This window comes from Pseudomonas sp. EA_65y_Pfl1_P113 (assembly GCF_963970525.1).
GTDB classification, from domain to species: Bacteria; Pseudomonadota; Gammaproteobacteria; order Pseudomonadales; family Pseudomonadaceae; genus Aquipseudomonas; species Aquipseudomonas tritici.
The window spans coordinates 57672-115342 of sequence record NZ_CAXAQM010000013.1 but is presented as its reverse complement, the minus strand read 5'-3'; the positions used below and the strand labels follow the sequence as shown (position 1 = coordinate 115342).

The 57671-nt window shown below is 60.9% G+C and carries 51 protein-coding genes, 1 tRNA gene and 1 pseudogene (2 of these 53 cut by a window edge); 31 read left to right on the top strand and 22 right to left on the bottom strand.

Annotated features, from left to right (window positions below; genetic code table 11):
• The 3 genes from rpoD to AACY52_RS14470 all read left to right on the top strand — a co-directional run.
• Positions 1-260: the final stretch of an RNA polymerase sigma factor RpoD gene (gene rpoD / locus AACY52_RS14480; protein ID WP_339415409.1), read on the top strand. Its footprint begins 1591 nt before the window's first position; the window shows 260 of its 1851 coding nt (coding positions 1592-1851); its start codon lies off the left edge, out of view; its stop codon occupies positions 258-260.
• A gap of 121 nt (positions 261-381) precedes the next feature.
• Entirely contained in the window at positions 382-4125 is a 3744-nt protein-coding gene (locus tag AACY52_RS14475; RefSeq protein ID WP_339494968.1) for an EAL domain-containing protein, read from the top strand.
• A gap of 15 nt (positions 4126-4140) precedes the next feature.
• A tRNA-Ile gene (locus tag AACY52_RS14470) sits at positions 4141-4217 on the top strand.
• Positions 4218-4381: 164 nt separating this feature from the next.
• On the opposite strand, the pseudogene AACY52_RS14465 reads toward AACY52_RS14470, so the two are convergent.
• Positions 4382-4537: pseudogene (locus AACY52_RS14465) on the bottom strand (tyrosine-type recombinase/integrase); the annotation flags it as partial.
• A gap of 172 nt (positions 4538-4709) precedes the next feature.
• On the opposite strand from AACY52_RS14465, the gene AACY52_RS14460 reads away from it, so the two are divergent.
• The 11 genes from AACY52_RS14460 (at position 4710) to pqqE (ending at position 15053) form a co-directional block, all read left to right on the top strand.
• Positions 4710-5210 carry a hypothetical protein gene (locus AACY52_RS14460; protein ID WP_339415392.1) on the top strand — a complete coding sequence of 167 codons (501 nt, stop codon included), beginning with the start codon at positions 4710-4712 and terminating at the stop codon, positions 5208-5210.
• A gap of 10 nt (positions 5211-5220) precedes the next feature.
• Positions 5221-5463, top strand: a complete 243-nt coding sequence (locus AACY52_RS14455; RefSeq protein WP_054594326.1) for a hypothetical protein — start codon at positions 5221-5223, stop codon at positions 5461-5463.
• Between the two features lie 710 nt (positions 5464-6173).
• Positions 6174-6620: an Lrp/AsnC family transcriptional regulator gene (locus AACY52_RS14450; RefSeq protein ID WP_010206997.1), complete on the top strand. Its 447-nt coding sequence runs from the start codon at positions 6174-6176 to the stop codon at positions 6618-6620.
• Positions 6621-6786: 166 nt separating this feature from the next.
• Entirely contained in the window at positions 6787-8469 is a 1683-nt protein-coding gene (locus tag AACY52_RS14445) for an NAD(P)/FAD-dependent oxidoreductase (protein WP_339427693.1), read from the top strand.
• Between the two features lie 10 nt (positions 8470-8479).
• A complete protein-coding gene (locus AACY52_RS14440; RefSeq protein ID WP_339415391.1) occupies positions 8480-9274 on the top strand; it encodes a carbon-nitrogen hydrolase family protein in 795 nt (264 codons plus the stop codon).
• A gap of 59 nt (positions 9275-9333) precedes the next feature.
• Positions 9334-11682: a pyrroloquinoline quinone biosynthesis protein PqqF gene (gene pqqF / locus AACY52_RS14435; RefSeq protein ID WP_339415390.1), complete on the top strand. Its 2349-nt coding sequence runs from the start codon at positions 9334-9336 to the stop codon at positions 11680-11682.
• Between the two features lie 159 nt (positions 11683-11841).
• A complete protein-coding gene (gene pqqA, locus AACY52_RS14430; RefSeq protein WP_003194766.1) occupies positions 11842-11916 on the top strand; it encodes a pyrroloquinoline quinone precursor peptide PqqA in 75 nt (24 codons plus the stop codon).
• 66 nt (positions 11917-11982) lie between these two features.
• Positions 11983-12894, top strand: a complete 912-nt coding sequence (pqqB, locus tag AACY52_RS14425) for a pyrroloquinoline quinone biosynthesis protein PqqB (protein WP_339415389.1) — start codon at positions 11983-11985, stop codon at positions 12892-12894.
• An 11-nt stretch (positions 12895-12905) separates the two neighbouring features.
• The gene (gene pqqC / locus AACY52_RS14420; RefSeq protein ID WP_339415388.1) at positions 12906-13658 is read left to right on the top strand and encodes a pyrroloquinoline-quinone synthase PqqC; all 753 of its coding nucleotides are present in this window, start codon (positions 12906-12908) and stop codon (positions 13656-13658) included.
• Complete coding sequence (gene pqqD / locus AACY52_RS14415; RefSeq protein WP_339415387.1) at positions 13655-13930, top strand: pyrroloquinoline quinone biosynthesis peptide chaperone PqqD; 276 nt, start codon at positions 13655-13657, stop codon at positions 13928-13930. The genes pqqC and pqqD overlap by 4 nt, the downstream gene beginning before the upstream one ends.
• Positions 13923-15053, top strand: coding sequence for a pyrroloquinoline quinone biosynthesis protein PqqE (gene pqqE / locus AACY52_RS14410; RefSeq protein WP_015886197.1), 1131 nt, complete (start codon positions 13923-13925; stop codon positions 15051-15053). Before pqqD ends, pqqE begins: the two co-directional genes overlap by 8 nt.
• A 5-nt stretch (positions 15054-15058) precedes the next feature.
• Here the strand turns inward: pqqE and AACY52_RS14405 are convergent, their stop codons facing one another.
• Entirely contained in the window at positions 15059-15217 is a 159-nt protein-coding gene (locus tag AACY52_RS14405; protein WP_339415386.1) for a YqaE/Pmp3 family membrane protein, read from the bottom strand.
• A 172-nt stretch (positions 15218-15389) separates the two neighbouring features.
• A complete protein-coding gene (locus tag AACY52_RS14400) occupies positions 15390-16652 on the bottom strand; it encodes an aminotransferase class III-fold pyridoxal phosphate-dependent enzyme (RefSeq protein ID WP_339415385.1) in 1263 nt (420 codons plus the stop codon).
• Between the two features lie 209 nt (positions 16653-16861).
• Between AACY52_RS14400 and AACY52_RS14395 the strand changes: the two genes are divergently transcribed.
• A complete protein-coding gene (locus tag AACY52_RS14395; RefSeq protein WP_339427682.1) occupies positions 16862-17761 on the top strand; it encodes a LysR family transcriptional regulator in 900 nt (299 codons plus the stop codon).
• A 226-nt stretch (positions 17762-17987) separates the two neighbouring features.
• Here AACY52_RS14395 and AACY52_RS14390 read toward each other — a convergent pair whose 3' ends face one another.
• The 10 genes from AACY52_RS14390 to bioB all read right to left on the bottom strand — a co-directional run bounded on the left by AACY52_RS14390 (position 17988) and on the right by bioB (position 30282).
• A complete protein-coding gene (locus tag AACY52_RS14390; RefSeq protein WP_339455933.1) occupies positions 17988-19766 on the bottom strand; it encodes an acyl-CoA dehydrogenase C-terminal domain-containing protein in 1779 nt (592 codons plus the stop codon).
• Between the two features lie 121 nt (positions 19767-19887).
• A complete protein-coding gene (locus AACY52_RS14385; protein WP_339415383.1) occupies positions 19888-21657 on the bottom strand; it encodes an acyl-CoA dehydrogenase C-terminal domain-containing protein in 1770 nt (589 codons plus the stop codon).
• A gap of 90 nt (positions 21658-21747) precedes the next feature.
• Positions 21748-23034 (bottom strand): GGDEF domain-containing protein, encoded by a 1287-nt coding sequence (locus AACY52_RS14380; RefSeq protein WP_339415382.1) that lies wholly within the window; start codon positions 23032-23034, stop codon positions 21748-21750.
• Between the two features lie 207 nt (positions 23035-23241).
• Positions 23242-25047, bottom strand: coding sequence for a phenylacyl-CoA dehydrogenase (locus tag AACY52_RS14375; RefSeq protein WP_339415381.1), 1806 nt, complete (start codon positions 25045-25047; stop codon positions 23242-23244).
• A gap of 335 nt (positions 25048-25382) precedes the next feature.
• Positions 25383-25664 carry a pyrroloquinoline quinone biosynthesis protein PqqE gene (locus AACY52_RS14370; RefSeq protein ID WP_339415380.1) on the bottom strand — a complete coding sequence of 94 codons (282 nt, stop codon included), beginning with the start codon at positions 25662-25664 and terminating at the stop codon, positions 25383-25385.
• A gap of 106 nt (positions 25665-25770) precedes the next feature.
• Complete coding sequence (gene bioD / locus AACY52_RS14365) at positions 25771-26451, bottom strand: dethiobiotin synthase (protein WP_339415379.1); 681 nt, start codon at positions 26449-26451, stop codon at positions 25771-25773.
• Positions 26448-27260, bottom strand: coding sequence for a malonyl-ACP O-methyltransferase BioC (gene bioC, locus AACY52_RS14360; protein ID WP_339436917.1), 813 nt, complete (start codon positions 27258-27260; stop codon positions 26448-26450). Before bioC ends, bioD begins: the two co-directional genes overlap by 4 nt.
• Positions 27253-27984 (bottom strand): alpha/beta fold hydrolase, encoded by a 732-nt coding sequence (locus tag AACY52_RS14355; RefSeq protein WP_339560567.1) that lies wholly within the window; start codon positions 27982-27984, stop codon positions 27253-27255. Before AACY52_RS14355 ends, bioC begins: the two co-directional genes overlap by 8 nt.
• The gene (gene bioF, locus AACY52_RS14350; protein ID WP_339415376.1) at positions 27977-29158 is read right to left on the bottom strand and encodes an 8-amino-7-oxononanoate synthase; all 1182 of its coding nucleotides are present in this window, start codon (positions 29156-29158) and stop codon (positions 27977-27979) included. Before bioF ends, AACY52_RS14355 begins: the two co-directional genes overlap by 8 nt.
• Before the next feature lie 68 nt (positions 29159-29226).
• Positions 29227-30282 carry a biotin synthase BioB gene (gene bioB, locus AACY52_RS14345; protein WP_339415375.1) on the bottom strand — a complete coding sequence of 352 codons (1056 nt, stop codon included), beginning with the start codon at positions 30280-30282 and terminating at the stop codon, positions 29227-29229.
• 92 nt (positions 30283-30374) lie between these two features.
• On the opposite strand from bioB, the gene AACY52_RS14340 reads away from it, so the two are divergent.
• From AACY52_RS14340 to rarD, 5 genes are all read left to right on the top strand, one after another.
• Complete coding sequence (locus AACY52_RS14340; protein ID WP_339496739.1) at positions 30375-31112, top strand: ComF family protein; 738 nt, start codon at positions 30375-30377, stop codon at positions 31110-31112.
• Positions 31113-31170: 58 nt separating this feature from the next.
• On the top strand, positions 31171-31935 hold the full coding sequence (locus tag AACY52_RS14335) for a TOBE domain-containing protein (RefSeq protein ID WP_339415373.1): 765 nt from the start codon (positions 31171-31173) through the stop codon (positions 31933-31935).
• A 79-nt stretch (positions 31936-32014) separates the two neighbouring features.
• Positions 32015-33913, top strand: a complete 1899-nt coding sequence (locus tag AACY52_RS14330) for a PhoX family phosphatase (RefSeq protein WP_065880143.1) — start codon at positions 32015-32017, stop codon at positions 33911-33913.
• Between the two features lie 153 nt (positions 33914-34066).
• Entirely contained in the window at positions 34067-35041 is a 975-nt protein-coding gene (locus AACY52_RS14325) for a serine/threonine protein kinase (protein ID WP_106575556.1), read from the top strand.
• A gap of 170 nt (positions 35042-35211) precedes the next feature.
• Entirely contained in the window at positions 35212-36096 is an 885-nt protein-coding gene (rarD, locus tag AACY52_RS14320) for an EamA family transporter RarD (RefSeq protein WP_339415371.1), read from the top strand.
• Between the two features lie 223 nt (positions 36097-36319).
• Here rarD and AACY52_RS14315 read toward each other — a convergent pair whose 3' ends face one another.
• Positions 36320-36832, bottom strand: coding sequence for an ACT domain-containing protein (locus tag AACY52_RS14315; RefSeq protein ID WP_339415370.1), 513 nt, complete (start codon positions 36830-36832; stop codon positions 36320-36322).
• 267 nt (positions 36833-37099) lie between these two features.
• Here AACY52_RS14315 and AACY52_RS14310 point away from each other — a divergent pair, with 267 nt between their 5' ends.
• Positions 37100-39277 carry a malate synthase G gene (locus AACY52_RS14310; protein ID WP_339560566.1) on the top strand — a complete coding sequence of 726 codons (2178 nt, stop codon included), beginning with the start codon at positions 37100-37102 and terminating at the stop codon, positions 39275-39277.
• Between the two features lie 171 nt (positions 39278-39448).
• On the opposite strand, the gene AACY52_RS14305 is transcribed toward AACY52_RS14310, so the two are convergent.
• The gene (locus AACY52_RS14305) at positions 39449-39895 is read right to left on the bottom strand and encodes a response regulator (protein ID WP_339494637.1); all 447 of its coding nucleotides are present in this window, start codon (positions 39893-39895) and stop codon (positions 39449-39451) included.
• 245 nt (positions 39896-40140) lie between these two features.
• Between AACY52_RS14305 and AACY52_RS14300 the strand changes: the two genes are divergently transcribed.
• From AACY52_RS14300 to AACY52_RS14265, 8 genes are all read left to right on the top strand, one after another.
• Positions 40141-42063 (top strand): putative nucleotidyltransferase substrate binding domain-containing protein, encoded by a 1923-nt coding sequence (locus tag AACY52_RS14300; protein WP_339436922.1) that lies wholly within the window; start codon positions 40141-40143, stop codon positions 42061-42063.
• Positions 42060-42767 (top strand): 3'-5' exonuclease, encoded by a 708-nt coding sequence (locus AACY52_RS14295; protein WP_339436923.1) that lies wholly within the window; start codon positions 42060-42062, stop codon positions 42765-42767. Before AACY52_RS14300 ends, AACY52_RS14295 begins: the two co-directional genes overlap by 4 nt.
• Positions 42768-42867: 100 nt before the next feature.
• Positions 42868-43386 (top strand): RNA polymerase sigma factor, encoded by a 519-nt coding sequence (locus AACY52_RS14290; protein WP_065871830.1) that lies wholly within the window; start codon positions 42868-42870, stop codon positions 43384-43386.
• Positions 43383-44345, top strand: coding sequence for a FecR family protein (locus AACY52_RS14285; protein WP_339560565.1), 963 nt, complete (start codon positions 43383-43385; stop codon positions 44343-44345). Before AACY52_RS14290 ends, AACY52_RS14285 begins: the two co-directional genes overlap by 4 nt.
• A 197-nt stretch (positions 44346-44542) precedes the next feature.
• On the top strand, positions 44543-46975 hold the full coding sequence (locus tag AACY52_RS14280; protein ID WP_339427675.1) for a TonB-dependent siderophore receptor: 2433 nt from the start codon (positions 44543-44545) through the stop codon (positions 46973-46975).
• Between the two features lie 62 nt (positions 46976-47037).
• The gene (locus tag AACY52_RS14275; protein WP_339415364.1) at positions 47038-48141 is read left to right on the top strand and encodes a PepSY-associated TM helix domain-containing protein; all 1104 of its coding nucleotides are present in this window, start codon (positions 47038-47040) and stop codon (positions 48139-48141) included.
• Entirely contained in the window at positions 48138-48320 is a 183-nt protein-coding gene (locus AACY52_RS14270; protein ID WP_339415363.1) for a hypothetical protein, read from the top strand. Before AACY52_RS14275 ends, AACY52_RS14270 begins: the two co-directional genes overlap by 4 nt.
• Before the next feature lie 61 nt (positions 48321-48381).
• Positions 48382-49011, top strand: a complete 630-nt coding sequence (locus AACY52_RS14265; RefSeq protein WP_339436928.1) for a glutathione S-transferase — start codon at positions 48382-48384, stop codon at positions 49009-49011.
• Positions 49012-49251: 240 nt separating this feature from the next.
• Here AACY52_RS14265 and creD read toward each other — a convergent pair whose 3' ends face one another.
• The 4 genes from creD to AACY52_RS14245 are packed head-to-tail and all read right to left on the bottom strand — an operon-like array spanning position 49252 to position 53294.
• Complete coding sequence (gene creD, locus AACY52_RS14260) at positions 49252-50625, bottom strand: cell envelope integrity protein CreD (RefSeq protein ID WP_339415361.1); 1374 nt, start codon at positions 50623-50625, stop codon at positions 49252-49254.
• A gap of 51 nt (positions 50626-50676) precedes the next feature.
• Positions 50677-52116, bottom strand: a complete 1440-nt coding sequence (gene creC / locus AACY52_RS14255) for a two-component system sensor histidine kinase CreC (protein ID WP_339415360.1) — start codon at positions 52114-52116, stop codon at positions 50677-50679.
• Complete coding sequence (gene creB, locus AACY52_RS14250) at positions 52116-52784, bottom strand: two-component system response regulator CreB (RefSeq protein WP_339415359.1); 669 nt, start codon at positions 52782-52784, stop codon at positions 52116-52118. The genes creC and creB overlap by 1 nt, the downstream gene beginning before the upstream one ends.
• A 9-nt stretch (positions 52785-52793) precedes the next feature.
• Positions 52794-53294 (bottom strand): ATP-dependent zinc protease, encoded by a 501-nt coding sequence (locus tag AACY52_RS14245; protein ID WP_339415358.1) that lies wholly within the window; start codon positions 53292-53294, stop codon positions 52794-52796.
• 173 nt (positions 53295-53467) lie between these two features.
• Here AACY52_RS14245 and AACY52_RS14240 point away from each other — a divergent pair, with 173 nt between their 5' ends.
• Entirely contained in the window at positions 53468-54355 is an 888-nt protein-coding gene (locus AACY52_RS14240; RefSeq protein WP_339560564.1) for an acyltransferase, read from the top strand.
• Here AACY52_RS14240 and AACY52_RS14235 read toward each other — a convergent pair.
• Positions 54352-54924 carry a DUF2780 domain-containing protein gene (locus AACY52_RS14235; RefSeq protein ID WP_339415356.1) on the bottom strand — a complete coding sequence of 191 codons (573 nt, stop codon included), beginning with the start codon at positions 54922-54924 and terminating at the stop codon, positions 54352-54354. The two genes, AACY52_RS14240 and AACY52_RS14235, sit on opposite strands and share 4 nt — an antisense overlap.
• Before the next feature lie 137 nt (positions 54925-55061).
• Between AACY52_RS14235 and AACY52_RS14230 the strand changes: the two genes are divergently transcribed.
• Positions 55062-55520: an anti-sigma factor domain-containing protein gene (locus AACY52_RS14230; protein WP_339415355.1), complete on the top strand. Its 459-nt coding sequence runs from the start codon at positions 55062-55064 to the stop codon at positions 55518-55520.
• 126 nt (positions 55521-55646) lie between these two features.
• On the opposite strand, the gene fdhA is transcribed toward AACY52_RS14230, so the two are convergent.
• Together fdhA and purU are read right to left on the bottom strand one after the other, a co-directional pair.
• Positions 55647-56846, bottom strand: a complete 1200-nt coding sequence (gene fdhA, locus AACY52_RS14225) for a formaldehyde dehydrogenase, glutathione-independent (RefSeq protein WP_339415354.1) — start codon at positions 56844-56846, stop codon at positions 55647-55649.
• A 134-nt stretch (positions 56847-56980) separates the two neighbouring features.
• On the bottom strand, positions 56981-57671 hold the 3' portion of the coding sequence (gene purU / locus AACY52_RS14220) for a formyltetrahydrofolate deformylase (protein ID WP_339415353.1). The gene runs 167 nt beyond the window's last position; 691 of the gene's 858 nt are visible here — the last part of the coding sequence; its start codon lies beyond the right edge, outside the window — the gene reads right to left on this strand; it ends in the stop codon at positions 56981-56983.

Genomic DNA, 57671 nt, shown 5'->3' with positions numbered 1-57671 from the left:
TGCAGTCGCCAATCGATGTCGCCACCGTTGAGAGCCTTAAGGAAGCGACTCGCGACGTACTCTCCGGCCTCACTGCTCGTGAAGCCAAGGTACTGCGCATGCGTTTCGGCATCGACATGAATACCGACCACACCCTTGAGGAAGTCGGTAAGCAGTTTGACGTGACCCGTGAACGGATCCGTCAGATCGAAGCCAAGGCGCTGCGCAAGTTGCGCCACCCGACGCGAAGCGAGCATCTGCGCTCCTTCCTCGACGAGTGATACCAAAACCCCCGGCCCAGGCCGGGGGTTTTGTTTTGTATCGATAAAACCGTCCGTAATCCCCCTCCCCCGTAATGCCCGTCTACACTCGAAACATTCCCCGTGCCATAACGAGACCGTTATGCCCAGACTGCAGGCTGTGTTTTTACTGTGGCTGCTGACCTGGACCGCGACGGCTGGCGCGTTGAGTCTTAGCGATGATGAGCGCGGCTGGCTGGCGGACCATCAGGAGTTGCGCCTGGGAGTGGACGCGTCATGGCCACCCTTTGAATACCATGACGAAGATGGCCGCTACCAAGGCCTGGCGGCGGATTACGTGCGCCTGATCCAGGATCGCCTCGGCGTGCGGGTCAAGTTGATCGAGCCGGCGAACTGGAGCGCCTTGCTGGAGCAGGCCCGGAACAACCAAGTCGACCTGCTGCCTGGCATCATGTCCACGCCGGAACGCCAGCGCTACATGGCATTTACCCGCCCGTACCTTGATTTCCCCATCGTCATCCTGGCCCACGAAGGCGGCGCGAAACCACGCACCCTTAAGGACCTCTACGGATTGAAGATTGCCGTGGTGGAAAACTATGCGCCCCATGAGTTGCTCCGCACCCACCATCCCGACCTCAACCTGGCGACCATGCCGAATGTCAGCTCGACCCTGCAAGCCTTAGCCACCGATGAGGTGGATGCGGTGGTCGGCGACCTGGCCTCAAGTGTCTGGAGCCTGCGCCAACTCAAGCTCGACGGTTTGTACGTCAGCGGTGAAACGCCCTACCGTTACCAACTGGCGATGGGCGTACCGCGCGACAACAAAGTACTGGTGGGCATCCTCGATAAGGTACTGGCCGACCTCAGCCCGGACGAAACCGATGCGATCCAACAACATTGGGTCGGTAGCTTTACCGACCACCGCACCTTCTGGAGGGATCTGCTGACTTACGGCCTGCCTGCGGTACTGTTGCTGAGCACCGTGCTGGCCGTGATGATTCGAATCAATCGTCGGCTCAGTTCGGAAATTTCCCGACGCGTCGCCCTCGAACAGAAACTGCGCAGCAGCGAATATCACTATCGCGGCTTGGTGGAAAGCCTGTCCGCCATCGCCTGGGAAGCCAGTATCACCGACTTCACCTACAGCTATGTTTCGCCCCACGCTGAGGAATTACTGGGTTATCCGCGCGCCCACTGGCTGATCCCGGGGTTCTGGCGCAACATCATTCACCCTGCCGACCTGATCCGCACCGAAGCCTACTGCTACCAGGAAACCCGCGCCAATCGCGACCACAGCGTCGACTACCGGGTGATCACCGCAGATGGGCGCTGCTTGTGGGTGCGCGACATCGTCAGCCTGATCGAGCACGGCCATGAGCCCGTACTGCGCGGCTTGATGATCGATATCAGCGAGGCCAAGCGCACTGAAGAAGCCTTGCAACTGTCCGAGCAAAAATTTGCCTCGGTGTTCCAGCAATGCCCAGACATGCTAGTGATCGCACGGCTGTCTGATGGCTGCTTGCTGGAGGTGAACAAGGCGTTCGAAGACCAGATTGGCCTGACGGCGGAACAGGTCGTCGGCAAAACCGCCACCGAACTGAATATCTGGGGCATCCAGGGTGTCGGCCCCGACCTGCTGCAACGGGTGCAGACCACCAGCATCCGCAACCTCGAAATGCCCTTTCTGCGCAGCAATGGCCAAGCCTTCATCGGGCTGATTTCCGCCGAGCCGTTCCAATTGGACACCACCGAGGCCATCGTGGTGGCGGTGCGAGACATCACTCAACTCAAGGAAACCCAGCAACAACTGCAAACCTCCGAAGAGAAATTCGCCAAGGCCTTCCACGCCTCCCCCGACGGCTTGCTGCTGAGCCGACAGCGTGATGGACTGTTGATTGAAGTGAACGATGGTTTCAGTCGAATCACGGGTTTCACCAGCGCAACATCCCTCGACCAATCAACCCTGGACCTGGGCATCTGGGTCGACCTCAACGAACGCAAACACATGCTGGAACTGATGCAGCGCGATGGCTTTGTGCGTGATTTCATCTGCCATATTCGTCGCAACGATGGGCAGATTCGCCTGTGCGAGTTGTCCAGCCGCCCACTGCCTATCGGCGACGAAGACTGCATGCTGACCATTGCGCGGGACATCACCGAACGCCAACTGATGCAGGAAAAACTGCAACAGGCCGCCACGGTGTTCGAAAGCACGGCCGAAGGCGTCTTGATCACTGATATCCGGCAGAACATCAGCGCCGTCAACCGCGCCTTCACCGAGATAACCGGCTACAGCGAGGCCGAAGCCCTCGGCCATACGCCGCGCTTGCTTGCCTCCGGCCTGCATGACAGCGCCTTCTACGCGGCGATGTGGCACCAACTGACAGCTCAAGGGCATTGGCAGGGCGAGATCTCCAACCGACGCAAGAACGGCGAGCTGTACCCCAGCTGGCTGACGATCAGCGCCGTGCGTAATCGCGATCAGTTGATCACGCACTTCGTCGCGGTGTTTGCCGACATCTCCAGCCTCAAGCTGGCCCAGGCCCGTCTCGATTACCAGGCGCATCACGATCCATTGACCGGCCTGCCCAACCGCACTTTGTTCGAAAACCGATTGCTGGCCGCCCTCAATGGGCATCAAGAAACCGGCAAACAGGGCGCCGTACTGTTTCTCGATCTGGACCGCTTCAAACACATCAACGACAGCCTCGGCCACCCTATCGGCGACTTGCTGCTCAAAGACGTCGCGGCGCGCCTCAAGGAACAACTGCGCGACATCGACACCGTTGCTCGCCTGGGCGGCGACGAGTTCATCATCCTGCTCCCCGGCCTGCAGCACCCCAGCGATGCCCAATACCTGGCCAATAAACTGCTGGCCTGCTTCACCCCACCCTTCCAGGCAGGTGAACACGAGTTCTTCATCAGCGCCAGCATCGGCACCAGCCTATACCCGCAGGACGGTACCGACGTCGCGACGCTGGTCAAAAATGCCGACGCTGCGATGTACCGCTCCAAGGCCAAGGGACGTAACCGGGTCGAAAGCTATACCCGCGACCTTACTGCGCAGGCCAACGAACGCGTGGCACTCGAACATGAACTGCGCCGCGCCATCGAGCGCGATGAACTGACCCTGTACTACCAGCCAAAACTGAGCCTGAATACTCAAGCACTGATCGGCGCCGAAGCGCTGATCCGCTGGCGCCATCCCACCTTTGGCGACGTGCCGCCCGAACACTTCATTGCCCTCGCCGAAGAGAACGGCATGATCCTGCAGATCGGTGACTGGGTGCTGGAACAGGCCTGCCGACAAATGCATGCCTGGCAAGGCACTTTCGACGCATTTGGCCCGCTGTCGGTCAACCTGGCCGGCGCCCAACTGCGTCACCAAGGCTTGCTCGCTCGCATCGAACAGCTATTGCACGACTACCGGCTCGACCCAGGCTGCCTGCAACTGGAGATCACCGAGAACTTCATCATGAGCCAGGCCGAAGAAGCGCTGGAGGTACTGCACCAGCTCAAAGACCTGGGCGTACAACTGGCCATCGATGATTTTGGCACCGGCTATTCATCCCTCAGCTACCTCAAACGCCTGCCGCTGGATTTCCTCAAGATCGATCAATCCTTCGTCCGCGGCCTGCCCGACGACCCCCACGACGCAGCGATCGTGCGCGCCATTATCGCCCTGGGCCACAGCATGCAATTCACTATCATCGCCGAAGGCGTGGAGAACCCCGCACAGCAAGCCTTCCTGGCTGCCGAAGGCTGCGAACAGATGCAAGGCTACATCGTCAGCCTGCCGCTACCGCCCGAGGTTTTTGCCGCGACCTTTCTTCGTATGAGCATTAAGGATTTTTCGGATAGCACAGCGGGGAAACCATCGCTATAATCCGCGACCTACTGAGGGCCTATAGCTCAGTTGGTTAGAGCAGGGGACTCATAATCCCTTGGTCGTAGGTTCGAGTCCTACTGGGCCCACCACTTTGAAAGCCACGCACCGCGTGGCTTTCGTCGCTTCTAGGGCTTGGAAAACTCAAGCCGAAACAGTGCAAAAAAGTGGTTCCACCCAAGATTTGTCCAATCTCATTTTTCGACGGCTGAATTCTCGGCCACTTTTTCATCATGATCCTTCTCGAAAATGCCCGCTAAGGGTTTAACGAAACGACCTCTGCCATGTGTCCAGGGCTGAAGTGCGCGTACTGTTGAGTCATGGCCAAGGTCGAATGCCCAAGCACACGCTGCAGCGTCAGGATGTCGCCACCATTCATCATGTAGTGACTGGCGAAAGTATGGCGTAACACACCTAACGTCTCCAAAACCGACGCGCTCGATGTGTTATTAACGGGGAGTTGGCTTGCTGGCGATGAGGCCCGTGCAGACGTCAAATTCCCCGGGGCCTTACATCAAAGACCATTTGCATCTTAGTCACCGCGTGTAGAAAATCATCGTCTTTTTGCACGAATGGATACGCGCATGAAGTTTGAGAAGACCACGCAGTACAGGTCCGCGGAAGGGATCGTCTTCAATCTGTCTCAAATCACCCTCATGGAAAGCGACCGAGGTCGCCTGCGCGAGTTGCACTTTGGCGAAGCGAAACGCGCCCATTACCAAGTTAACGGCATGGTCGTCGATATGTACGACCGAATGCAGGCTCGAAACCTGCCATGCCTGCTGAAAGTCTGCATTTCCAATCCCCTCACCCGGCAGCAGGCCGATGCTATCAGCACTATGCGGGGCAACGTCGCCAAGGGAATTGCTGCGGCCTCAGGTGGCGTTGCCGGCAAGGTAGGTGCGTTGGGCGGGCCGCTCATTGGCTGGGCTTCAGGTGCAGTGGTGACGACAGGTGTCAACTGGTACCTCAAAGGGGCCCTGCCGAACCTGCATGCAGGTGACGTGCTGGTCAGCATCGAGGGAGAGGTCCATGGCGGGATTGGCCCACAGCGCTCTGTCGTGACGCTGGTCATCAAGGTCTGAGGAAGTGCACATGCCCTACATCATGCAAACTGTCGTCCTTCTGGTGCTGGGCGCGATCCTCGTTCAGTTTCTGAAACCATACCCGCTGCGCAAGTGGCTGGGTTTGGCCCTACTGGCAACGGGCTTGGTCAGCATCTTCAAGGTTGGTGAGCAGCAGGTGCTGGGCTTTGACCTGGAGCTGCTAGCACTGCTGGCCGTGCCGCTGGGCGTGGTGCTATTCCTGACGCGGCGGCGGTTCACGGAGGGGGACTGAAGCCCCGGCACGATTTCTCGGTGCCGTCTCTGACCCAAATCAGATGGGATAACAGTCGATCAACAGCGCGTTGATCGATGATCTTAGCGTTGGACCTTGCCGGCGGATTGGGGGTTACTTTGAACATACTGGTAACGCCTAACGTAGGTTAGATGCCGCCAAAATCACTGCTAAATGATGAATGGCGGCTGTAACGCAGGCCAGGCGCAGTCGTAAATGTGTAATACCACATTGACCAGCCTCGCGAACTCAGCGGGCGCGTCCTAATTCTGATCCTAGACAGCACGGATATAGCGCACATGAAAGGTCACCGCAATCGCCAACCTTTAAAGTCAGACTATAGGCATGCCCCAGGCCAAGCCGCGTTTTGCTTCTCGATCTGTGAATGGAACGTGGTTTGGAGCTGCGAGGCGAATTGCGAAACTCAAAGGCCGTAAAAACCGTACAACCACGCGACAGCACTCAGCTTGAGCCACTCACTCTGAATTACGCTCAACACCAAGTAATACGGGGCATCCAGCCATGCCAACCTACGTTCACCTAAGAACGCTTTCTCTAGGCATACCAGTTCGCCCAGCAACTCATAATGTCTTGGTCGTAGGTTCGAGTCCTACTGGGCCCACCAAACTTAAAAGCCGCGCAATGCGCGGCTTTTGTGTGTCTGGAAGCCTGTAATATGCTCCCCATCGCCGCCCATACCGGAGCACCCCTTGCCTGCCCTAGATGAAATCGACCGCCAACTAATAGCCGCCCTGCAAATCAACGCCCGCGAAAGCGTGGCCATGCTTGCCCGGCAGTTGGGCATCGCGCGCACCACGGTGACCTCACGCCTGGCGCGCCTGGAGAAAACCCAGGTGATCACCGGTTATGGTGTGCGTCTCGGCCAGCGGGTGGTGGACGGTGGTTTGCAGGCGTATGTGGGCATCACCGTGCAGGCACGCTCGGGTAAAGAAGTGTTGCGCAGACTGAGTGCCATGGCGCAGGTGCAACAGTTGTGCGCGGTCAGTGGAGAGTTCGATTACGTGGCCTGGCTGCGCACTGACTCGCCGGAGCAGTTGGACCAATTACTCGACCAAATAGGCAGTGTGGACGGCGTGGAGAAAACCACGACCTCAATCATCTTGAGTAACAAATTGGATCGCGGGCAGCCAATTTGACCACCAACTTCGTCATTACGACTAAAAACAGTCCAATCCGACGACACTTTGCGTCTTATTAACGAACGCTACGCTCCCTAAACTGGCTGCCATCTTTTCCTATACTCAGCGGGTCACGTCCGCCCAGTCGCCAGTAAGGTCAACCATGAGCATTCCGTCCAGCACCATCAGCAAGACCAATCGCCACCCTGCAGACGGTAAAAAACCCATCACCATCTTTGGCCCGGATTTTCCGTTTGCCTTTGATGATTGGATCGAGCACCCGGCCGGCCTGGGCAGCATTCCCGTCGCCAACCATGGCGCCGAAGTGGCGATCGTCGGTGCAGGGATCGCGGGCCTGGTTGCCGCCTACGAGCTGATGAAACTGGGTCTCAAGCCGGTGGTGTATGAAGCTTCGAAAATGGGCGGCCGCCTGCGCTCCCAAGCCTTCGAAGGCGCCGAAGGCATCATCGCCGAGCTGGGTGGCATGCGCTTCCCGGTGTCGTCCACCGCGTTCTACCACTACGTGGACAAACTCGGCCTGGAAACCAAACCCTTCCCCAACCCGCTGACGCCAGCCTCCGGCAGCACGGTGATTGACCTGGAAGGCCAGACTCACTACGCACAAAAACTGTCCGATCTTCCTGCGCTGTTTCAAGAAGTCGCCGACGCCTGGGCCGACGCCTTGGAAGCCGGCTCGCAGTTCGGCGATATCCAGCAAGCCATCCGCGACCGTGACGTGCCACGCCTCAAAGAGCTGTGGAATAAGCTGGTGCCACTGTGGGACGACCGCACCTTCTACGACTTCGTTGCCACGTCGAAGGCTTTCGCCAAGTTGTCGTTTCACCATCGCGAAGTATTCGGCCAGGTCGGTTTCGGCACTGGCGGCTGGGATTCGGACTTCCCCAACTCGATGTTGGAAATCTTCCGCGTGGTGATGACCAACTGCGACGATCACCAACACTTGGTCGTCGGCGGCGTGGCCCAGGTGCCGATGGGCATTTGGCGCCATGTGCCGGAGCGTTGCGCCCACTGGCCGGCCGGCACTAGCCTCAGTTCGTTGCACCGTGGTGCGCCGCGGGCCGGGGTGAAACGCATCGCCCATGCCGCCGACGGCCGCTTTGCCGTCACCGACAACTACGGCGACACCCGCGAATACGCCGCCGTGCTGACCACCTGCCAAAGCTGGCTGCTGACCACCCAGATCGAATGCGACGAAACCCTGTTCTCGCAAAAGATGTGGATGGCCCTGGACCGCACCCGCTACATGCAGTCATCAAAAACGTTCGTGATGGTTGACCGCCCGTTCTGGAAAGACAAAGACCCGGAAACCGGCCGCGACCTGATGAGCATGACCCTCACGGATCGCCTGACCCGTGGCACTTATCTGTTCGACAATGGTGACGATAAGCCGGGGGTGATTTGCCTGTCTTACTCGTGGATGAGCGATGCACTGAAGATGCTGCCGCAGCCCATCGATAAACGCGTGAAACTGGCCCTCGACGCGCTGAACAAGATCTACCCGAAAGTCGACATCAAGGCGCGCATCATCGGCGACCCGATCACGGTGTCCTGGGAAGCCGACCCGCATTTCCTCGGCGCCTTCAAAGGTGCATTGCCCGGCCACTATCGCTATAACCAGCGTATGTATGCGCACTTCATGCAGAAGGACATGCCCGCCGAGCAACGTGGGATTTTTATCGCAGGTGACGACGTTTCCTGGACCCCGGCCTGGGTCGAAGGCGCAGTGCAAACCTCATTGAACGCGGTATGGGGCATCATGACCCACTTCGGCGGCAGTACTCATCCGGAGAACCCAGGGCCGGGTGATGTGTTCGACGAAATCGGGCCGATCGCCCTGGCCGAATAAGGAGCTGAGCATGCGTGTTGCCCTTTACCAATGCCCACCACTGCCGCTGGACGTGGCCGGCAACCTCAAGCGCCTGCACCAACTGGCCCATGAAGCGTGCGGCGCCGATGTGCTGGTGCTGCCGGAGATGTTTCTCAGCGGCTACAACATCGGCGCTGAAGCGGTTGGCGCGTTAGCTGAAGCGCAAGACGGGCCATCCGCACAGGCGATTGCCGAACTGGCCAAAGGCGCCGGGCTGGCCATTCTGTACGGTTACCCGGAACGTGCCGAGGACGGCCAGCTCTACAACGCCGTGCAGTTGATCGACGCCCACGGCCAGCGCCTGTGCAACTACCGCAAGACGCATCTGTTTGGCGATCTGGACCACTCGATGTTCAGTGCCGGTGACGACGATTTCCCGCTGGTGGAACTCAATGGTTGGAAGCTTGGCTTCCTGATCTGCTACGACCTGGAGTTCCCGGAAAACACCCGGCGCCTGGCCCTTGCCGGTGCCGACTTGATCCTGGTGCCCACCGCCAATATGGTGCCGTTCGACTTTGTGGCCGATGTCACCGTGCGGGCGCGGGCCTTCGAGAACCAATGCTATGTGGCCTACGCCAATTACTGCGGGCACGAAGGCGAGATCCTGTACTGCGGGCAAAGTAGCATCGCTGCACCGAACGGCGAGCGTATAGCCCAGGCTGGCCTGGATGAAGCCTTGATTGTCGGTACGCTGGAGCGCCAATCGATCATCAATGCGCGCGCCGCCAATCACTATCTGCATGACCGCCGCCCCGAGTTGTACGGCGCGCTGTACAAGCCCTGACCCGACGGGTTGGGTAGCGGTTTGTTAATATAGCCACTTCCTATGTTTCGGAAGTGCCCATGCCTGCGCCGGCCCACCCTCATCACCTTCACCTGACCCTGGCCAATGGCTTGCGGGTTTCCTTGCATCATGCCCCGCGTTTGAAGCGTTGCGCTGCCGTTTTGCGGGTGTCGGCCGGCAGCCATGACGTGCCATTGGCCTGGCCGGGGTTGGCTCACTTTCTGGAACATTTGTTGTTTCTCGGCACCGAGCGTTTTCCCACCACAGAGGGGTTGATGGCCTACGTGCAGCGTCATGGGGGCCAAGTCAATGCGCGCACCCGTGAGCGCACCACGGCGTTCTTCTTTGAGCTGCCGGCGTCAACGTTTACGAGTGGCCTGGAGCGCTTGGCCGACATGCTGTCCCATCCACGCCTGGCGCTGGAGGATCAGCTACGCGAGCGCGAGGTGTTGCACGCAGAGTTTGTCGCCTGGTCCCAGGATGTCGGGGCGCAGCAACAAGTCGCGTTGCTGCAAGGCCTGGCCGCAGACCATCCGCTGCGGGGTTTTCATGCGGGCAACCGCGACAGCTTGCCGGTGGAGCGTGAGGCATTTCAGCAGGCATTGCGGGAGTTCCACGCGCATTTCTATCAGAGCGGGCAGATGACGCTGAGCCTGGCCGGCCCACTGTCGCTGGATGAACTGCAAAGCCTGGCACAGCAGTTCAGTGAGCAACTGACCTCAGGACCTCTACGCCCACAATCTGCGCCACCGGCTTTGATGAAGGGTGAAGCGCGGAGCTATCAGCACATCGCCAATGACCACCTGCACCACGTCATCACTTGTGACGCGCCGCGTGAAGCACTGGATTTTCTCTGTGCCTGGCTGAATGCCTCGGCACCCGGCGGCTTGCTGGCTGAACTGAAAGCGCGGCAACTGGCCAGTGCACTGCAGGCGTCGGTGCTTTATCACTTCGCCGGGCAAGCTGTGTTGGATATCGACGTCACGCTCAGCGCCCAAGATAAGTCGGCTACGCAGATAGAGGCGTTGCTGCACGATTGGCTGAGCTTTTTCGCACAGCGGGATTGGACTTCACTACGGGAAGAGTTCGCGCTGTTGGCCGTTCGTCAACGACAGGTCCAAGGCGCGCTGGCCTTGGCCAGACACGATAGCCAGGCGCTTTCGGAACAGGATGTCGTCGCCCTCAAAGCCATGCTTGGTTCGCTGCGGCTGCCACCCTCCGCGCACACTTGGCAACTGCCGCCGAACAACCCGTTCCTACGACCATCAGTCAAGGAAGAACGCGCCGGCCTGATTCGCGGCCAGACCAGCGCACACCGGGGGTTGCGCACCTTCGCCCAGGATCGCTCCCGCGGACGTCGGGAGGTGTCGGCATTGAACTTCAGCCAGGCGCTGGCGGATGACAGTGGTGAAGGTGCACTGTATTTGCAATGGCAGTCGGCCCCCACCGGCCTGGAGAGCGCATTGCAGGCGTTGCGTGAAAATGCGCGTCAGGCGGGTGTCGAATTGTCGTTCGAAAGCCTGGGCAATGACGCGCTGGTAAAAATGATAGGGCTGCTGGAACCCATACCCTCCGTGCTGGACGTTTTGGCGCAGAGTCTGATTCAACCGCAAGAGGCGCAACCTGCCTCACCGCCGATGATCGCCATTCGGGAGTTGCTCAAGGCCCTGCCCGCTTGCTGCACCGTTATCACGCCTCGTTCTGAATCGTGGGCCACCGCACGTTGGCAAGGCCTGGGACTGGGTTTTCCTGCCGCGTATGAGGCCGCTGTCAAAGCAGCAGCCGCCCGACTGCCCGGGCAACCCGCAAACATAAATCACAGGGTGCCATCCCTCAGCGGCCAACGTATCTGGCATGAAGTGAAAACCGACTCCAACGACGCCGCCCTGCTGCTTTTTTGCCCAACACCCGGTCAATCCCTGGCGGACGAGGCCGCGTGGCGACTGCTCGGCCATCTGCTCCAAGGGCCGTTCTACCAAAAGCTACGAGTAGAACTGCAAATCGGCTACGCCGTGTTCAGCGCCATCCGACAGATAAACGGCCAGACCGGCCTGCTATTCGGCGTACAGTCCCCCAGCGTTTCCCTGGAAGGCATCGCCGAGCACCTGCAAACCTTCCTGGCGCAACTGCCAGCACTGATCAATGGCTGCGACGACCTCGGCAACCTGGATCTGGCGCAACAATTTTCAGCGCAGGCACTGCCCAATGCTCAAGCTGCCGACCTGCTCTGGCACGCCCATCTGGCTGGCCATCCGTCGGGTTATCTGGAACAACTGCAATCCCGGATCCAAGCCTGTAGCCTCGAAGCGTTGCAACTGGCCGCCCAGCAATTGAACGACGCCACAGGCGGCTGGCGCTGCGTCGCCAACGGCGCGCGCATTTCGGCTACCTGGCAAGCGGCAGACTGATCATTGCCGCCCTTGCAATAGGCTTTTTCCACCAAGACAGCGCTAACTTCAAAATAATTGCGTAACATTCCCACGCATACCTGTGAACATCTCCGACTGGAGGTGGACTATATGTATTACTTGGTAGTGAACGTCCCATCCCTTCGTAGGAGTAAGAACATGACTTGGTCCAAACCTGCTTACACTGATCTGCGCATCGGTTTCGAAGTCACCATGTACTTCGCCAGCCGTTAATCCGCTGGGTAATACAACGCCTCGGTTCGCCCGGGGCGTTTTTGTTTTGAGCTTGATGGAGCGACCATGTTTGTCCAGATTTTAGGTTCCGCCGCCGGCGGTGGTTTCCCGCAGTGGAACTGCAACTGCGTGAACTGCGCTGGTTTGCGCGATGGCAGCCTGCGGGCGCAAGCGCGTACCCAGTCATCCATCGCGATCTCCGACGATGGTGTGAACTGGGTGCTGTGCAATGCCTCGCCGGATATCCGCGCGCAACTCCAGGGTTTTGCGCCGATGCAACCGGGCCGCGCCCTGCGTGACACCGGCATCAGCGCGATCATCCTGATGGACAGCCAGATCGACCACACCACCGGCCTGTTGAGCCTGCGCGAGGGTTGCCCGCACCAGGTGTGGTGCACCGACATGGTCCATGAAGACCTGAGCACCGGCTTCCCGCTGTTCGCCATGCTGACCCACTGGAACGGCGGCCTGGCCTGGAACCGCATCGACCTGGACGCCAGCTTCAGCATCCCGGCCTGCCCCAACCTGCGTTTCACCCCTCTGCCACTGCGCAGCGCCGCACCGCCTTATTCGCCACACCGTTTCGACCCGCACCCCGGTGACAATATCGGCCTGATCGTCGAAGACCTGCGCACCGGCGGCAAGCTGTTCTACGCCCCGGGCCTGGGCAAGGTCGACGCGCCGTTGCTGGAGATCATGGCCGGCAGCGACTGCCTGCTGGTGGACGGCACGATGTGGGATGACGATGAAATGCAGCGCCGTGGCGTCGGCACCCGCACCGGCCGCGAGATGGGCCACCTGGCACAGAACGGCCCCGGTGGCATGCTCGAGGTGCTGGAGCAATTGCCCGAGCAGCGCAAGGTGCTTATCCATATCAACAACACCAACCCGATCCTTGATGAAGACTCCCCCGAGCGAGCGGAATTGGTGCGGCGCAATGTCGAAGTGGCTTACGACGGCATGAGCATTGAATTGTAGGAGCAGACAATATGACTGACGCACCGCTAACGCCCGCCGAATTTGAAGCAGCCCTGCGCGCCAAGGGCGCCTTCTACCATATCCATCACCCGTATCACGTGGCGATGTACGAAGGCCGTGCCACCCGTGAACAAATCCAGGGCTGGGTCGCCAACCGTTTCTACTATCAGGTGAACATCCCGCTGAAGGACGCTGCGATCCTGGCCAACTGCCCGGACCGTGAAATACGTCGCGAGTGGATCCAGCGCCTGCTCGACCACGATGGCGCCCCCGGTGAAGACGGCGGCATCGAAGCCTGGCTGCGTCTGGGCCAGGCGGTCGGCCTCGACCCGGACCAACTGCGCTCCCAGGAACTGGTGTTGCCCGGCGTGCGTTTTGCGGTGGATGCCTACGTCAACTTTGCCCGCCGCGCCAGTTGGCAGGAAGCCGCCAGCAGCTCGTTGACCGAGCTGTTCGCGCCGCAGATCCACCAGTCGCGCCTCGACAGCTGGCCGCAGCATTACCCGTGGATCGACCCGGCGGGTTATGAGTATTTCCGCACCCGCCTGGGCCAGGCCCGGCGCGATGTGGAGCACGGGTTGGCGATCACCCTGCAGCACTACACCACCCGTGACGGCCAAGAGCGCATGCTGGAAATTCTCCAGTTCAAACTGGACATCCTGTGGAGCATGCTGGATGCCATGAGCATGGCCTATGAACTCAAACGCCCGCCGTATCACAGCGTGACCGAGCAGCGGGTGTGGCATAAAGGGATCACCCTATGAGCGTTGATCGCAGCAAAAAACCCACCTGGCGCCAGGGCTATCGTTACCAGTACGAGCCTGCGCAAAAAGGCCATGTGCTGCTGTATCCCGAGGGCATGATCAAGCTCAACGACAGCGCCGCACTGATTGGTGGTTTGATCGACGGCGAGCGCGACGTGGCCGCGATCATCGCCGAGCTGGATAAACAATTCCCCGGCGTACCCGAGCTCGGCGAAGACATTGAGCAATTCATGGAGGTCGCCCGTGCTGAGCACTGGATCACCCTTGCCTGAAAAGCCAGCCATCGGCCTGCCGCTTTGGCTGCTGGCCGAGCTGACTTACCGCTGCCCGTTGCAGTGCCCGTATTGCTCCAACCCGCTGGATTTTGCCGAACAGGGCAAGGAGCTGAGTACTGAGCAGTGGATCAAGGTGTTTCGTGAAGCTCGCGAGATGGGCGCCGCGCAATTGGGGTTTTCCGGCGGTGAGCCGCTGGTGCGCCAGGACCTCGCCGAGCTGATCGCCGAGGCGCGCAAGTTGGGTTTCTATACCAACCTGATCACTTCCGGCATCGGCTTGACCGAGCAGAAAATCAGCGATTTCAAGAAGGCTGGCCTGGACCATATCCAGATCAGTTTCCAGGCCAGCGACGAACAGGTGAACAACCTGCTGGCCGGCTCGAAAAAAGCTTTCGCGCAAAAACTGGAAATGGCCCGTGCGGTGAAAGCCCACGGCTACCCGATGGTGCTGAACTTCGTCACCCATCGGCACAACATCGACAAGATCGACCGCATCATTGAGCTGTGCATTGCGTTGGAAGCGGACTTTGTCGAACTCGCCACCTGCCAGTTCTACGGCTGGGCGCAGCTCAATCGTGTGGGGTTGCTGCCGACCCGGGAACAACTGGTACGCGCCGAACGCATCACCAACGAATACCGCGCCAAACTGGAAGCCGAAGGCCACCCGTGCAAGCTGATTTTCGTCACCCCGGACTACTACGAAGAGCGCCCCAAAGCCTGCATGAACGGCTGGGGCAGTATCTTTCTTACCGTGACACCAGACGGCACCGCCCTGCCCTGCCACGGCGCCCGACAGATGCCCGTGCAGTTTCCCAATGTGCGCGACCACAGCATGCAGCACATCTGGTACGACTCGTTCGGCTTCAACCGCTTTCGCGGCTACGACTGGATGCCCGAGCCGTGCCGTTCCTGCGATGAGAAAGAGAAAGACTTCGGCGGCTGCCGTTGCCAGGCCTTCATGCTCACGGGGGATGCGAGCAATGCCGACCCGGTGTGCAGCAAGTCCGAGCAGCACGGCATCATCCTGCAGGCGCGGGAAGAAGCCGAACACGCCACCCAGACCATCGAGCAACTGGCCTTTCGCAATGAGCGCAACTCACGGCTCATCGCAAAAGGCTGACGGCCTCAGCGCTTGGCGATGATGTACACCGCGTGAATAACGCCTGGGAAGTAACCGCACAGGGTCAGCAAGATGTTCAGCCAGAACGCGCCGCCGAGGCCCACTTGCAGGAACACACCCAGTGGCGGCAGCAGAATGGCGATGATGATTCGAATGAAATCCATAGGGTCAGCTCCAGAAAATCGGCTCGTGCGAGCCGTGTAGCTAATCGACCTTGGGCGTTCGTGAGGGTTCAGTGGGATCTGGCGTTGGGCCATCCAGACAAAAAAACGCCCCCAGCCAAAAGAATCAGGCCGGAGGCGTCGCGTAGACCGCGAGACGGTTCAGGAATAGGGGTTAAACGGCGATGCCCTTGCGGCATTGCAACTGCTCGGTACGCACCCGGGAAAAGGCACGGGCCAGGCGCAGGAGCATTTCGTCGATGTTACTTTTGCTCACCGTCAGGGCCGGGGTGAAACGCAGGCAGTTGGGTTGTGGGGCGTTGAGGATCAGGCCTTCATGCAAGGCCGCTTTTACCACCGCATCCGCAGAATCATCCGACAGCGTCAGGCCCCACATCAGGCCGTGGCCGCGCAGTTGGCCATGGTCGTAGCGATAGGCTAGGCGTGTCAGGCCTTCGCCGAGGTAAAAGCCGGACTCACGCACCTGCTCCAGAAAGCCGTGGTCCAGTAACGTATCGAGTACCGCCAGCCCGGCCGATGCCATCAACGCATTGCCATGATGGGTGCCTTCCAGTTCGCCCACCTCAAAACAGCAGGCTTTACCGCGTGCCAGCAGCGCGGCGAGAGGCACGCCGCCGCCCAGGCCTTTGCCGAGAGTGATGATGTCCGCACGTACGCCGTACTGTTGTTCGGCGAGCAAGGTGCCGCAGCGGCCTATGCCGGTTTGCACCTCGTCGAGGATCAGCAGGATCCCCAACTCGCGACAAAGCCTCTCGACCCCTTTGAGGTAGTGCTCCGTCGCAGGGATCACCCCGGCTTCGCCCTGGATCGGCTCGAGCAGGATGGCGACGGTTTGCGCATCGACTGCCGCATGCAGGGCCGGCAGGTCGTTGAAGGGTACGTGGCTGAAGCCTGGCAACTGTGGTTCAAAACGGTTTTCAACAGTGCCCGCCGACGCCGACATCGCCGCAAAGCTGCGACCATGGCAACCACCGCTCGCGCTGATGATGCGGTAGGCGCCACCGCGATGCAGTTGGCCCCATTTGCGCGCCAATTTGATCGCGGCTTCAACGGCTTCCGCACCGCTGTTCAGCAGATACGCCTGGTCACTGCCGGTACGATGGCACAAGCGTTCGGCGAGGTTGAGTTGAGCGCGGTTGTACAGGCCGCTCCCCGGGTTGATCAGCGCCTGGGTCTGGTCGGCCAGCGCCTTGATCAACACCTGCGGGCTGTGGCCTAGGCTGTTGGCCGCGTTGCCCTGGCTGAAATCCAGGTAGGCACGGTCGTCACTGTCCCACAGCCAGGAACCCTGGCCGCGCGCAAATACTTGCGGCGATCGCCTTAGGGAGGGCATCAGGGATTCACTGGAAGGATTATCCCTGGGCGTCTCCAGCATCAAATCATCCAGGCTCGGCGCAGGGCGACGAAACAGATTCATAGCTCACCCCCAATAGCAACCGGAGGTTGATCGGTACAACGTGCCGATACGGCCTGGAGGTTTTTTGTCTTGCCTATGTAAACGCTATCAACATCAACGCTGTTCATTGCCCGATCCGGCCCTGTAAGCCCTGCGAATAGGCGCTAGACTAGGCGTCTCAAGGGCCAACGGCCATTTCGATTTTCCAGCTTTTTCGATAAGTAAGCCTTATGGATTTCAAGCAACTGCGTTATTTCGTCGCGGTGTATGAGGAAGGCCACGTAGGCCGTGCTGCGGAGCGCTTGTCGATCTCCCAACCGGCGCTGTCCCAGCAGATTCGCCACTTGGAACAGAACCTCGACGTGAGCCTGTTCGAGCGCAGCAGCAAGCGCCTGCTGCCCACCCTGGCTGCCCACACGTTGTACAACCATGCTCTGCCGCTGATCGATGGCATGCAGCAAGCCGTGGAGGCGTTGCGTAACTTCAAGGGCCAGGCGATGCGCACCTTGGCCATTGGCGTGCTGCAAACCGTGCACACCAGCCTGGTGCCGCAGATGCTCGAGCGCGTGCGCAAGGCCCAGCCGCACTTGGTGGTGCAGATCTACGAGTTGACCGGGATTGAGATTGAACGGCGATTGCTCAACGGTTCGCTGGACATCGGTATCAGCTACTTGCCGCCCCGCCAGCCGGGGCTGCACGGCGTGTTGTTGTATGAAGACGAATTGAAGGTGGTCATCCCGGAGGATCATCCCCTGCGCGAATTCAAGAAGGTCTCGCTGAAGCAGGCGGCGGAGTTACCCATGTTGCTGCTGGGCGAGGAGTTCCAGGTCAGGCAGATCTGGCAGGGCCAACTGGCCAACCTCGGCCGTCGCCCGCAAGTGCAGGCCGAGCTCAATACCATGGTGGGGATTCTCGACAGCTTGCCTCACACAAAGCTGGCGACAGTACTGCCGGGGCGCTCCCAGGACGAACACAATAGCCAGGCGCTGTTGTGGAAACCCTTGAGTGAACCCAGGGTGGCGCTGAAAGTGGGCTTGGTGTGCCGCGACGTGCAGCGCCAGCAGGCGACGGTTGCGTTGCTGCGCACCTTGCTGGAAGACGTGATGAATGCGCCGCAGGCACCGGCATGACTTTTTCGCAGGCAAAAGAAAACCCCGCCTAAGCGGGGCTTTGCAGACTGTTTCCCTGACATCCATTTCACTCCGCCGTCCTGGCAGAATCCTACGTGTCCGTGTTGTTTCTTTGCGCTTCCTGCGCGACGTCCATGTGAAGTAGATTAGCCGTGGATCCAATATGGCGATAGAGGGCGAATAGCAGCACGTCATGTAAGAGAATACTTACACGCCCTCCAATCCCTTAGAACAGGGCTTCATCCAGCAGAAACAGCGATTCGCTGCCGGCTTTTACCGACGCACTCAGCGAATGGATACGTGGCAACAGGCGCGCAAAGTAGAAGCGCGCGGTGCCCAGCTTGCTGGCGTAGAAGTCTTCTTCAGCCTCCTTGCCCAGCGCCGCCTTGGCCATGCGCGCCCACATATAGCCGTAGGCCATGTATCCAAATGCATGCAAATACTCAACGGACGCCGCGCCGATTTCATTCGGGTCTGTCTTGGCGCGATCCAGCACCCAAGCGGTCAGTTCATCCAGGTCATCCACCGCCGCACTTAGCGGTTTGGTGAATTCAGCCAGCTCGGCACCGGCCGAGGCAATGAACGCGCGGATCTCATCGGCAAACAAGGTGTAGAACGCCCCGCCGCTGCCGACGATCTTGCGCCCCATCAGGTCCAGCGCCTGGATGCCGTTGGTGCCTTCGTAGATCTGAGTGATGCGCACATCGCGCACCAGTTGCTCCTGGCCCCACTCGCGAATGTAGCCGTGGCCGCCAAACACTTGCTGGCCGAGCACCGTGGTTTCAAGGCCCAGGTCGCTCAAGAACGCCTTGGCCACTGGGGTCAGCAACGCCACCAGGTTATCCGCACGTTCGCGGGCAGCGGCATCGTCGCTGAACTTGGCGATATCCAGTTGCGTCGCCACGTAGGTGGAGAAGGCACGGCCGCCTTCGTTCGCGGCCTTCATGGTCAGCAGCATCCGGCGCACGTCCGGGTGCACGATGATCGGGTCAGCCACTTTTTCCTTGGCCTGCGCGCCGGTCGGCGCACGGCTTTGCAAGCGGTCACGTGCGTATTCAATGGCGTTCTGGTAAGAGCGCTCGCCGGACGCCAGGCCCTGGATACCCACACCCAAGCGCTCATAGTTCATCATGGTGAACATCGCCGCCAAACCACGGTTCGGCTCGCCCACCAGATAACCCGCGGCTTCGTCGAAGTTCATCACACAGGTCGCGGACGCCTGGATCCCCATCTTATGCTCGATCGAGCCACAGCTCACCGGGTTGCGTGCGCCCAGGCTGCCGTCGGCATTCACCATGAACTTCGGCACCAGGAACAGCGAAATCCCCTTGGGACCGGCCGGCGCATCCGGCAGCTTGGCAAGCACCAAGTGGATGATGTTGTCGGTGAGGTCGTGTTCGCCACCGGTGATAAAGATCTTGGTCCCGCTGACTTTGTAGGAACCGTCCGCCTGCGGCTCAGCCTTGGTACGGATCATCCCCAAGTCGGTACCGGCATGGGACTCGGTCAGGCACATGGAGCCTGCCCATTCACCGGAATACATCTTCGGCAGGTAGGCGGCCTTGAGTGCTTCGCTGGCGTGCGTGGCAATCGACACGCAGGCGCCGGAGGTCAGCATCGGGTACAAACCGAATGCCAGGCTCGACGAGTTGATCATCTCTTCGACCTGGGCTGACACAGCCTTGGGCATGCCCATGCCACCGAAGGCAGGGTCGCCACCTACGCCAACCCAACCGCCTTCGGCGTAGGTTTTGTAGGCCTGCGGGAAACCGTCCGGCGTAAACACCGCAGTGTTGTCCCAGCGGCAACCTTGTTCATCGCCACTGCGGCTGAGCGGGGCGATGGATTTGGCAGTGACCTTGCCGGCTTCTTCGAGGATGGCCTCTACGGTTTCGGCGTCAACGGTGCCTGCCAATGCTGGCAATTGGGCCCACGTGTCGGCGACCTCAAAGACTTCGTTGAGGACGAAGCGCATATCACGCAGCGGCGCTTTGTAATCAGCCATGGCAAACCTCGTAAGAACGTGAAAGTGATTCGGTAGGGTCGGTTTTACAGGCTCCGAGTGTACCCGAACAACTTTTCAGACACATAGGGTCCACTTGTGACTGATAGGTATTTTTAAGTCATCACAGCGAAAATGCCTCCGCGGGCAGACTCATCAGGCATTCGCTGCCCGCTTCCACAGCCGCGCGGTGGGTGGCGGTACGCGGCAGCAGGCGCTTGAAGTAGAAGTCGCAAGTGGCCAGCTTGGCCTTGGCGAAATCCGCGTCTTGCTGGTCAAGGGCAGCAATCGCCATGCGCAGCCACAGGTAAGCGAGCACCACGTAACCGCTGTACATCAAGTAATCCACTGCCGCCGCACCGACTTCATCGGGGTTCTTCATCGCGGCCATACCGACCTGGGTGGTCAGTTCACCCCATTCACCGTTCAGTTGATTGAGCTGCGCTACATAGGCCCTGAGTTGCGGATGCTCGGCCTGCGCGGCGCAGAACTTGTGCACGATTTTGGTAAACCCGCGCAGCAACTTGCCCTGGCTGCCCAGCACCTTGCGCCCCAGCAAGTCGAGGGCCTGGATACCGTTGGTGCCTTCATAGATCGGCGCAATCCGAGCATCCCGGGCCAGTTGCTCCATGCCCCATTCGCGAATATAGCCGTGGCCACCGAAGACCTGCATGCCATGGTTGGCCACCTCCAGCCCGGTATCGGTCATAAAGGCTTTGCACAGTGGCGTGAGGAAAGCCAGCAGGTCTTCGGCGTCCTGGCGTTGGCCGGCGTCGCTGCTCAGGTGCGCGGTGTCGAGCAGTTGCGCGGTGAAGTAGGCCAGCGCGCGGTTGCCTTCGTTGAAGGCTTTCATGGTCAGCAACATGCGGCGCACGTCGGGGTGCACGATGATAGGGTCGGCAGCTTTTTCCGGAGCCTTGGCGCCGGTCAGCGAGCGCATTTGCAGGCGATCGTTGGCGTACTTGATCGCCCCCTGGAAGCTTGCCTCGCCGCTGCACAGGCCCTGCATGCCGGTGCCCAGGCGCGCATGGTTCATCATGGTGAACATGCAGTTGAGGCCTTTGTTCGCCTCGCCGATCAGGAAACCTCTGGCACCGTCAAAGTTGAGCACACAGGTAGCCGAGGCCTTGATGCCCATCTTGTGCTCGATAGAGCCGCAGTGCACCGCGTTGCGCTCGCCGGAATCGGCATGGAACTTGGGCACGATAAACAGCGAGATGCCCTTGGTGCCCGCCGGCGCATCCGGCAGCTTGGCCAGCACCAGGTGGATAATGTTGGTACTCATGTCGTGTTCGCCGGCAGAGATGAAGATCTTGCTGCCGGTGACCGCATAGCTGCCATCCGCCTGAGGCACGGCACGGGTCTTGATCAGGCCCAGGTCGGTGCCGCAATGGGCTTCGGTGAGGCACATGGTGCCGGTCCATTCGCCGGCGGTGAGTTTGTTCAGGAACGTATCTTTTTGCTCGGCGGTGCCATGGGCGTGGATCGCCGACATTGCGCCGTGGGTCAGCCCTGGGTACATGCCCCAGGAGGTATTGCTGGAGCCGATCATTTCGCTGAGCACCAGACCAAGTGACTGCGGCAAGCCCTGGCCGCCATAGGCCGGGTCCGCCGCCACGCCGTGCCATCCGCCTTCAACGTACTGGGCGAACGCTTCCTTGAAACCCTTGGGCGTGGTGACGACGCCATTGTCGAAATGGCAGCCTTCTTCATCACCGCTACGGTTGAGCGGCGACAGCACGTTCTCGCAAAATTTGGCGCCTTCTTCGAGGATCGCATTGACCATGTCCGGGCTGGCGTCGGTTGCACCCAACGCGGCGTAGTGGCCGTGAAAATCAAATACGTTGTCGATCAGAAAGCGCATGTCACGCAGGGGAGCTTTGTAGTCAGGCATGGCGATGTCTCCGGCAGCAGATGGTTTAACCCTACTGCCGGCCACGGCTCTCGACAATCACTGTAGGGCTGCTGAATACAGCACCATTACTCAACCGGCAGCGCTTTCCCGCACAGCGCCACGGCGGGTCTGGCCAGCGGCGACCACACAGTTACGCCCGGCGCCCTTGGCGGCGTACAGCGCCTGGTCGGCAGACTTGAGGACTTCCTCCGGTGTGCGCTGCTCAGCCTGGCGTTCGGCCACGCCGATACTGATGGTCACCGAAACACTCGATGCGCCACTGCCCGCCCGTCGCTGGCGGCCTTGGTGGTCGTCCTGAGGGCGGTCCAGGTTGCGTAATTTGATAGCGTAATCGGCGATGATTACGCGGATTTCTTCCAGGTGCGGCAAGCATTCTTCCACCGTCTTGCCGGCGAACACCACGGCGAACTCTTCACCGCCATACCGGTAAGCGCGCCCGCCGCCGTTGACCTTCGACAGCTTGCTCGCCACCAAACGCAGCACCTGGTCGCCGACGTCATGGCCATGGGTATCGTTGAAGCGCTTGAAGTGGTCGACGTCGCTCATCGCCAGCACGTAGTTGCGGCCCAACCGCTGCATACGCTCGTTCAGCGCGCGTCGTCCCGGCAAGCCGGTCAGCTCATCGCGGAAGGCCATTTGATAGGCCTCGTGGGCGACGCCGGCGGCGATCATCAGCATCACCTGGCTGCACATGATATTCAGGGTGAACGGCAGGATGAACGTCTGCGGCAACATCCAGAACAACCCCAGCAAACCCACCAGTTGCGCGGCGTGCAGCGGGCGCGGCTGGTACCAGTATTGCGCGGCCAGGGTCAGGAAGCCGATCAGGAACATCGGATAAGACAGTTGGATCAGGCTCATCCAGGCGCCATGCAGCACTGGCCAGCGAATCTCCGCCAACCAGTTCAGCACCGCCACGGGGAAACTCTGCTCGAGTGCCAGCGCCACGCTGCCTATTGCCAGCAACACTGCGCCACGGGCGACGAAATCACGGAACAGGTGGGTCTTCTCCTGCCACAGCGCGTAAATGCTGAACAACAACGGCAACAACAGGCAGCACAGGTGAAACACCACCGCCGCGTCTTCGCGCACGCGGCCGTTGTCGCGGTAGAAGTCGGTCTGGGTATCGAGCAGGAAGTAGGCGATATACACCGTGATCATCAGGAACAGTTCACGCTGACGGCGGTACACCGCGCAGTACGAACCGCCGAGCAACAACACCAAGGTCGGCAACACATTGAACAGTGACGTGAAGAAAACGCTGAGGTCTTTGATATATGCAGCCGAGAGCCCGGCCAGCAACAGCAGTAACGAAGGGAGGAAATGATTGAAACTGACAGCGAACACACGTGACAAGGGTAAAACTCCGACCCGCAAAAAATGATGGCAATGTGCCTCCGCGCAGACAGTTAAGCACAACCCGTCGCGCATGTATCACATTGCCATCACTGTAACGGCAGCCGGCAGCAATCCCTGAGTACTGTGCTGCGGTTTTTTATCGCGCACAAAAAAGCCGCTGCTCTTGTCAAGGAGCAGCGGCTGTGGAAGTGGACCCGGTGAGGCTTAGTAAGCCAGGCCGAAGTCTTCTTCTTTCATGTCCATCAGGTTGTTGGCGCCCGATAGCATGGTAGCTTTATGGGTCTGGGTACGCGGCAGGATACGCTGGAAGTAGAAGCGCGCGGTCTGCAGCTTGGCGGTGTAGAACGCCTCTTCGGTGGTGCCAGCAGCCAGTTTTTCGGCAGCCAGGCGCGCCATGTCGGCCCAGAAGTAAGCCAGGCACGCATAACCGGAGTACATCAGGTAGTCCACCGAGGCGGCACCCACTTCTTCACGGTCTTTCATCGCGGCCATGCCGACCTTCATGGTCAACTCGCCCCACTCTTTGTTCAGCGCAGCCAGCGGAGTAACAAACTCCTGAACGGCTTCGTTGCCTTCGTTGGCCTGGCAGAACTTGTGGACGATCTTGGTGAAGCCCTTGAGCGCTTCGCCCTGGGTCATCAGCACTTTACGGCCGAGCAGGTCCAGCGCCTGGATACCGGTGGTGCCTTCGTACAGCATCGAAATGCGGCTATCACGAACGTTCTGCTCCATGCCCCACTCGGCGATGAAGCCGTGGCCACCGTAGATCTGTACGCCGTGGTTGGCAGACTCAAAACCGACTTCGGTCATGAACGCCTTGGCGATCGGGGTCATGAAGGCCAGCAGGCCGTCAGCCTGTTTCTTGGCTTCGTCGTCGGTGCCGTATTTGACGATGTCCACTTGCTTGGCGGTGAAGTACACCATCGCACGGTTGCCTTCGGCGAAGGCTTTCATGGTCAGCAGCATGCGGCGCACGTCTGGGTGCACGATGATCGGGTCAGCGGCTTTTTCCGGCGCTTTCGGGCCAGTCAGCGAGCGCATTTGCAGGCGGTCGCGGGCGTACTTCAGGCCGCCCTGGAAGCCGATCTCGGCGTGGGCCAGGCCTTGCAGCGCCGTGCCCAGGCGAGCGGTGTTCATAAAGGTGAACATGCAGTTCAGGCCTTTATTCGCCGGGCCGATCAGAAAACCGGTGGCCGCGTCGAAGTTCATCACGCAGGTAGCATTGCCGTGGATACCCATCTTGTGTTCCAGGGAGCCACAGGTCACCGCGTTGCGCTCACCCACCGAACCATCGGCGTTTGGCATGAATTTCGGCACGATGAACAGCGAGATGCCTTTGGTGCCAGCCGGTGCGTCCGGCAGGCGGGCCAGTACGATGTGGACGATGTTGTCGGCCATGTCGTGTTCACCGGCCGAGATGAAGATCTTGGTGCCGGAGACCTTGTAGGAACCGTCAGCCTGAGGCTCAGCCTTGGTGCGCAGCATGCCCAGGTCGGTGCCGCAGTGTGGCTCGGTAAGGCACATGGTGCCGGTCCATTCACCCGACACCAGTTTGGTCAGGTAGGCCTCTTGCTGCTCTGGGGTGCCATGCTCGGAAATGGTGTTCATCGCACCGTGGGACAGGCCCGGGTACATGCCCCATGACCAGTTGGCTTCGCCAACCATTTCGCTGACTGCCAGGCCCAGGGACTCCGGCAGGCCTTGGCCACCGTGCGCCACGTCGTGGGCCAGGCTTGGCCAGCCGCCTTCAACGAATTGCTTGTAGGCTTCTTTGAAACCAGCAGGGGTCTTAACGCCTGACTCACTCCAGGTGCACCCTTCGATGTCGCCCACGCGGTTCAGCGGTGCCAGCACCTGTTCACAGAACTTGGCGCCTTCTTCAAGGATGGCGTCAACCATGTCCGGGGTAGCGTCCTGGCAAGCCGGCAGGCTCTGATAGTGCGCTTCATAGCCGAGCAGTTCGTCACGAACGAAGCGAATATCACGCAAGGGGGCCTTGTAGTCAGGCATAGCGATAAACCTCTGCTGATGTATCTGGAATGAACAACCGCGTGGATGGGTTATGGCGGTCAAACAGGTGTTTGAAACATACGTTTACCACCTGGGGATGTCAAGCGTCGTCCGGATGCCGTTTGTCATGACGTGGGTCAATGGCGCGCACGGCAACGTCTGCGGCGGGTTGCCACACCAAAATGAGTGTAGAAGTTCGAGAGGACGAAGCAGAACAACTGTGTGAGCGGGCTTGCCTGCGCTACAGGCGCCTCGCTGCATCAACAGGACCGAACAGATGCTATCGCGGGCAAGCCCTCTCCCACAGGAGAGCCGGTGTGCAGGCGGCGAGAGCGTTAAGCGTAGGTATCGATCAACGTGCCGAGCATTTCATCCGAAGCCTTGGCGACTTTTACGCCGAGCTCGACTTGGAACTTGCCTTGGGCCATTTCCACCATGTTGCTGGCCGAGTTGGACAGCTGGGCGCGGTCGTTGGCTTGTAGACGGTCGCTTTGCGCATCCGATGGCTGGGTCGTGGCGGCGCTGGCAATCTTGCCCGCAGCCTGGTCGACACGGTTCTGCCCGGCCTGAATAGTGCTCAGCCCCGAGTAAAACGCGCTGCTTCCAGAGATTTCCATGGCGTAAGCCTGCCTTTAGAGAATCGTGAGCTGTGATTGAAGCAGAGTTGCCCACAAAACACCCGACAAAAACACTAATGGCATAATGCCTCAGCGATAGCCAAAATCAGTCAAGCAAGTCTAATTGCAGGTACTCCGCCACGGTTTCAGCCCCCGCCTGCTTAAGTTTCGGCACACGGCCCAGGCATGGCGCAGGCAACCGCTCTGCCAGGGTGGCGAGGTTTTCTTCCAGACGGGAGGTCTTGGGGTCGATGATATTGGCCACCCACCCGGCCAACTGCAAACCGTCTCGCGCGATGGCTTCGGCGGTAAGCAAGGCGTGACTGATGCACCCCAGCCGCACACCCACCACCAAGATCACGGGCAGTTTGAGCGCCATGGCCAGGTCCGACAAATTCGCCTGATCGGCCAATGGCACACGCCATCCGCCGGCGCCTTCGATCAGGGTGAAATCCGCTTGCCTGGCCAGAACCTGCTGCATAGGTTTGAGCAAAGAGTGAACGGTGAGCGAGACACCCGCTTCCCGCGCCGCCAGATGGGGCGCGATGGCCGGTTCGAATGCCACCGGGTTGACCTCGGCATAACTCAGGGGCAATGAGCATTCGGCCAACAATGCCAGCGCATCGGCATTACGCAAGCCTTTGGGCGTGACCTGGCAGCCGGAAGCCACCGGTTTGCCGGCAGCGGTGCTTTTGCCGGCTTGCCGCGCCGCGTGTAACAGGCCGGCGGCAATGGTGGTCTTGCCGACATCGGTGTCGGTGCCAGTGATGAAGTAAGCGGCGGTCATAGCGGTTTCTCCAGTACGGCATACACCACTTGGTAAGTCGCCGGCAGGCCCTGGGCCTGACGGAACTGCTCATACGCTTGCACCAGTGCAACAATCCGCGCACGCCCCGTCAAGCCTCCCGGCCGGCCGGGGTTGAGGTTATGCGCGCCCAAGGCCTTCAGCTCGTGGGTCAGGCTGCGCACGTCCGGGTAGTGCAACACATGGGGGCGGCGCTCCAGGCTCACTACTCGCAGGCCACTGGCCGCACACCGCTGCTGATAAGCCTCGAAGGTGCGAAAGCGGTTGACGTGGACCAGGCCATCCGCGGCGCGCCAGCTTTCGCGCAGTTCTTCCAGGGTGCCCACGCAAAGACTGGCAAACGCCAGAACACCCCCCGGTTGCAGCACACGATAGGCTTCACTGAGCACCGCCTCGAAGTTCGCGCACCATTGCACCGCGAGACTGGAGAAGATCAGCCCGCAACTGGCGTTGTGCAGCGGTAAACGCTCGGCGTCCCCCGCGATGAAATGTCTAGCGCCACCCAACGGCCGCGCGTGGTTGAGCATGCCTTCGGCAATATCCAGCGCCACGCCCTGGCTGGCGGGCAACCGTTCACCCAACACACGGCTGAAATAACCGGTGCCGCAGCCCATGTCCAGCCAGCGTTGCGGCGCGATGCCTGCTGGTAGACGCGCCAGCAATTGGCTGCCCACCGCCCGCTGCAACTCGGCAACGCTGTCGTAACTGGCCGCCGCGCGGGAAAAGGAGGCCGCCACCTGGCGCTTGTCCGGCAAGCCACCCGGCAGCGGGGCGTGGGATAAATCAGTCATCGACGCACTCATGCAAAAAGGCCTGGATGGCCCCCGCTACACCGTGGGGGTCTTCCAGAAGAAACGCGTGGCCGGCCTGTTCAATCAGGCCGATTTCAACATCGGGGAGCAGGGCCAGCAGGGCGCTGGCGGCTTCGGCGGGCACCAACTCGTCCATGCCGGCAAACAGGTGCAGCTGCGGGCCACGGAAGGCCAGCAAAGCGCCGCGCGTATCGAGTTGGGCGAGCAGCTCAAGCCCGGGCATCAACACACTCGTCGGTGTATTCGGCGCGCCACTGACCAGCAGGCGCGACAACCCGCGTGGGTCCTCCGCGCCCTTGGCGCACAACAGGCCGAAGCGCTTGAGGGTGACCTGGGAGTCGGCATGGCAGCCGGCGAGGAACGCGTCAAAGGTCTCGGCGGGCATCGCGCTCGGCCAGCCGTCATGGGCAACGAAACATGGATTGCTGGCCAGGGTCAGCAGGCCGCAGCAGCGCTCTGCGCGTCGCGCCGCCAGCGCCGAAGCGAGCATGCCACCCAGCGACCAACCGCCCAGCCAGGCGTTGTTCGGCAGCGTGGCGTCGAGTTCATCGAGCCATTCATTCAGGTCACTGGAGTCCAGCGCCGGCAGCGGCTCGATCTGCACCCGCAGGTGCTCGTCCAGGCCTTGCAAGGCGGCGGCCAAAGGCTCCAACGGCGATACGCCAAGGCCCCAGCCGGGCAGTAATATCAGTCGATCACGCATGGTTGGGCTCCGTGGCGCCTAACAAGCGGAAACACGCTTCCAATGCATTTAACAATAGCCGCACCTGCGCCTCGCTGTGGGCCGCGGTCAAGGTCACGCGTAAGCGCGCGCTGCCAGCCGGCACGGTAGGTGGGCGGATCGCGGTCACCATCAAGCCGCGTTCGCGCAGCATGTGCGACAGGCGCATGGCTTTGGCACTGTCGCCGATCAGGATCGGCTGGATCGGCGTAAAGCTGTCCATCAAGTCCAGGCCGAGCTGCTCCGCGCCCTGGCGGAACTGGCGAATGAGGCTATTGAGGTGCTCGCGCCGCCAGTGCTCGGTACGCAACAGCTCCAGGCTTTTCAAGGTAGCGCAGGCCAGGGCGGGCGGTTGGCTGGTGGTGTAGATGTAGGGCCGGGCGAATTGGATCAGGCTTTCGATCAGTTCTTCGCTGCCGGCCACAAAGGCCCCCGCCGTACCGAAGGCCTTGCCGAGCGTGCCGACCAGCACCGGCACGTCCTCCTGGCTGAGGCCGAAATGCTCGACGATGCCGCCGCCGTGGGCGCCCAAAGGGCCGAAACCGTGGGCGTCGTCCACCATCAACCAGGCGCCCTTTGCCTTGGTTTCACGGGCCAGCGCGGGCAAATCCGCCAGGTCGCCGTCCATGCTGAACACGCCGTCGGTGACCACCAGCGTATTACCGGTCGCCTTCTCCAGGCGCTTGACCAGGCTTTCAGCGTCGTTGTGCAGGTAGCGATTGAAGCGCGCACCGGACAGCAGGCCGGCATCCAGCAGCGAGGCGTGGTTAAGCCGGTCTTCCAGCACCGTGTCGCCCTGCCCCACCAACGCCGTGACCGCACCGAGGTTGGCCATGTAGCCGGTGGTAAACAGCAAGGCGCGTGGGCGACCGGTCAGGTCCGCCAGGGCTTCTTCCAGTTCATGGTGCGGCGTGGCATGCCCGACCACCAAGTGCGAAGCGCCACCGCCCACGCCCCAACGGGAGGCACCGGCGCGCCAGGCCTCGATCACCTGCGGATGATTGGCCAGGCCCAGGTAATCGTTATTGCAAAACGCCAGCAACGGCTGGCCGTCCACCACCACTTCCGGGCCTTGGGGGCTACCCAGCAGCGGGCGTCGGCGATAGAGGTGTTCGGCACGGCGGGCAGCGAGGCGCGCGGCGAGATCAAAAGACATGCAGGCCTCATTTAAGCAGACTGAGCGCGGTCGAAGTGTGGGAGCGCATCCAAGGTGAGACCGGGGGTTCACACAGCGGCGTTATAGAACTGCTCGCTGCTCTTGTGCTCCACCAACGCCTGCTCGATCGCGGCCTGATGCACCTCATCCGCGTGCTCTTCCCGCGCTTGCGGCAGGATGCCCAGGCGCGAGAACAGTTGCATGTCCTTGTCAGCCTGTGGGTTGGCGGTGGTCAGCAATTTGTCGCCGTAGAAGATCGAGTTGGCACCGGCAAAAAACGCCAAAGCCTGCATCTGCTCGTTCATCGCCTCACGGCCGGCCGACAGGCGCACGTGGGATTGCGGCATCAGGATGCGCGCCACGGCCAGCATGCGGATGAAGTCGAAGGGGTCGATATCCTCGGCATTTTCCAGCGGCGTACCGGCGACCTTAACCAGCATGTTGATCGGCACTGACTCAGGATGCTCAGGCAGGTTGGCCAGTTGGATCAGCAAGTTGGCGCGGTCGTCGAGGGACTCGCCCATGCCAAGGATGCCACCGGAGCAGATCTTCATCCCCGAATCGCGCACATAGGCCAGGGTTTGCAGGCGCTCGCCATAGGTGCGGGTAGTGATAATGCTGCCGTAGAACTCCGGCGAGGTATCGAGGTTGTGGTTGTAGTAGTCAAGGCCGGCCTGGGCCAGGGCCTCGGTCTGGTCCTGGTCCAAGCGGCCGAGGGTCATGCAGGTTTCCAGGCCCATGGCCTTCACGCCTTTGACCATCTGCAGCACGTAAGGCATGTCTTTGGCCGACGGGTGCTTCCAGGCGGCGCCCATGCAGAAACGCGTCGAGCCGATGGCTTTGGCGCGAGCGGCCTCTTCGAGGACCTTCTGCACTTCCATCAGCTTTTCTTTTTCGAGGCCCGTGTTGTAGTGGCCCGACTGCGGACAATATTTGCAATCTTCCGGGCAGGCACCGGTTTTGATCGAGAGCAGCGTCGACACTTGCACACGGTTGGCGTCGAAATGCGCGCGGTGCACGGTCTGCGCCTGGAACAACAGGTCATTGAACGGCTGCACGAACAGCGCTTTGACTTCGGCGAGAGACCAATCGTGACGCAAAGTGGCGGTGGTGCTGGCGCTCATGGGCGATTCCTTGATTATGCTTTGGCAAACGCTGTGGGAAGGGCAATACCCACAGGCACGACACGGATGCTCGGCATATTTAAGGAAGATTCATGCACTGTCAACCAAAGCATAAACACCAGGTTTACATCTGGTTAAAAACCGTACAGACCTGCTTAATCTGCGATGAGGCGACGCAATCCACCCATTGTGTGTGCAACGTCTGCGAAACCGAGCTGCCTTGGCTGCTGGAGCACTGCGACGTGTGCGCCCTTCCACTGCCGATGGAGGGTTTGGTGTGCGGCCAATGCCAGAGACAACCACCGCCCTTTAAACAGGTGATCGCCCCCTGGACCTACAGCTTTCCCATCGACAGCCTGATCAGCCGCTTCAAACACCAGGCGCGCTGGCCCTTCGGGCAGATGCTCGCAAGACTATTGGCGCAACACCTGCAGCACCGCCTGGACAACACCGAACTCACGCGCCCGGATTGCTTGCTGCCGGTGCCCATGGCGCGCAAACGCCTGCGCGAGCGCGGGTACAACCAGGCTTTGATGCTGACGCGTTGGCTCAGCAGCGAGCTGAACCTCCCCCACGATGAACATGTGTTGTTACGCCCTCATGATACGGTCGCCCAGCAAGCCCTCGACGCCAAGACTCGCAAGCGCAATCTGCTCGGCGCCTTTGCCCTGGCCCCCGGCGCCCACGTGCAAGACCGGCACTTTGCCTTGGTGGACGACGTACTCACCACCGGCGCCACCGCCCACAGCCTGGCGCAACTGTTGATGAAGGCCGGCGCGCGACAGGTTGATGTGTACTGCCTGGCGCGCACGCCCAAACCGGGCAGCTGACTTGACTCCAGCCAACCTTGCCCGCAACGTTCGGCCCATCTCATAGAAGCGTACCCACATGTCACTGCCAGCCTCCCTCAGCCAGCACATCATCCGTCGCCCACAGCGCATTGCCTTGCTGGCGCATATCGCCGAGCAGGGCTCCATCACCCGCGCGGCGAAAAGCGCTGGTTTGAGTTACAAGGCGGCGTGGGATGCTATCGACGAGCTGAACAATCTTGCGCAAAAACCACTGGTGGAACGCAGCGTCGGCGGCAAGGGCGGCGGCGGCGCCAAGCTGACGGTCGAGGGTGAGCGAGTCTTGCGTCTTTACCAGCGCCTGCAAGTGTTACAGGCCCAAGTGCTGGGCTCTGATGAAGCCGCCAGTGACTTCAACCTGCTCGGCCGCTTGATGCTGCGCACCAGCGCGCGTAATCAACTGCATGGTCAAGTCGTCGCCATCGAGCATCATGGCCGCAATGATCTGGTCCGCCTGCAACTGGCTGGCGGGCTGACCCTGGATGCGCAAATCACTCACGACAGCACGCAGCGACTGGAGCTGGAAACTGGCGTGGAAGTGGTCGCACTGATCAAGGCGGGCTGGTTGGAATTGCTCGCACCCGAGGTTTCTGCAACAACTGGACACAATTGCATGAGCGGCACCGTCGACGCCATTCTCGATGCCGACGACGGCCCCAGCGAAGTCCGCATCGTGCTGCCCAACGGCCAGGTTCTATGCGCCCTGGCGCAGCGCGACACGCTCAACGCCCTCGGCGCAGCCAGAGGCCAGACGATCCAGGTGCAGTTCGCGCCGAGCAATGTGCTGCTGGGAACACCGGTGTAAGGCGCCACCTTCTTTTAACTGCAACAATTTCGTCACGCCCGCTCCTTAAGGTGTCTGCAAAAACCGCAGGGAGCCTGAGATGAGCCTATTAGAAGAAAACCAAGCCACCGACCTTGAGCAGATGGTCGGCCTCACCCGCCGCCGCTTTATCGGCGCCGGCGCTTTGTGCGGTGCCGCGATGTTCCTGGGCGGCAACCTGCTGACACGCAGCGCCCTGGCCGTCAACGCCGCCACCGCCAGCCCGCTGCTGGGTTTTACCAGCATCGCCGCCGCTACCAGCGACGCTATCACTTTGCCGCCGGGCTACAGCGCTTCGGTGTTGATCAGTTGGGGCCAGCCGCTGAGCAAGAGCGCGCCGGCGTTCGACCCGTCCGGCAACGGCACGGCCAACGCTCAGGAACAGCAGTTCGGTGACAACAACGACGGCATGAGCCTGTTCGCCTTCCCCGGCGACGACAACCGCGCCCTGATGGCGATCAACAACGAATACACCAACTACCGCTACCTCTTTGCCCACGGCGGCGCGCCGCAATCGGCCGAAGACGTGCGCAAGGCGCAGGCCAGCGAAGGCGTGTCGGTGATCGAAGTGCGGCGCAAGGGTGACACCTGGCAGTTCGTCCAGGACTCGCGCTACAACCGGCGCATCCACGGCAACTCGCCGATCCGTCTGAGCGGCCCCGCCGCCGGTCACGAATGGCTGAAAACCAGCGCCGACAAATCCGGCAAGAAAGCCCTCGGCACCTTCCAGAACTGCGCCAACGGCAAAACCCCGTGGGGCACTTATCTGACCTGTGAAGAGAACTTCACCGACTGCTTTGGCAGCAGCAACCCACAGCAAACGTTTGATGCCGGGCAGAAACGCTACGGCGCCGTCGCCGCCAGCAAAGACATCAACTGGCACCAGCACGACCCGCGCTTTGACCTGGCCAAGAACCCCAACGAGCTCAATCGCCATGGCTGGGTCGTGGAAATCGACCCGTTCGACCCGCAATCCACCCCAGCCAAGCGCACCGCCCTGGGCCGCTTCAAACACGAGAACGCTGCCCTCGCTGAAACCCGCGACGGCCGCGCCGTGGTGTACATGGGCGACGACGAGCGCGGCGAGTTCATCTACAAGTTCGTCAGCCGCGACAAGATCAACCATAAGAACCCCAAGGCCAACAAAGACCTGCTCGACCACGGCACCCTGTATGTGGCGATCTTCGACGCGGGCGACGGCAATGCCGACCACCCCAAGGGCAAGGGCCAGTGGGTCGAGCTGACCCATGGCAAAAACGGCATCGACGCCAGCAGCGGTTTCAACAGCCAGGCCGAAGTGCTGATCCACGCGCGCCTCGCCGCCAGTGTGGTGAAAGCCACGCGCATGGACCGCCCGGAATGGATCGTGGTCAGCCCCACCGATGGTCAGGTCTATTGCACCCTCACCAACAACGCCAAGCGCGGTGAAGACGGCCAGCCCGTCGGCGGCCCCAACCCCCGTGAGAAAAACGTCTACGGCCAGATCCTGCGCTGGAAAGCCGACGCCGATAACCACGCCAGCATGGCATTTACTTGGGACCTGTTTGTGGTGGCCGGCAACCCTGGCGTCCACGCCGGCACGCCGAAGGGCGGTTCGTCGAATATCAACCCGCAAAATATGTTCAACAGCCCTGATGGCTTGGGTTTCGACAAGGCCGGGCGGCTGTGGATTCTGACCGACGGCGACTACAGCAACGCGGGTGATTTCGCGGGGATGGGTAATAACCAGATGCTCTGCGCTGACCCGACCACCGGGGAAATCCGTCGTTTCATGGTTGGCCCTGTGGCCTGTGAAGTGACGGGCATCAGCTTCTCGCCGGATCAGAAGACGTTGTTTGTGGGGATTCAGCATCCGGGTGAAACCGGCGGCTCCACCTGGCCGGAGCACCTACCGAATGGCAAGCCGCGTTCGTCGGTGATGGCGATTCGACGGGATGACGGCGGTATCGTCGGCGCCTGATAGACCGCTTTCGCGAGCAAGTCGAAGCGTCGAACCGGCGGTTAGACGCTTCGACTTGCTCGCGAAGGCGTCCCCACAGCCACCACCTATGTATGCTCGTGTGCGTTACCATACCCGGCCGGACGCGGCGACCTGCTGCGCGCAGGAGTTTGCATGGCCCATCCGTTTGAAACACTCACCCCCGACCTGGTGCTCGACGCTGTCGAAAGTATCGGCTTCCTCAGCGATGCGCGCATTCTCGCGCTCAACAGCTACGAAAACCGCGTCTACCAAGTGGGCATCGAAGACTCCGAACCGTTGATCGCCAAGTTCTATCGCCCACAGCGCTGGACTAACGAGGCGATCCTTGAAGAACACCGTTTCACCTTCGAACTGGCCGAATGCGAAGTGCCGGTGGTGGCGCCACTGATCCACAATGGCGAAAGCCTGTTCGAGCACGCCGGTTTCCGCTTCACCTTGTTCCCACGCCGTGGCGGCCGTGCGCCGGAGCCGGGCAATCTGGATCAGTTGTATCGCCTTGGGCAACTGCTTGGCCGTTTGCATGCGGTGGGTTCCACCCGCCCGTTCGAACACCGTGAAGCCTTGGGCGTGAAGAACTTCGGGCACGATTCCCTCACCACCCTGTTGGAAGGCAACTTCATTCCCAAGAGCCTGCTGCCGGCCTACGAGTCCGTGGCGCGCGACCTGCTCAAACGCGTGGAAGAGGTGTACAAGGCCACGCCGCACAAGAACATCCGCATGCACGGCGATTGCCATCCCGGCAACATGATGTGCCGTGACGAGATGTTCCATATCGTCGACCTGGATGACTGCCGCATGGGCCCGGCGGTGCAGGACCTGTGGATGATGCTCGCCGGAGACCGTCAAGAATGTCTGGGACAGTTGTCGGAATTGATGGACGGCTATCAGGAATTCCACGACTTCGACCCGCGTGAACTGGCGTTGATCGAACCGTTGCGCGCCCTGCGCCTGATGCACTACAGCGCCTGGCTGGCACGGCGCTGGGATGACCCGGCGTTTCCCCACAGCTTTCCTTGGTTTGGCAGTGAGCGCTATTGGGGCGACCAGGTGTTGGCATTGCGCGAACAACTCTCGGCCCTGAACGAAGAACCTCTGAAACTCTTCTGACGGTTTCTCTGTGGGCGCCGGGCTTGCCCGCGATGCAGGCACCTCGGTTGTGCAGGAGAACCGAGATGATGCTATCGCGGGCAAGCCCGGCGCCCACAGAAAGCAGATCCCAATGCCTGAGAAATATCCTTACAATTACGCTTTGTTAGCTGCCTAAGCAAGGATTCCGCATGCAAGCCGCCAACCCCCGCAAGGGTTACATCCTGGGCCTTAGCGCCTATGTCATCTGGGGTCTGTTCCCGCTCTACTTCAAAGCCATCGCCAGCGTGCCCGCCGCCGAGATCATCGTGCACCGCGTACTGTGGTCAGCGCTGTTCGGCGGTTTGCTGCTGATGGTGTGGAAACACCCCGGCTGGTTCCGCGAACTGCGTGACAACCCCAAGCGCCTGGCGATCCTGGCCCTCAGCGGTTCGCTGATTGCGGCCAACTGGCTGACGTATGTGTGGTCGGTGAATACGGGGCGCATGCTGGAAGCGAGCCTGGGTTACTACATCAACCCGCTGGTCAATGTGCTGCTGGGCATGCTGATCCTGGGTGAACGCCTGCGCCGTCTGCAATGGGTCGCCGTCGGGCTGGCTGCAGCGGGTGTGGCGCAACAGGTATGGCAGGTGGGCAGCTTGCCGTGGGTGTCGCTGGTGCTGGCGTTGACCTTTGGCTTTTACGGATTGATCCGTAAACAGGCGCCGGTGAAAGCATTGCCGGGGCTGGTGGTAGAAACCTGGATGCTGGTGCCCATTGCTGTCGCATGGCTGCTGTTCAACCCAACGGCCCACAGTGCGCAGCTGGAATTTTGGAGCACCTCAGAAGCCTGGTGGCTGGTAGCTGCGGGCCCAGTGACGCTGATCCCGCTGGTGTGTTTCAACGCCGCCGCACGGCATTTGCCTTACACCGCGCTGGGCTTCCTGCAGTATGTGGCGCCGACGCTGGTGCTACTGGAGGCCGTGCTGCTGTTCGGCGAACACTTGGCGCCGAGCACGTTGACTGCCTTCGCCTTTATCTGGGCAGGCCTGGTGGTGTACAGCGTGGATATCTGGCTGAGCGTGCGAAAACGCTGATCAAATAACGTACAAACCTCTGCAAGGCATGGTCGGCGTGACTTGCAGACACCCATCCCAAGGTTATCCACAACCTGATCCCCGCCATTTGTGCACAAGCCCTTGAAACTGCTCGTTTTTTGCTCAGTTGACGGAGAAGCCCGGCCGGTCTGGCCTGGCGCCGGGTCTCTACAGGTTATCCACAGGCCCATGCAAGATTTCCATGCATAACCTCGTGGCCAGATTATTCCTCGTGGTGCAACTCCACCATCAAGTCATCCGCCAGGGTTTCCAGGGATAACTGCAATACATCCAGGGATAATGCTGCCGGCACCTGCAACAGCGCCTCGGCAGTGAACAACGGGTCACCGCTCATAGGGGCCGGGCGAACGTCAGTGCTCAGACTCGCCAGGTTCACCCCCTGCTGGCTCAGCAGCGCCGTGATCTCGCGCACGATGCCCGAACGGTCGTTGCCCACCAGCGTCATCACAATCGCTTTGGATGCTGAAGCCTGGCCAGTACTGCCCTCACCCACCAGCACACGAATGCCGTGTGTGGATAAATCCTCCAGCGCGCCCACCAATGCCTGACGGCTCTGCGTCGGTACACTGACCCGCAGGATCCCGGCAAACTGCCCGGCCATGTGCGCCATGCGGCTTTCCAGCCAGTTGCCGCCGTGGGCGTTGATGTTCTGCGCAATGCGTTCAACCAGCCCGGGTTTGTCGGCGGCGATAATTGTGAGTACAAGATGGTCCATGGCAAAGCCCTCTGGAATTCAATCTACAAGGTGGACCCGGAAGCCCTTGAAAACAAATCGTGTACCATTTTTATATTTATCTGGAACAATCCAATAGTTTTTTGAGAACATCCGATTCTCCGCTGTGACCGTACGACCAAAGTGGGTCGCTAAACGACGTATTTAGTCTAATTTTCACAACCGCAAGTCATCATGTAGTATGCCCAACCGTGCACTACATAATGAAAATCTGAAAAAGCGCATAAGCTCCGCAGAGTGAGGCAAGCAATGACTGAACACGTTCAAGTCGGTGGCCTGCAGGTCGCCAAAGTCCTGTTCGACTTCGTGAACAACGAAGCCATTCCCGGTACGGGCATCACTGCCGACCAGTTCTGGGCCGGTGCCGACAAGGTCATCCATGATCTGGCACCGAAGAACAAAGCCCTACTCGCCAAACGCGACGATTTCCAGGTGCGCGTCGATACCTGGCACCAGACCCACGCCGGCCAGGCTCACGACCCGGTGGCCTACAAAGCCTTTCTGCAAGACATCGGCTACCTGCTGCCAGAAGCTGCAGACTTCCAGGCCACAACCCAAAACGTCGATGACGAAATCGCCCGCATGGCCGGCCCTCAGTTGGTCGTGCCGGTGATGAACGCGCGCTTCGCACTCAACGCCTCGAATGCGCGCTGGGGTTCGTTGTATGACGCACTGTATGGCACCGACGCCATCAGTGAAGCCGATGGCGCCGAGAAGGGCCAGGGCTACAACAAAGTGCGCGGCGACAAGGTTATCGCCTTCGCCCGCGCTTTCCTCGATGAGGCCGCCCCGCTCAGCGCCGGCAGCCACGCCGAGTCCACCGGCTACAAGGTTGCCGATGGCAAGCTGATCGTCAGCCTCAAGGGCGGCAGCAACAGCGGCCTGCGTGACGACGCGCAGTTGATCGGTTTCCAAGGCCCTGCGGCTGAGCCGATTGCGATCCTGCTGAAACACAACGGCTTGCACTTCGAAATCCAGATCGACGCCAGCACCCCGGTCGGCCAGACCGATGCCGCCGGCGTCAAAGACGTGCTAATGGAAGCCGCGCTGACCACCATCATGGACTGCGAAGACTCCGTCGCCGCCGTCGATGCCGATGACAAGGTGGTGATCTACCGCAACTGGCTCGGCCTGATGAAGGGCGACCTGGCCGAAGAAGTAGCCAAGGGCGGTAAGACCTTTACCCGCACCATGAACGCGGACCGCGTCTACACCGGCGTGGATGGCAAGGATGTCACCCTGCACGGTCGTTCGTTGTTGTTCGTACGCAACGTGGGTCACCTGATGACCATCGACGCGATCCTCGACAAAAACGGCAACGAAGTGCCGGAAGGCATTCTTGACGGCTTGCTCACCAGCCTCGCGGCGATCCACAGCCTCAACGGCAACAGCAGCCGCAAGAACAGCCGCACCGGCTCTGTGTACATCGTTAAACCGAAAATGCACGGCCCCGAAGAAGCGGCGTTCACCAACGAGCTGTTCGGGCGCATCGAAGACGTGCTGAACCTGCCGCGCAACACGCTGAAAGTCGGGATCATGGACGAGGAACGCCGCACCACGGTCAACCTCAAGGCCTGCATCAAGGCGGCCAGCGAGCGTGTGGTGTTTATCAACACCGGCTTCCTCGACCGCACTGGCGACGAAATCCACACCTCCATGGAAGCCGGCGCGATGGTGCGCAAGGCCGCGATGAAGGCCGAGAAGTGGATTGGCGCCTACGAAAACTGGAACGTCGATATCGGCTTGAGCACCGGCCTGCAAGGTCGCGCACAGATCGGTAAAGGCATGTGGGCCATGCCCGACCTGATGGCGGCGATGCTCGAACAGAAAATCGCCCATCCATTGGCCGGTGCCAACACTGCCTGGGTGCCGTCGCCAACGGCAGCCGCATTGCACGCGTTGCACTACCACAAGGTCGACGTTTTCGCCCGCCAGGCCGAACTGGCCAAGCGCGAGCGCGCCTCGGTGGACGATATCCTGACGATTCCTCTGGCCAGCAACACCGACTGGTCTGACGAAGAAGTCCGCAACGAGCTGGACAACAACGCCCAGGGCATCCTTGGCTACGTCGTGCGCTGGATCGACCAGGGCGTCGGCTGCTCGAAAGTGCCGGACATCAACGATGTGGGCCTGATGGAAGACCGCGCCACCCTGCGCATCTCCAGCCAGCACATCGCCAACTGGCTGCGCCACGGCATCGTCAACGAAGCCCAAGTGATGGAAAGCCTCAAGCGCATGGCGCCGGTGGTGGACCGTCAGAATGCCGGCGATAAGTTGTATCGCCCGCTGGCACCGGATTTCGACAGCAACATCGCGTTCCAGGCGGCGGTGGAGTTGGTGATTGAAGGGACCAAACAGCCGAATGGGTATACCGAGCCGGTATTGCACCGTCGGCGGCGGGAGTTCAAGGCTAAAAACGGCCTGTAAATGAAAAAGCCCTGGTCGCGAGATCAGGGCTTTTTATTGGTTTTTGTGACGGCTGGACTGGCGCTTTCGCGAGCAAGCCCGCCCCCACACTTGACCGCGCTCTATCTGGAAAACGCGGTCGACTGTGGGAGCGGGCTTGCTCGCGAAGAGGCCATCACCGTCAACACAGAGTCAGGACGCCATCCCCAACTCCCGCTTCACCAACTTCGCCAACTTCGCGCTATCAATCGGCTTCAACAAAAAATCCACCACACTCAAATGCATCGCATCGATCACATCCGGCGCTTCCGCGTCCCCCGACATGATGATGATCGGCAACGCCGCACGCGTGGATTCGCGAACCTGGCGGATCAGTTCCAGGCCATTGCTGGGCGCCATGCGCAGGTCGGTGATGAGCAAACCGATGGAGCTGCTGGAATTCAACATGTCCCACGCCGCCTCACCATTCTCGGCGGTCATGCAGCGAATACCGTCCAGGCCCAGGATTTCCGCCAGCAGTTCACGCGCGTCTTTGTCGTCATCGACGATCAACACGCGCTGTGGCGGTAGATCAGGCTCCAGCATCACAGCGCTCAGCGCCTCGCGCTCGGCATCGCTTAAAATATCGTGGTCGGACATACGGTTCTCAGCAGTTCTCATCAATCCCCTCCGCTCAGACGTCAGACATCACCGAAGGGTCGAACAATGTGCACTTCGTCGGAAAGTCTGACTAGTGGGCGTTCTACGGGTTTTGGACGATAGTCATGTAAGGCTTTCCCCTAGGTGAGTGCGGTTTATATCGACCTAGACTTACGTCCAATGGGCACCCGCCGCGCGCGAGTCGACCATGAGGGACGATAACGACAAAAAATGCGGCCACTGTTATGAGTAAAGCTGATGCCTTCGCCCAGGCGGGGAAAACTGCTGTGTTGCAAAACATTCACGGCACCCTGCAGTTCTTGCAACGCTTCCCGCCCTTCAACCAGATGGAAAACGCACACCTGGCGTTTTTGGTGGAACAGTGCCAGCTGCGCTTTTATGGCCCCGGCGACAGCATCCTTAAACCGTCGGGCGGGCCGGTTGAACATTTTTATATCGTCAAGCAGGGACGGGTCGTAGGTGAGCGCCCGGACAGCGCCGAAACCACTTTTGAAATCGCGACGGGCGAGTGCTTTCCCCTCGCGGCGCTGTTAGGTGAACGGGCAACCCGTACCGAGCACAAGGCGGCCGAAGACACCTTCTGCCTGCAACTGAACAAACCGGCGTTTATCAAGCTGTTCGCGCTGTCCAGCCCGTTTCGCGACTTCGCCCTGCGTGGCGTCAGCAGCCTGTTGGACACGGTTAATCAACAGGTGCAACAAAAAGCCGTGGAGACCCTCGGCACTCAATACTCACTGAACACCCGCCTGGGTGAATTGGCCATGCGCCACCCAGTGATGTGCAGCCCAACCACGCCGCTGCGCGAAGCGGTGACGATGATGCACGAACAACAGGTGGGCAGCATTGTGATCGTCGATGAGGGCCAGGCGCCCCTGGGCATTTTCACCCTGCGCGACTTGCGCCAAGTGGTGGCCGATGGCACCAGCGATTTCACCCAAGGCATCGAAGGCCACATGACCCAGGCGCCCTTCTTCCTGACCCCGGACCACAGCGCCTTCGACGCCGCCATCGCCATGACCGAACGGCATATCGCCCATGTGTGCCTGGTCAAAGACCAACGCCTGTGTGGTGTGGTGTCCGAGCGCGATCTGTTTTCCCTGCAACGGGTGGACCTGGTGCACCTGGCGCGCACGATCCGTAACGCGCCACGCGTGGAAAACCTGGTGGCGATTCGCGGCGAGATCGGCCAGTTGGTCGAACGCATGCTGGCCCATGGCGCGTCGTCTACCCAGATCACCCACATCATTACGCTGCTTAACGATCACACCGTATGCCGGGTGATCGAACTCACGCTGGCTGAAAAAGGCGACCCCGGCGTGCCCTTCAGTTGGTTGTGTTTTGGCAGCGAAGGTCGTCGCGAGCAGACGCTGTACACCGACCAGGACAACGGCATTCTGTTCGATGCCAAGGACACCGCCGAAGCAGCGCAGATCCGTAGTCGCCTGTTGCCGCTGGCACAGCAGATCAACCAGAGCCTGGCGTTGTGCGGGTTCAGCCTGTGCAAGGGCAACATCATGGCCGGCAACCCAGAGCTTTGCCTGTCCCGAGCGGAATGGGCGCGGCGTTTTGCGGCCTTTATCCGCGAGGCGACGCCGGAGAATCTGCTGGGCTCCAGCATTTATTTCGACCTGCGCGTGGTGTGGGGCGATGAGCGTGGTTGCGAGCAATTGCGCCAGGGCATTCTCGACCAGGTCGCGGATAACCGCTTGTTCCAACGCATGCTGGCTGAAAACGCGTTGCGCCAACGGCCGCCCGTAGGACGCTTCCGCGAGTTTGTACTGACGCGTAAAGGCGGCGAAAAAGCCACTCTCGACCTCAAGGTGCAAGGCCTGACGCCGTTTGTCGACGGCGCGCGCCTCCTGGCCCTGGCCAACGGCATCCACGCCAATAACACCCTGGAGCGCCTGCGCCAACTGGTGGTCAAGGAAGTGATCGAGCCTCTGGACGGCGCCGCTTATGAAGAGGCCTACCACTTCATCCAGCAAACCCGCATGCAGCAGCACCAGCTGCAAACCCGCGAGAATCAGCCGTATTCCAACCGCGTCGACCCGGACAGCCTCAACCACCTGGACCGGCGCATCCTGCGAGAGTCCCTGCGCCAGGCTCAACGCCTGCAAAGCAGCCTGACGTTGCGGTATCAGTTGTGAGCCTGTTCAGTTGGCTGCGTACGAAAAAGCCTGGGCTGGATACCGCGCAGCAACAACGCCTGGAGCAACTGCGCAAGCCCACCGCGCTGGGCGAAGGTTCCTTGCGCAGTCAGCGCTGGGTGGTGGTGGACCTGGAAACCAGCGGCCTGAACCTCAACCGTGATCAGGTGCTGTCCATCGGTGCGGTGGTGATCGAAGACGGCGCGGTGGACTTTTCTCAATTGTTCGAGCGCACGCTGCAACGCGCCGACACCAAACTCAGCCCCAGCGTATTGATCCACGGCCTCGGCCCCAGTGCCATTGCTGCCGGCAGCGACCCGGTCGAGGCGTTGCTGGACTTTATGGCGTTTGTCGGCGACAGCCCATTGCTGGCCTTCCACGCACCGTTCGATCAGCACATGCTGTGCCGGGCGCTCAAGGACAGCCTGGGTTACCGCCTGACGCATCCGTTTCTTGATGTTGCCGACATCGCCCCGCTGCTGTGCCCCGAGGCGCATATACGCGAAGCCGGGCTGGACGATTGGATCAACCACTTCAACCTGCACGTGGGCGAGCGCCATCATGCCAGCGCCGACGCGCTGGCCACGGCGGAGCTGATGCTCATCCTGCTCAGCCGCGCACGCCAGCAACAGATCGACACCCCCCACACGCTGCAAGAGCGCTTGAGCCAATGGAAGCGGCGTAAACACGCGCCATCGTTTTAATACCCTCTCCCGACAGACGCCAATTGCACCCACCCCACGGCTCTGACACAATCGCGAATAATTCTCGTTAGTTTAAACCTCTTGTTTATTCGGTGATGCCTTGTCGTCGGTCCAGAACCCACACAGTGAGCTTGTTGGCGCGTTGTATCGCGACCATCGTGGCTGGCTGCTGGCCTGGCTTCGACGCAATGTGGCCTGCCCAAGCCGCGCCGAAGACCTGAGCCAGGACACTTTCATGCGCCTGCTGGGCCGTGATGAGCTGCGCGAACCCCGCGAACCTCGGGCGTTCCTGGTCGCCATCGCCAAGGGCTTGCTGTTCGACTACTTCCGCCGCGCCGCACTGGAACAGGCCTACCTCACCGAACTGATGCTGATCCCGGAAAGCGAACACCCTTCGCCGGAAGAACAGCAACTGATCCTCGAAGACCTCAAGGCCATCGACCGCCTGCTCGGCAAATTGTCGAGCAAGGCGCGCGCGGCCTTCCTCTACAACCGCCTCGACGGCATGGGCCATGCGGAAATCGCCCAGCGCCTCGGCGTGTCCGTGCCGCGCGTGCGCCAGTACCTGGCCCAGGGCATTCGCCAGTGCTACATCGCCCTGTATGGTGAGCCGCTGTGAACGGTTCCAGACCGGTCTCGGCCCATGTGCTGGATGCAGCCATTGCCTGGCAACTGTCTCTTGATTCAGGAGACGGCAGCGCTATTGAGCGCGAAGAGTTCGGCAAATGGCTGGCCAGCAATGACGAACACGCCCGCGCGTGGCGCCAACTGGGCATGCTCGACCAGCGTTTCAGCGCCGCTTCGGGCCCGGCTCGGGTGGCGTTATTGCAATCGCGGGAAGGCATTCGCCAGCGCGTGCGCAAGTTGGGCAGTGGTCTGGCGAGCATTGCACTGGTCATTGGCGTGGCATTGTTTGCCGGTGAGCGCTATGTGCCGTTCCATTACTGGCTGGCCGACCAACGCACCGCTACCGGCGAGCAGCGCACGCTGAAGCTGGCGGACGGTACGCTGATCAACCTCAATACCCACAGTGCTATCGATGTGCGTTTTGATGAGAAACGCCGGCTGATCGTGTTGCAGGAAGGCGAGATCCTCGTCGAGACCGGCCACAACGATGCGCGCCCGTTCTATGTACAAACCCGCGACGGCAGCCTGCGGGCGCTGGGCACGCGGTTTATCGTCAAGCGCGAAGACGACGCCACGCGCTTGAGCGTGTTGCAGTCCGCCGTGGCCGCACAGCCTGAGGTGCTGCACCAGGAACAGGTCTTCAAGGAAGGCCAGCAAGTGCTGATGCGCAGCGACGGCCTCGGCCCGATGCTGACTGTCACCCCCGCCACCGACGCCTGGACGCGCGGCATGCTGGTGGTCGACAACGCCCGCCTGGGGGATGTGGTCGAGGAACTCGGCCGCTACCGCACCGGTTACCTGGGTGTGGATAAAGATGTGGCCGACTTGCGTATCACCGGCAGTTTCCCGTTGCACGACACCACGCTGGCGCTGAATGCGCTGCTGCCGACGTTGCCGGTGCAGATTGAGCAGCACACCCCATGGTGGGTGACGGTGAAGGGCAAGCCTTAGGTTCGCGATGCCCGTGCTATCGCTATCGCAGGCAAGCCAGCTCCACCGTTGAAATGCATTCCAACGTGGGAGCTGGCTTGCCTGCGATGAGGCCCTCAAGAACACCCTGGGAAAATATTTTCACCCCGCCCTATCACTTTTCAATTCTCGTTCGGCACCTAGGCAACTGAGAAATATTTCCATTCAGGAGCCGCCGTATGTCCCGCACCCTAGACACCTTGTTGCGCCCCAGCCTGTTAGCCGTGGCCATCGCCCTCAGCGCCCCGCTGACCAGCCCTGTGCTGATCGCCGCCGAGCAGGCGTCCAGCGTGCGTGCGTACAACCTGCCGGCGGCGCCACTGGCCAGCACCCTGAACCAGATCGCCAGCCAGGGCGGCTTGGCGCTGACCCTCAGCCCGGCGCTCGCCGCCGGAAAGACCTCGGCACCGGTCCAGGGCCAGTTCGATGCGCCGGGTGCGCTGCGTGAAGCGTTGCGTGGGACGGGGTTGCAACTGGAGCAGAGCAGCGCGGGGACTTACACCTTGGTGGCGCTTCAAGAGGGCGTAATGGCGCTGCCGGTCACCAACATCACTGGCCAAGACAGCGGCCAGGAAAGTGCCTGGGGCCCGGTGCAAGGCTACCTGGCCACGCGCACTGCCGCCGGCACCAAAACCGACACTGCGCTGGTTGAAGCGCCGCGGTCGATCTCTGTCGCCACCCGCGAGCAGATGCAGGACCGCAACGTGCAGAACCTGGACGACGCCGTCAAATACATGCCCGGCATCGTGTCCGCCAGCTACGGCAGCGACACCCGCTACGACTGGATGCGCGTGCGCGGCTTCGAACCGACCCAGTTCCTCGACGGCCTGCCGCTACCACGCGGGGTGTACGCCAACCCGAAAGCCGAAACCTGGAACCTCGACCGCCTTGCCCTGCTGCGCGGTCCGGCCTCATCGGTGTACGGCCAGACGCCACCGGGCGGCCTGCTGGACATGGTCAGCCGGCGTCCCAGCGAAGAGTCCAGTCATGCCATCCAAGTGCAATATGGCAGTGACAACTACCGCCAGATCAACTTCGCCAGCACCGGCAAGATCGATGATGAAGGCCAGTTTCTATATGGCGTCAGCGGTGTGGTACGCGATGCGGGTACCCAAGTCGACCACATCGACAACAAGCGCTACAACATTGCGCCGAGCCTGACCTGGAACATCGACACCGACACCAAGCTGACGCTGCTGTCGCAGTTCACGCGTGACGATACGGGTACCACCAGTCAGTTCCTGCCGATCGTGGGCACCAAGATCAAATCGCCATCGGGCGACGTATCACATCACAAGAATCTGGGCGATCCAGATTACGAGTTCTACGACCGCACTTACTACGCGCTGGGCTATGCCTTCGAGCATCGCTTCAACGATACCTGGCAGTTCAAGCAGAACCTGCGATACACCAAGTCGGAGTTGTCGTTCCAGCAACTGACCGTGGGTTCCTATGCCTTCGCTCCAGTGGATGCAGCGGGCAACATGGATCGCCTCTCGACCAACGTCGATGAGAACATCGGACAGTTCGCAGTGGATAACAACTTCCAGGCCGACTTCGCCACCGGTGATGTCACCCACACCCTGTTGCTGGGTCTGGACCACCAGCGGACCGACACCTCGTACCTGTCGATCTTCGGGGGTGCCGGGCGTGTCAATATCTTCAACCCGGTCAATACCACGCCGGTAGTGCGCCCGGCGCGCTCCGATGCGTTCTACGACTACAACCAGAAAACCGTGCAGACCGGCCTCTACGTGCAAGACCAGATGGCCCTCAACAACTGGCGCCTGACCCTCGGTGGTCGTGAAGATTGGGTGCACCAAGGCACCACGTACTTCAACAAACAAGACGCGACCAACACCGACCGCAACAAAAACTTCAGCGGCAACGCGGCAGTCAGCTATGTGTTCGATTCGGGCTTCGTGCCATACCTGTCCTACGCCGAATCCTTCCAGCCAGCAAGCAACGCCAGCGCCGACCCGGTCAAGTCGTATAAGCCCACCGAAGGTAAGCAATGGGAACTGGGAATCAAGTATCAGCCACCTGGCTCCAATACCTTGCTGAGTGCGGCGGTCTATAACCTCACGCAGAAAAACGTACTGGTCACCAGCACCGGAACGAGCGGTACCCCGATCACCGACCAGACCGGCGAAGTGAAAGTCAAAGGCCTGGAACTGGAAGCCGTTTCTGACGTGACCGAGAACCTCAAGGTGATCGCGGCGTACACCCTGGCCAAATCCGAAGTGCAAAAAGGCGACTTCAAGGGCAACCGCCTGCAACTGATGCCCAACCAGCAAGCCTCGCTGTGGACCGACTACACCTGGCACACCGGCCCGCTCGACGGTTTCGGCATCGGCTTCGGTGCCCGCTACACCGGCAACACCTATGGCGACCAGGGCAATACCTGGTTGGGCAAAGCCAACGCCTACACCGTGTTCGACGGTGCGGTGCATTACGACTTGGGCCGCCTCAACAATAGCCTCAAAGGTGCCTCGGTCAAACTCAACGCCACCAACCTGTTCAACAAGGACTACATCTCCACCTGTGATGGTTCCTACTGCTACTTCGGCGACCAACGCAGCGTAGTCGCCAGCGCCACCTACCAGTGGTAATCGGCTGAGCCAACACCCAGGCCGCTCCCTTGAGCGGCTTGGGTGTGTCTGAAGGTTAGAAAATGAAAAGCAAAACCATCCGCCGCTGGTCCTTCATCCACACCTGGACCAGCCTGATCTGCACGGTATTCCTGTTACTGCTCGCCCTGACTGGCCTGCCGCTGGTGTTTCACCACGAGATTGATCACCTGCTGGGCAATGAGCCTGAACTGGCGCAGATGCCCGCCGATACGCCGCGGCTCAACCTCGAGCAGCTTGTGGCTAAAGCTCAGGCTCATCGCCCCGGCGAAGCCATGCAGTACTTGGCCTGGGACGAAGACGACCAGAACGGCGTGATCGCAATCATGGCCGCCACCGCCGGCACCGAACCCAACGCGTCGCACACTTTCATGCTGGATGCACGCACCGGTGAAGCGCTGGAAACCCCGGCGGCCAACGGTGGGTTCACCCTGTTCCTGCTGCGGTTGCACGTGGATATGTTCGCCGGTCTGCCAGGCAAGTTGTTGCTGGCGTTCATGGGCATTCTGTTTGTACTGGCGATTATCTCCGGCACACTGCTGTACCTGCCGTTCATGCGCCGCCTGACATTCGCCACCGTGCGCCAGGACAAATCCACCCGCCTGCGTTGGCTCGACCTGCATAACCTGATCGGTGTGGTCACGTTGACCTGGGCGCTGGTGGTGGGCGTGACCGGTGTAATCAGCGCCTGCGCCGACCTGATCATCGCCGCCTGGCGCCAGGACAGCCTCAGCGCGATGATCGAGCCCTATAAAAGCACGCCCCCCCTGACCCAACGCGCCCCGGCCACCGAGTTGCTGACCATCGCCGCCAAAGCCGCGCCGGGCATGCAGCCGGACTTCATCGCCTTCCCCGGCACGCGCTTTTCCAGTGAGCACCACTACGCGGTGTTCATGAAGGGCAGCACCCACCTGACGTCGCACTTGCTCACGCCGGTGTTGATCGACGCCAGTACCCTGGCCGTCACCGCCATCGCCGAACGGCCGTGGTACATGGACGCCATGGGCATGTCCCAACCGCTGCACTTTGGCGACTACGGCGGCATGCCGATGAAAATCCTCTGGGCCGCCTTGGATGTGCTGACCATCATCGTGCTGGTGAGCGGGATTTACTTGTGGATCGTGCGGCGCAAGGCGGGCAAGGCATGAAGCCGCGCCGGTCGAATTTCTGGAAGGTGTTTGCCATTCCCCTGGGGATTGGCCTGCTCAGCGCCGCCGGGTTGTTTGCGGCGTTGCTCGGGGATGGGCTGTGGGATTCGCTCAGTTGGGTGGGTTTAGGGCTGCCAGCAGTTATAGGCGTGTACGCATTGTTCAAACGGCGCGGCTAAGGGCCTCGCCAGCCGTCATGCAACCCTCTAGGCTAGCCACTGCCTATCTTGAGGAATGCCCATGTCCGCTCCCAGCATGACCCTGTTCCACAACCCCGCTTCACCCTTCGTGCGCAAGGTCCGTGTGCTGCTGGCCGAAACCGGCCAGCAAGATCGCGTGGCCCTGCACGGGTGCATGCCGACCCCGGTCAACCCGGACGCCCAACTGGTGCAAGGCAACCCGGTGGGCAAGATCCCGGCCCTGCGCCTGGCGGACGGCACGGTGCTGCACGACAGCCGGGTGATCCTTGATTACTTCGACCACCAGCACGTCGGCAACCCGCTGATCCCTCGCGACGGCTCGGCGCGCTGGCGCCGCCTGACCCTGGCCTCGATGGCCGACGGCATCATGGATGCCGCCGTGCTGGTGCGTTACGAGACCGCCCTGCGACCGGCGGAAAAACACTGGGACCAATGGCTCGACGAGCAGCGCAACAAGATCCGTCGCAGCCTCGCTGAGTTAGAAGCGGATGCAATCGCCGAACTGACCAGCCACTTCGACATCGCCGCCATCAGCGTGGCCTGCGCCTTGGGTTACCTGGATTTCCGTCATCCGGATATGCAATGGCGCTCGGATAACCCGCAGCTTGCCGCATGGTATGCCGAGGTCAGCCAGCGGCCTTCGATGCTGGACACGCAACCGCCCGCGTGACCTCAAGACTCCCCCCACGCCGGGCCGACAGCCTTTCTGTAGTGAGCGGGCTTGCCCCGCGTGGGGCTATCAAGCAACCAAGGGTGTATCAGGCACTCCTCAGCGGCTGGTTTTGGGGCTGCTGCGCAGCCCAGCGCGGGGCAAGCCCGCTCACTACACTGGGGCCGCGTAGATCAGGAAATAGCGTATTTATCCTGGCCACCAACTGCGCCTTCATCTGCTGATCCTCGCGCAACCCGATCATTGCACCGCCTCCAAATCAAACTGCAGTGGCTCGGCCGCTTTGCGCTTGCCCACGCCATACCAGTCCAGTTTGCGCGTCAACACCATCACCGTGCCCAACAAGCCGAACAGCAGCAACGACCCCATCAGCAACGCATAATCCTCGGCACTCAACAGCCCGTACAACAAGCCATACAACGCCGCCAACCCCGCCGAGAAGCCCAACCCATGGGCCACGCTGCGCAGCACATGGCACACGTAGAAACCAATCAACAACACGCAGGCACTGGCGGAGATAAGGTAGGCCATGGCGAAGCCTATATGCTCGGACAACGACAACAGCAGCAGGTAGAAAAACGCCAGCGCCACGCCCACCAAGGCGTACTGGATCGGGTGCACCGCCAGGCTCTTGAGCACTTCGAACAGGAAGAAACCGGCAAAGGTCAGGGCGATAAACAGCAACGCGTATTTGATCGCGCGGTCGCTCTTGAGGTATTGGTCCACCGGGTCGATGAAGTTGACGCCGAAGCTGCGGTTGTTGAAGTCGTCACAGCCTTGCCCGTCCAGGCAGGTCTGCAGGGCTTGCTCAAGGTTGGTGGAGAAGAATGAAGTCTGCCAGTTGGCGCTAAAGCCTTTGTCGGTGATCTCGCGTTGCGCCGGCAGGAAGTTGCCGATAAAGCTTGGGTGCGGCCAGTTGGACGCGAGTGACACTTGGCTGGTCTTGCCCACCGGCACCACTTGCAGTTGCTCGGTGCCTTGCAGGCGTAGGTCAAAGGCGAAATCCACCACGTAGGGCTTTTTAGTATCCTGCTCCGGCAGCGCCACGTGCACCCCCTCACCGAGCCAGTCGACCTGGGAGCCCGGTTCGAACTCCAGCGGCTGGCTGCCCAGCTCAAGCTTCAATGCGTTTTCAATGCCGCGAATATCGCTGATACCCACCGCCAGAAATGCCCGCTCAAAACGGTAATCGGCAAAATTCTCGGTGATGCCCAACTGCGCAGGCAGCTCGAAACGCCCGCTGATGCGGTTATCGGCATGGAACAGCCGCGCCTGGTAGATGCCCCGCGCACGCAGTTCGGTCTGCACTTTGCCGTCGAGCTCAAAACGATCCGGCAGGAAATACAGACGGCCACGCTCTTCGCGGGTGACTTCGTAGCGTTTGTTGAGCTTTTCATTGAGCTTCCACTCGCGCACGGTCTTGCGATACGGCACCACCATCACCGGGCCGGTGAGACGCTGGGCATAGCTGGAGCTGCGGGCGATGTCCATCAGTACGCCATCGCGCAGTTGCTGGCGGTCACTGATGATGCCGTTGATCATCAGCAACGGAATCAGCAACAGCAGGATCAGCAGCGCAATCGCGCCAAGTTTGAAAAGCAGGCTGCGGTTCATGGGTCTCTCCCTGTTTTGATGGGGAGAGTCTGAGCAGACTGTGTGGGGGATTTATGTGGGCAATGTGGAGACTGTGTGGAGATGCAGTACCACTTGCACGCCGCCTTGCACGTTACCGATCTGCAACGCACCGCCGTGCAGCTTCATCACTTCCTCAACAAAGTTGAGGCCCAGCCCGGTGCTTTTGCGCCCGCTGGCCGGGCGTGGCAATGAATAGAAACGCTCGCTCAGGCGTGGCAGAGCGTAGTCGGGAATCGGCGCGGCCTGGTTGAACAGGCTCACCTGCACCTCGTTGTAACGCGCCTGCGCGCTGAATTTCAACTGGCCACCGGGCGGTGTGAAATCCAGGGCGTTGTCCAGCAGATTGCCCAGCGCCTGACGCAGCAGGAAGGGCTCGCCATACACCTGCACATCCGCCGCAATCGTCTGTTCAACGCACAATCCGGCGCCTTCAATGCGCGCGCACTGGGCCTTGATGACCTCATCGACCATCGCGGCCAACGGGATACTCGCCTGCTCTTCCAGGCCTTGGCGTTGCTCGACCTGCGCCAGGTTCAGCAAGCGCTCGATCAACTGCTGCAGGCGCGCACTTTCGCTGTCGATGTTGCCGACAAAACGCTGCTGTTGTTCGCGGGTCATATCGCCCTGCAACAACTCCGCCGCGCCGCGTATCGCCGCCAACGGGCTTTTCAATTCGTGGGTCAGGGTATGCACGTAATGTTCGACATAGGCCTTGCCTTCCAACTGCGTACGCATGTGTTCCACGGCGGTGGATAACTGCTTGAGTTCGCCGCCCCTATAATGCGGCAACTCGGCACGCCGGCCTTCGCTGACCGCTTCGGCATAAGCCGTCAACCGGCGCAGCGCGGCGCTCAGCCACCACGACAGCAGTGCGCCCAGCAGCAGACCCAGAATCACCAGGCCCGCGCCGTACCACAGCAGGCGCCGCTCGGTGCGGTCGACATAGGGCTGCAATGAGCTGTTCGGTTTGGCCACGGTGACCACCCCGATGATCTGGCCATTGTCACGGATCGGCGCGCCCACGTGCATCACCGACGAGGTGGCGTCATCCGCTGCGCTGCGAGTGGACCGGGCGCCGTATTCACCGCGCAGGGTCAGGTACACGTCGTTCCACTTGGAATAGTCCTGGCCCACCGCTTCGCCCGTGGAGTCGAGCAACACGGTGCCCTTGGCGTCGGTCACATAAATGCGATGGTTGACCTGGTTTTTCGGCAGGCCCCAGATGGTCGCGCCCGGCTGGCGATTGCCGTAGGCCTTGAGCAATGCCGGCCAGTGGCTTTGGCCGAGGGTGCCGTTCTTGACGTCATCGCGCAGGATCTCGGCCAGCAGATTGGCGGTGTCCACCAGGGTTTCTTCGGTGGACTGGCGCACACCGGGGCGGATTTCCTTCATGACAGTGCTGAGCACGAAGTAGCCGGTGAGGCCGATAAACAGCGCATACACCAGGAAAATCCGCAGCCCCAGGCGCATCAGCTATTGCTCGGGCTGTAGCTGTAGCCGAGGCCGCGATGGGTCTGGATCGGCTCGGCATCGGCAGCCACGCTGCGTAATTTGCTACGCAGGCTTTTGATATGGCTGTCGATATTGCGCTCGTAGCCGGCATCTGCCGCCACGCCGACAGCGTCCAATAATTGCTCACGGCTGAAGACACGCTCGGGTTGTTCCAGCAGGCTTTGCAGCAGGCGAAATTCATGGCGCGTCAGGCTCAAGGGCTGGCCGCGATAAGCGATCTGCATACGTTCCAGATCAACCTGGAACACTGTGGGCGCAGCCCCTGGGCCGATTCGCTTGAGGATCGCCCTGACTCGTGCGGTCACCTCCCGCGGGCTGAAGGGCTTGACCACATAATCGTCGGCACCGATCTCCAACCCCACCACACGGTCGATCTCGCCATCCCGCGCGCTGAGGAACATCACCGGTACTTCACTGAAGCGGCGCAGTTGCTTGCAGGTTTCAAACCCCGTGATGTCGGGCAGGCCGATGTCGAGGATGATCAGGTCAGCCGGCGTCTGGCGCTGGTGGGCCAGCGCCTCCTGGCCAAGGCTCAGCCAGGTGGTGGTAAACCCCTCGCCTTGCAGGGCGAATATCAGCGTGTCGGCTATCGCCGCTTCGTCTTCGACAATCAGGATATGCGCCATGGTGTTCCGTCAGCAGTCCGGTTTGTCAGCAGTGTAACGACGGGCCGGGTTTACCGCAGCGCCGAATTCACGCAGGGCCTTGGCACCGATCAGCAACGGGTAGTTGAAGCTGCTGCGGTCGGTGAGGTTAACCTCGACGGTGCGCTTGACGTTGCCCAGGCACATTTCCAGATCGATTACCGGGCGCTTGGCCACTGTCGCTTCGTCTTTGTCATCGTCTTCGTCGGCGCGGCTCTTGATCTTGCTGATGCGCGAGACTTTGTGTTCGTAGACTTTGTTGGAGGCATCCTTGCCGCCGAGGCGGAAGCGCACCCAGTCGTCGCCATCACGGGTGAAGGTTTGGATATCACGCGCCGACAGCGAGGCGGTCAACGCGCCGGTGTCCATCTTGGCCTTGAAGGTTTCGCCGATCTCCGGCAATTGGATGTATTCGTAGCGACCGTAAAGGGTCGGTTCGCCAGCCATGACAGGCAGGGCAACCAGGGCGAGCGAGGCAAGGAGCAGTTTCACGAAGTGATTTCCTCGGAAAGAAGTAGGCGGATTCTAGACCGCAAAGGCAGCACTTAGTTAGCTCGCCCCAGCATACCCGGCACATTGTGAAACATTCGTCCGGTAATTTGCGATTTGGCCTCTAGACTCAAGCTGCTTATCATGACCCGCCCACAGGATTGCAAGAGTTGCTTATGTGCCGCCTGCTCACCGGCTGTTTTGTCTCACTGTTGTTATTGCTCAACACCCTGGTCCTGATCGGCCCGCTGATGGTGTTTGCCCTGCTCAAGGTGGCGGCCCCCGGTCGCGCTCGTGACGCCATGTCGTGGGCGGTGATGTGGATCGCCGAGACCTGGGCCGAGATCGACAAGCTGATCTTCGCGCTGTGCATCCCGACCCAATGGGACATTCGCGGTGGCGCAGACCTACGCGGTGATACCTCCTACCTGGTCATCAGCAACCACCAATCCTGGGTGGATATTCCAGCGCTGATCCAGGCCCTCAACCGTCGCACGCCGTTCTTCAAATTCTTCCTGAAGAAAGAGCTGATCTGGGTTCCTTTCCTCGGCCTGGCCTGGTGGGCGCTGGATTATCCGTTCATGAAGCGCTACACCAAGGCATTCCTCGCCAAGCACCCGGAACTGGCCGGGCAGGATTTAAAGATCACCAAAGAGGCCTGCGAGCTGTTCAAGCGCCAGCCGGTGACGGTGGCCAATTATCTGGAAGGCACGCGGTTCACCGAAGCCAAGCGCAGGCAACAGGATTCGCCGTTTACCCGGCTACTCAAACCCAAGGCGGGTGGCGTGGCGTTTGTGCTGGCGGCGCTGGGGGAACAGCTGGATGCGGTACTCGACGTGACGGTTGTCTATCCGCAGCAAAAGAGTCCGGGGTTCTGGGATTTGATCAGTGGCGCAGTGCCAAAGGTGATCATCGATATCCGTACCCGTGAGCTGGATCCGGCATTGTGGCAGGGGAATTACGAGAACGATCCGGCCTTTCGCCAGACCGTCCAGAACTGGGTGAACCAGCTCTGGAAGGAGAAGGATGCGCGCATCGAGCAACTGCGCGCGCAAAGTCGTTAGCGGCCAGTGCCCCAGGCCTGGGCCAACTTGCCCAGCAAGGCGCTGTTGGCACCCTGGCCGCCCAAATATTGCAGGATCACCGGCGCAAACTGGCTAACCATTCCACTGTCCATGCCCAGTGCGCTGAACGCGGTGTTCAGGTCATTGGTGTTCTTCACGTTGCCCAGCAGGCCGTCGAGGCCACTGGTCTTGCTGCCACCGGCCTGGCCGAGCATCCCGCTCAAGGCCCCGAGGCTGCCCAATGCGTTGTTGCCCGACAACTGGTCGAGGCCCGGCACGCTGTTGCCCAATTGCGAGTACTCGTTCCCGCTCAGCTTGTTCTTGGCCAGGCCCAGCATGGCGCCAGTGCCGCCGACCGCTTGTTCGGGGGTGATGTTGAGTTCAGAGGTCAGTGCGCTCAGCAAACCGGCCGTCTCGGAAGACGGTGCGGCAGCGGCAGCCTTGTTGTTGCCACCCTGCATACCGGAAATGGCATTGGCCGCGTCGCCAAGGCTGAAGCCTGCGGCGAACACCGGGCCGGCTGCCAGGGTCATCAGGCAGGAAAGGGCGAAACCGCGTGAAATCTTCATCGAAACAACCTCTGGGTGTAGGGGTGAAAGCAGGCGTTTGACTGGGCATCCGGCCCATTGTTCCGGGCAGTCCAAGGAACCCAATCGCAGGGTGGCAGTCCATGGAATGAATTCAAAAAAATGCCAGGAACAGCCGTATGAGCGCGACCCGCCCCCAAGTGATCGAGCAAAAACCCCCGTTCTGGAGCCGTCCTCGCGTGTTTATCGGCGTGTGCGTGGCCATCGTCGCCGGCCTCGGCGGCGCGCTCTACACTCAGGACACCGTCAAATCCGCCGCTACGCTGGTGACCACCACCCAACAGCCGGCAGCGCAGGTCATGGCGCACAAGGATTACCTCGAAGTTGAACCGATCGCCACGGCGGCACCTGAGCCCGACCGCAGCCTGGAGCTGTGGGCCATGCCCGAGGGTGGCAAACCTGTTTCGTTGGGGCTGTTGCCGGAAGATGGCAAGGGCATCATTGGATTGAACCCACGCCAGCAGGCCAGCATTCGCAAGCCAGTGGAGTTGCTGGTGAGCTCGGAGACCAAGGGGGGGTCGTTGAGCAAGCAGCCAACCGGCCCGACGGTGTATCAGGGCGCACTGGCCTACCGCTGATACGCCAAAACCCTGTGGGAGTGGGCTTGCTCGCGAAGGCATTGGGTCAGTCAAAGAGGCTCTGACTTAACCACCGCCTTCGCGCGCACGCCCGCTCCCACATTTGGATCGCTGTGTGTCTGGGATTTACGCCGCGCTGAACATCTTATGCGGGTCAATCACAAACTTCTTCGGCACACCCGCATCGAACTCGCCATACCCGCGTGGCGCGTCATCCAGGCTGATCACCTGCACACCCACGATGTCAGCAATGTTGATGCGGTCCCACATGATCGCCTGCATCAGTTGGCGGTTGTACTTCATCACCGGGGTCTGGCCGGTGTGGAAGCTGTGGGATTTGGCCCAGCCCAGACCAAAGCGAATGCTCAGGCTGCCCATTTTCGCGGCGGCATCCACGGCGCCCGGGTCTTCAGTCACGTAGAGGCCTGGGATACCGATCTTGCCCGCCACGCGCACCACGCCCATCAGCGAGTTGAGTACGGTGGCCGGGGCTTCCGCCTTGACGCCTTCATGGCCGTGGCCGCGCGCTTCGAAGCCTACGGCGTCGACGGCGCAATCCACTTCCGGCTCACCCAGCAGCGCGGCGATTTGTTCGTGCAGCGGGGTGTCCGTGGACAGGTCGGCAATCTCGAACCCTTGCGCCTTGGCGTGGGCCAGGCGGATGGGGTTGACGTCGCCGATGATCACCACCGCAGCGCCCAACAGGCGCGCAGAAGCGGCAGCGGCCAGGCCGACCGGGCCAGCGCCGGCGATGTAGACGGTGCTACCAGGGCCAACACCGGCAGTGACGGCGCCGTGGTAGCCCGTCGGCAGGATGTCGGAGAGGCACGTCAGGTCGCGGATTTTCTCCATGGCCTTGTCGCGGTCCGGCAGTTTCAGCAGGTTGAAGTCGGCGTATGGCACCAGTACGTATTCGGCCTGGCCGCCGGTCCAGTCGCCCATGTCGACGTAGCCGTAAGCACCGCCCGGGCGCGCCGGGTTGACGCTCAGGCACACGCCGGTGTGTTGTTCTTTGCAGGAGCGGCAGAGGCCGCAGGCGACGTTGAACGGCACCGAGACCAGGTCGCCGATTTTCAGGTTTTCGACGCCGGTGCCCATTTCGATCACTTCACCGGTAATTTCATGACCCAGCACCAGGCCGGTCTGGGCAGTGGTACGGCCGCGCACCATGTGTTGGTCGGAGCCGCAGATATTGGTGGAGACCACGCGCAGAATGACGCCGTGCTCAATCTTCCTGCCACGGGGGTCCTGCATTTTGGGATAGTCGATTTTCTGTACTTCGACCTTGCCGTTGCCGAGATACACGACACCACGATTACCAGACATGCTTTCACCTCGCTGTTGTTTTTATGGAACCGCGTTGCCCGTTGGGTGGGCAGCGCGTTAAGTGCTCGGGTACAGATGCTGTTTTTGCGTTGTTAGTTGGGGCCTCTTCGCGGGCTTGCTCGCGAAGGCGTCAGTCAGAGCACCACAGTTCTATTGGCGTTGAGAAACACCCGCCGCTCAATGTGATACCCCACCGCCCGGGCCAGTGTCAGCCCTTCAATATCGCGCCCCTTAGCAATCAAGTCCTCGGGGTAGTGGCTGTGGTCCACCACCTCCACGCCCTGGGCGATGATCGGGCCTTCATCCAGGTCGTTGTTGATGTAATGCGCCGTGGCGCCAACCAATTTCACGCCCTTGTTGTACGCCTGGTGATACGGCTTGGCGCCCTTGAACCCCGGCAACAACGAGTGATGGATATTGATGGCCTTGCCATCCAGCTTGCGGCACAGCTCCGGCGACAGCACTTGCATGTAGCGCGCAAGAATCACCAATTCGGCGCCGGTGTCCTCCACCACCTGCCACACCTGGCGCTCCTGGGACGGTTTGTCGTTGGGGTCGAGGGGGAAATGGTAGTAGGGAATCTGGTGCCAGTCGGACAAAGGTTTGAGATCAGGGTGGTTGGACACCACCGCAACCACGTCCATCGACAGTTGGCCGATGCGCTGGCGGTACAGCAGATCGTTCAGGCAGTGATCGGCCTTTGAGACCATGATCACCACTTTTGGCCGGTAGTTCGGCGCTGTCAGCTCGAAGATCATGCCAAAGGCTTCACCGCGAGAGGCCAGGCCATCGCGGAAACCTTGCTCGTCGAAACCGTCGGGCTGG

Coding starts and splice junctions, on each gene's coding strand:
- AACY52_RS14475 (WP_339494968.1), top strand. CDS start 382: ATGCCCAGACTGCAGGCTGTGTTTTTACTGTGGCTGCTGACCTGGACC.
- AACY52_RS14460 (WP_339415392.1), top strand. CDS start 4,710: ATGAAGTTTGAGAAGACCACGCAGTACAGGTCCGCGGAAGGGATCGTC.
- AACY52_RS14455 (WP_054594326.1), top strand. CDS start 5,221: ATGCCCTACATCATGCAAACTGTCGTCCTTCTGGTGCTGGGCGCGATC.
- AACY52_RS14440 (WP_339415391.1), top strand. CDS start 8,480: ATGCGTGTTGCCCTTTACCAATGCCCACCACTGCCGCTGGACGTGGCC.
- pqqF (WP_339415390.1), top strand. CDS start 9,334: ATGCCTGCGCCGGCCCACCCTCATCACCTTCACCTGACCCTGGCCAAT.
- pqqB (WP_339415389.1), top strand. CDS start 11,983: ATGTTTGTCCAGATTTTAGGTTCCGCCGCCGGCGGTGGTTTCCCGCAG.
- pqqC (WP_339415388.1), top strand. CDS start 12,906: ATGACTGACGCACCGCTAACGCCCGCCGAATTTGAAGCAGCCCTGCGC.
- pqqD (WP_339415387.1), top strand. CDS start 13,655: ATGAGCGTTGATCGCAGCAAAAAACCCACCTGGCGCCAGGGCTATCGT.
- AACY52_RS14405 (WP_339415386.1), bottom strand. CDS start 15,217: ATGGATTTCATTCGAATCATCATCGCCATTCTGCTGCCGCCACTGGGT.
- AACY52_RS14400 (WP_339415385.1), bottom strand. CDS start 16,652: ATGAATCTGTTTCGTCGCCCTGCGCCGAGCCTGGATGATTTGATGCTG.
- AACY52_RS14395 (WP_339427682.1), top strand. CDS start 16,862: ATGGATTTCAAGCAACTGCGTTATTTCGTCGCGGTGTATGAGGAAGGC.
- AACY52_RS14390 (WP_339455933.1), bottom strand. CDS start 19,766: ATGGCTGATTACAAAGCGCCGCTGCGTGATATGCGCTTCGTCCTCAAC.
- AACY52_RS14385 (WP_339415383.1), bottom strand. CDS start 21,657: ATGCCTGACTACAAAGCTCCCCTGCGTGACATGCGCTTTCTGATCGAC.
- AACY52_RS14375 (WP_339415381.1), bottom strand. CDS start 25,047: ATGCCTGACTACAAGGCCCCCTTGCGTGATATTCGCTTCGTTCGTGAC.
- AACY52_RS14370 (WP_339415380.1), bottom strand. CDS start 25,664: ATGGAAATCTCTGGAAGCAGCGCGTTTTACTCGGGGCTGAGCACTATT.
- bioD (WP_339415379.1), bottom strand. CDS start 26,451: ATGACCGCCGCTTACTTCATCACTGGCACCGACACCGATGTCGGCAAG.
- bioC (WP_339436917.1), bottom strand. CDS start 27,260: ATGACTGATTTATCCCACGCCCCGCTGCCGGGTGGCTTGCCGGACAAG.
- AACY52_RS14355 (WP_339560567.1), bottom strand. CDS start 27,984: ATGCGTGATCGACTGATATTACTGCCCGGCTGGGGCCTTGGCGTATCG.
- bioF (WP_339415376.1), bottom strand. CDS start 29,158: ATGTCTTTTGATCTCGCCGCGCGCCTCGCTGCCCGCCGTGCCGAACAC.
- bioB (WP_339415375.1), bottom strand. CDS start 30,282: ATGAGCGCCAGCACCACCGCCACTTTGCGTCACGATTGGTCTCTCGCC.
- AACY52_RS14340 (WP_339496739.1), top strand. CDS start 30,375: ATGCACTGTCAACCAAAGCATAAACACCAGGTTTACATCTGGTTAAAA.
- AACY52_RS14335 (WP_339415373.1), top strand. CDS start 31,171: ATGTCACTGCCAGCCTCCCTCAGCCAGCACATCATCCGTCGCCCACAG.
- AACY52_RS14330 (WP_065880143.1), top strand. CDS start 32,015: ATGAGCCTATTAGAAGAAAACCAAGCCACCGACCTTGAGCAGATGGTC.
- AACY52_RS14325 (WP_106575556.1), top strand. CDS start 34,067: ATGGCCCATCCGTTTGAAACACTCACCCCCGACCTGGTGCTCGACGCT.
- rarD (WP_339415371.1), top strand. CDS start 35,212: ATGCAAGCCGCCAACCCCCGCAAGGGTTACATCCTGGGCCTTAGCGCC.
- AACY52_RS14315 (WP_339415370.1), bottom strand. CDS start 36,832: ATGGACCATCTTGTACTCACAATTATCGCCGCCGACAAACCCGGGCTG.
- AACY52_RS14310 (WP_339560566.1), top strand. CDS start 37,100: ATGACTGAACACGTTCAAGTCGGTGGCCTGCAGGTCGCCAAAGTCCTG.
- AACY52_RS14305 (WP_339494637.1), bottom strand. CDS start 39,895: ATGTCCGACCACGATATTTTAAGCGATGCCGAGCGCGAGGCGCTGAGC.
- AACY52_RS14300 (WP_339436922.1), top strand. CDS start 40,141: ATGAGTAAAGCTGATGCCTTCGCCCAGGCGGGGAAAACTGCTGTGTTG.
- AACY52_RS14280 (WP_339427675.1), top strand. CDS start 44,543: ATGTCCCGCACCCTAGACACCTTGTTGCGCCCCAGCCTGTTAGCCGTG.
- AACY52_RS14275 (WP_339415364.1), top strand. CDS start 47,038: ATGAAAAGCAAAACCATCCGCCGCTGGTCCTTCATCCACACCTGGACC.
- AACY52_RS14270 (WP_339415363.1), top strand. CDS start 48,138: ATGAAGCCGCGCCGGTCGAATTTCTGGAAGGTGTTTGCCATTCCCCTG.
- AACY52_RS14265 (WP_339436928.1), top strand. CDS start 48,382: ATGTCCGCTCCCAGCATGACCCTGTTCCACAACCCCGCTTCACCCTTC.
- creD (WP_339415361.1), bottom strand. CDS start 50,625: ATGAACCGCAGCCTGCTTTTCAAACTTGGCGCGATTGCGCTGCTGATC.
- creC (WP_339415360.1), bottom strand. CDS start 52,116: ATGCGCCTGGGGCTGCGGATTTTCCTGGTGTATGCGCTGTTTATCGGC.
- creB (WP_339415359.1), bottom strand. CDS start 52,784: ATGGCGCATATCCTGATTGTCGAAGACGAAGCGGCGATAGCCGACACG.
- AACY52_RS14240 (WP_339560564.1), top strand. CDS start 53,468: ATGTGCCGCCTGCTCACCGGCTGTTTTGTCTCACTGTTGTTATTGCTC.
- AACY52_RS14235 (WP_339415356.1), bottom strand. CDS start 54,924: ATGAAGATTTCACGCGGTTTCGCCCTTTCCTGCCTGATGACCCTGGCA.
- AACY52_RS14230 (WP_339415355.1), top strand. CDS start 55,062: ATGAGCGCGACCCGCCCCCAAGTGATCGAGCAAAAACCCCCGTTCTGG.
- fdhA (WP_339415354.1), bottom strand. CDS start 56,846: ATGTCTGGTAATCGTGGTGTCGTGTATCTCGGCAACGGCAAGGTCGAA.